54 protein-coding genes and 1 pseudogene (1 of these 55 cut by a window edge) are annotated in these 54,687 nt (G+C 72.5%); 25 read left to right on the top strand and 30 right to left on the bottom strand.

Features of this window, described 5'->3' with window-relative positions:
• Window positions 1–126: 126 nt before the first annotated feature.
• Window positions 127–312, bottom strand: coding sequence for a PspC domain-containing protein (locus ACZ5OX_RS10600; protein ID WP_350735952.1), 186 nt, complete (start codon window positions 310–312; stop codon window positions 127–129).
• Window positions 313–662: 350 nt separating this feature from the next.
• Between ACZ5OX_RS10600 and ACZ5OX_RS10605 the strand changes: the two genes are divergently transcribed.
• Complete coding sequence (locus ACZ5OX_RS10605; RefSeq protein ID WP_465629522.1) at window positions 663–2,039, top strand: hypothetical protein; 1,377 nt, start codon at window positions 663–665, stop codon at window positions 2,037–2,039.
• A 28-nt stretch (window positions 2,040–2,067) separates the two neighbouring features.
• Here ACZ5OX_RS10605 and ACZ5OX_RS10610 read toward each other — a convergent pair whose 3' ends face one another.
• On the bottom strand, window positions 2,068–2,691 hold the full coding sequence (locus tag ACZ5OX_RS10610) for a hypothetical protein (protein WP_465629523.1): 624 nt from the start codon (window positions 2,689–2,691) through the stop codon (window positions 2,068–2,070).
• Window positions 2,692–2,839: 148 nt separating this feature from the next.
• On the opposite strand from ACZ5OX_RS10610, the gene ACZ5OX_RS10615 reads away from it, so the two are divergent.
• Window positions 2,840–3,520: a PhzF family phenazine biosynthesis protein gene (locus ACZ5OX_RS10615; protein WP_465629524.1), complete on the top strand. Its 681-nt coding sequence runs from the start codon at window positions 2,840–2,842 to the stop codon at window positions 3,518–3,520.
• Here the strand turns inward: ACZ5OX_RS10615 and ACZ5OX_RS10620 are convergent.
• From ACZ5OX_RS10620 to ACZ5OX_RS10635, 4 genes are all read right to left on the bottom strand, one after another.
• The gene (locus tag ACZ5OX_RS10620; RefSeq protein WP_465629525.1) at window positions 3,490–4,113 is read right to left on the bottom strand and encodes a VanZ family protein; all 624 of its coding nucleotides are present in this window, start codon (window positions 4,111–4,113) and stop codon (window positions 3,490–3,492) included. The two genes, ACZ5OX_RS10615 and ACZ5OX_RS10620, sit on opposite strands and share 31 nt — an antisense overlap.
• A 109-nt stretch (window positions 4,114–4,222) precedes the next feature.
• Window positions 4,223–4,555 carry a hypothetical protein gene (locus ACZ5OX_RS10625; protein WP_465629527.1) on the bottom strand — a complete coding sequence of 111 codons (333 nt, stop codon included), beginning with the start codon at window positions 4,553–4,555 and terminating at the stop codon, window positions 4,223–4,225.
• A complete protein-coding gene (locus ACZ5OX_RS10630; RefSeq protein ID WP_465629529.1) occupies window positions 4,552–6,096 on the bottom strand; it encodes an ATP-binding protein in 1,545 nt (514 codons plus the stop codon). The genes ACZ5OX_RS10625 and ACZ5OX_RS10630 overlap by 4 nt, the downstream gene beginning before the upstream one ends.
• 63 nt (window positions 6,097–6,159) lie before the next feature.
• Entirely contained in the window at window positions 6,160–6,837 is a 678-nt protein-coding gene (locus ACZ5OX_RS10635) for a response regulator transcription factor (RefSeq protein WP_030257458.1), read from the bottom strand.
• Between the two features lie 278 nt (window positions 6,838–7,115).
• Here ACZ5OX_RS10635 and ACZ5OX_RS10640 point away from each other — a divergent pair, with 278 nt between their 5' ends.
• On the top strand, window positions 7,116–8,090 hold the full coding sequence (locus ACZ5OX_RS10640) for a SigE family RNA polymerase sigma factor (protein WP_392867090.1): 975 nt from the start codon (window positions 7,116–7,118) through the stop codon (window positions 8,088–8,090).
• 168 nt (window positions 8,091–8,258) lie between these two features.
• On the opposite strand, the gene ACZ5OX_RS10645 is transcribed toward ACZ5OX_RS10640, so the two are convergent.
• The 4 genes from ACZ5OX_RS10645 to deoC form a co-directional block, all read right to left on the bottom strand.
• Entirely contained in the window at window positions 8,259–8,897 is a 639-nt protein-coding gene (locus ACZ5OX_RS10645) for an ATP-binding protein (RefSeq protein WP_465629530.1), read from the bottom strand.
• A gap of 198 nt (window positions 8,898–9,095) precedes the next feature.
• Window positions 9,096–9,998: an aldehyde dehydrogenase family protein gene (locus ACZ5OX_RS10650; RefSeq protein WP_449788251.1), complete on the bottom strand. Its 903-nt coding sequence runs from the start codon at window positions 9,996–9,998 to the stop codon at window positions 9,096–9,098.
• Window positions 9,991–11,472 carry an aldehyde dehydrogenase family protein gene (locus ACZ5OX_RS10655; RefSeq protein WP_465629531.1) on the bottom strand — a complete coding sequence of 494 codons (1,482 nt, stop codon included), beginning with the start codon at window positions 11,470–11,472 and terminating at the stop codon, window positions 9,991–9,993. The genes ACZ5OX_RS10650 and ACZ5OX_RS10655 overlap by 8 nt, the downstream gene beginning before the upstream one ends.
• 5 nt (window positions 11,473–11,477) lie before the next feature.
• On the bottom strand, window positions 11,478–12,464 hold the full coding sequence (deoC, locus tag ACZ5OX_RS10660; protein WP_465629532.1) for a deoxyribose-phosphate aldolase: 987 nt from the start codon (window positions 12,462–12,464) through the stop codon (window positions 11,478–11,480).
• A 106-nt stretch (window positions 12,465–12,570) separates the two neighbouring features.
• On the opposite strand from deoC, the gene ACZ5OX_RS10665 reads away from it, so the two are divergent.
• On the top strand, window positions 12,571–13,251 hold the full coding sequence (locus ACZ5OX_RS10665; RefSeq protein ID WP_465629533.1) for a PH domain-containing protein: 681 nt from the start codon (window positions 12,571–12,573) through the stop codon (window positions 13,249–13,251).
• A 63-nt stretch (window positions 13,252–13,314) separates the two neighbouring features.
• Here the strand turns inward: ACZ5OX_RS10665 and ACZ5OX_RS10670 are convergent, their stop codons facing one another.
• The 3 genes from ACZ5OX_RS10670 to ACZ5OX_RS10680 form a co-directional block, all read right to left on the bottom strand.
• Window positions 13,315–15,039 carry a phospho-sugar mutase gene (locus ACZ5OX_RS10670; protein WP_465629534.1) on the bottom strand — a complete coding sequence of 575 codons (1,725 nt, stop codon included), beginning with the start codon at window positions 15,037–15,039 and terminating at the stop codon, window positions 13,315–13,317.
• Between the two features lie 145 nt (window positions 15,040–15,184).
• The gene (locus tag ACZ5OX_RS10675) at window positions 15,185–16,006 is read right to left on the bottom strand and encodes a purine-nucleoside phosphorylase (RefSeq protein WP_449788256.1); all 822 of its coding nucleotides are present in this window, start codon (window positions 16,004–16,006) and stop codon (window positions 15,185–15,187) included.
• Between the two features lie 166 nt (window positions 16,007–16,172).
• Window positions 16,173–16,610 carry a gamma-glutamylcyclotransferase family protein gene (locus tag ACZ5OX_RS10680; RefSeq protein WP_224284955.1) on the bottom strand — a complete coding sequence of 146 codons (438 nt, stop codon included), beginning with the start codon at window positions 16,608–16,610 and terminating at the stop codon, window positions 16,173–16,175.
• Between the two features lie 99 nt (window positions 16,611–16,709).
• On the opposite strand from ACZ5OX_RS10680, the gene ACZ5OX_RS10685 reads away from it, so the two are divergent.
• Together ACZ5OX_RS10685 and ACZ5OX_RS10690 are read left to right on the top strand one after the other, a co-directional pair.
• Window positions 16,710–18,164: an NAD(P)H-quinone dehydrogenase gene (locus ACZ5OX_RS10685; protein ID WP_392867066.1), complete on the top strand. Its 1,455-nt coding sequence runs from the start codon at window positions 16,710–16,712 to the stop codon at window positions 18,162–18,164.
• Between the two features lie 237 nt (window positions 18,165–18,401).
• Window positions 18,402–19,358 (top strand): DeoR/GlpR family DNA-binding transcription regulator, encoded by a 957-nt coding sequence (locus ACZ5OX_RS10690; protein WP_465629627.1) that lies wholly within the window; start codon window positions 18,402–18,404, stop codon window positions 19,356–19,358.
• A gap of 94 nt (window positions 19,359–19,452) precedes the next feature.
• On the opposite strand, the gene ACZ5OX_RS10695 is transcribed toward ACZ5OX_RS10690, so the two are convergent.
• The 6 genes from ACZ5OX_RS10695 to ACZ5OX_RS10720 form a co-directional block, all read right to left on the bottom strand.
• Entirely contained in the window at window positions 19,453–21,228 is a 1,776-nt protein-coding gene (locus ACZ5OX_RS10695; protein ID WP_465629536.1) for an acetyl/propionyl/methylcrotonyl-CoA carboxylase subunit alpha, read from the bottom strand.
• 235 nt (window positions 21,229–21,463) lie between these two features.
• Window positions 21,464–22,198 carry a hypothetical protein gene (locus ACZ5OX_RS10700; RefSeq protein ID WP_465629537.1) on the bottom strand — a complete coding sequence of 245 codons (735 nt, stop codon included), beginning with the start codon at window positions 22,196–22,198 and terminating at the stop codon, window positions 21,464–21,466.
• 115 nt (window positions 22,199–22,313) lie between these two features.
• Window positions 22,314–22,925 (bottom strand): nucleoside triphosphate pyrophosphatase, encoded by a 612-nt coding sequence (locus tag ACZ5OX_RS10705; RefSeq protein ID WP_465629539.1) that lies wholly within the window; start codon window positions 22,923–22,925, stop codon window positions 22,314–22,316.
• Window positions 22,926–22,972: 47 nt separating this feature from the next.
• Complete coding sequence (gene mmpB / locus ACZ5OX_RS10710) at window positions 22,973–23,113, bottom strand: morphogenic membrane protein MmpB (RefSeq protein WP_449788261.1); 141 nt, start codon at window positions 23,111–23,113, stop codon at window positions 22,973–22,975.
• A gap of 127 nt (window positions 23,114–23,240) precedes the next feature.
• Window positions 23,241–23,462, bottom strand: a complete 222-nt coding sequence (locus tag ACZ5OX_RS10715; protein WP_392867052.1) for an acyl-CoA carboxylase subunit epsilon — start codon at window positions 23,460–23,462, stop codon at window positions 23,241–23,243.
• Window positions 23,463–23,491: 29 nt separating this feature from the next.
• Window positions 23,492–25,081 carry an acyl-CoA carboxylase subunit beta gene (locus ACZ5OX_RS10720; protein WP_465629540.1) on the bottom strand — a complete coding sequence of 530 codons (1,590 nt, stop codon included), beginning with the start codon at window positions 25,079–25,081 and terminating at the stop codon, window positions 23,492–23,494.
• Between the two features lie 231 nt (window positions 25,082–25,312).
• On the opposite strand from ACZ5OX_RS10720, the gene ACZ5OX_RS10725 reads away from it, so the two are divergent.
• From ACZ5OX_RS10725 to ACZ5OX_RS10740, 4 genes and pseudogenes are all read left to right on the top strand, one after another.
• Window positions 25,313–26,206: a biotin--[acetyl-CoA-carboxylase] ligase gene (locus ACZ5OX_RS10725; protein ID WP_449788263.1), complete on the top strand. Its 894-nt coding sequence runs from the start codon at window positions 25,313–25,315 to the stop codon at window positions 26,204–26,206.
• 173 nt (window positions 26,207–26,379) lie between these two features.
• The gene (locus tag ACZ5OX_RS10730; protein WP_465629541.1) at window positions 26,380–27,504 is read left to right on the top strand and encodes an adenylate/guanylate cyclase domain-containing protein; all 1,125 of its coding nucleotides are present in this window, start codon (window positions 26,380–26,382) and stop codon (window positions 27,502–27,504) included.
• A gap of 382 nt (window positions 27,505–27,886) precedes the next feature.
• Window positions 27,887–29,044, top strand: a pseudogene (locus ACZ5OX_RS10735) (GGDEF domain-containing protein); the annotation flags it as partial.
• Window positions 29,045–29,811: 767 nt separating this feature from the next.
• Window positions 29,812–30,180 carry a hypothetical protein gene (locus ACZ5OX_RS10740; RefSeq protein ID WP_465629543.1) on the top strand — a complete coding sequence of 123 codons (369 nt, stop codon included), beginning with the start codon at window positions 29,812–29,814 and terminating at the stop codon, window positions 30,178–30,180.
• Here the strand turns inward: ACZ5OX_RS10740 and ACZ5OX_RS10745 are convergent.
• Window positions 30,143–30,763 (bottom strand): TetR/AcrR family transcriptional regulator, encoded by a 621-nt coding sequence (locus ACZ5OX_RS10745; RefSeq protein WP_465629545.1) that lies wholly within the window; start codon window positions 30,761–30,763, stop codon window positions 30,143–30,145. The genes ACZ5OX_RS10740 and ACZ5OX_RS10745 overlap by 38 nt on opposite strands.
• 123 nt (window positions 30,764–30,886) lie before the next feature.
• Here ACZ5OX_RS10745 and ACZ5OX_RS10750 point away from each other — a divergent pair, with 123 nt between their 5' ends.
• Complete coding sequence (locus ACZ5OX_RS10750) at window positions 30,887–32,053, top strand: macrolide family glycosyltransferase (RefSeq protein WP_465629628.1); 1,167 nt, start codon at window positions 30,887–30,889, stop codon at window positions 32,051–32,053.
• Between the two features lie 114 nt (window positions 32,054–32,167).
• Window positions 32,168–33,745, top strand: coding sequence for a histidine ammonia-lyase (gene hutH / locus ACZ5OX_RS10755; RefSeq protein ID WP_465629546.1), 1,578 nt, complete (start codon window positions 32,168–32,170; stop codon window positions 33,743–33,745).
• 31 nt (window positions 33,746–33,776) lie between these two features.
• Here the strand turns inward: hutH and ACZ5OX_RS10760 are convergent, their stop codons facing one another.
• Window positions 33,777–34,211 (bottom strand): hypothetical protein, encoded by a 435-nt coding sequence (locus tag ACZ5OX_RS10760; protein ID WP_465629547.1) that lies wholly within the window; start codon window positions 34,209–34,211, stop codon window positions 33,777–33,779.
• Window positions 34,212–34,464: 253 nt separating this feature from the next.
• Between ACZ5OX_RS10760 and ACZ5OX_RS10765 the strand changes: the two genes are divergently transcribed.
• Together ACZ5OX_RS10765 and ACZ5OX_RS10770 are read left to right on the top strand one after the other, a co-directional pair.
• Window positions 34,465–35,334, top strand: coding sequence for a MurR/RpiR family transcriptional regulator (locus ACZ5OX_RS10765; RefSeq protein ID WP_449788269.1), 870 nt, complete (start codon window positions 34,465–34,467; stop codon window positions 35,332–35,334).
• A 62-nt stretch (window positions 35,335–35,396) separates the two neighbouring features.
• Window positions 35,397–35,717 carry a hypothetical protein gene (locus tag ACZ5OX_RS10770; RefSeq protein ID WP_449788270.1) on the top strand — a complete coding sequence of 107 codons (321 nt, stop codon included), beginning with the start codon at window positions 35,397–35,399 and terminating at the stop codon, window positions 35,715–35,717.
• A 1-nt stretch (window position 35,718) separates the two neighbouring features.
• Here ACZ5OX_RS10770 and ACZ5OX_RS10775 read toward each other — a convergent pair whose 3' ends face one another.
• Window positions 35,719–36,078 (bottom strand): Uma2 family endonuclease, encoded by a 360-nt coding sequence (locus ACZ5OX_RS10775; RefSeq protein WP_465629548.1) that lies wholly within the window; start codon window positions 36,076–36,078, stop codon window positions 35,719–35,721.
• A gap of 342 nt (window positions 36,079–36,420) precedes the next feature.
• Here ACZ5OX_RS10775 and hutU point away from each other — a divergent pair, with 342 nt between their 5' ends.
• Genes hutU through hutI form a run of 4 tightly spaced genes read left to right on the top strand, consistent with a single transcriptional unit; the run spans window position 36,421 to window position 41,840 of the window.
• The gene (hutU, locus tag ACZ5OX_RS10780; RefSeq protein WP_465629550.1) at window positions 36,421–38,091 is read left to right on the top strand and encodes a urocanate hydratase; all 1,671 of its coding nucleotides are present in this window, start codon (window positions 36,421–36,423) and stop codon (window positions 38,089–38,091) included.
• Window positions 38,092–38,108: 17 nt separating this feature from the next.
• A complete protein-coding gene (locus ACZ5OX_RS10785; protein WP_465629629.1) occupies window positions 38,109–39,290 on the top strand; it encodes an allantoate amidohydrolase in 1,182 nt (393 codons plus the stop codon).
• Window positions 39,287–40,639 (top strand): formimidoylglutamate deiminase, encoded by a 1,353-nt coding sequence (locus ACZ5OX_RS10790; protein ID WP_465629630.1) that lies wholly within the window; start codon window positions 39,287–39,289, stop codon window positions 40,637–40,639. Before ACZ5OX_RS10785 ends, ACZ5OX_RS10790 begins: the two co-directional genes overlap by 4 nt.
• Window positions 40,640–40,673: 34 nt before the next feature.
• Window positions 40,674–41,840, top strand: coding sequence for an imidazolonepropionase (hutI, locus tag ACZ5OX_RS10795; protein WP_465629551.1), 1,167 nt, complete (start codon window positions 40,674–40,676; stop codon window positions 41,838–41,840).
• Window positions 41,841–41,901: 61 nt separating this feature from the next.
• Here the strand turns inward: hutI and ACZ5OX_RS10800 are convergent, their stop codons facing one another.
• A complete protein-coding gene (locus tag ACZ5OX_RS10800; protein ID WP_465629552.1) occupies window positions 41,902–42,102 on the bottom strand; it encodes a DUF397 domain-containing protein in 201 nt (66 codons plus the stop codon).
• Window positions 42,095–43,072, bottom strand: coding sequence for a helix-turn-helix domain-containing protein (locus tag ACZ5OX_RS10805; protein ID WP_465629553.1), 978 nt, complete (start codon window positions 43,070–43,072; stop codon window positions 42,095–42,097). The genes ACZ5OX_RS10800 and ACZ5OX_RS10805 overlap by 8 nt, the downstream gene beginning before the upstream one ends.
• Before the next feature lie 171 nt (window positions 43,073–43,243).
• Here ACZ5OX_RS10805 and ACZ5OX_RS10810 point away from each other — a divergent pair, with 171 nt between their 5' ends.
• A complete protein-coding gene (locus ACZ5OX_RS10810) occupies window positions 43,244–43,609 on the top strand; it encodes an ATP-binding protein (RefSeq protein WP_465629554.1) in 366 nt (121 codons plus the stop codon).
• Between the two features lie 32 nt (window positions 43,610–43,641).
• Window positions 43,642–43,860, top strand: a complete 219-nt coding sequence (locus ACZ5OX_RS10815) for a hypothetical protein (protein ID WP_465629556.1) — start codon at window positions 43,642–43,644, stop codon at window positions 43,858–43,860.
• 195 nt (window positions 43,861–44,055) lie between these two features.
• On the opposite strand, the gene ACZ5OX_RS10820 is transcribed toward ACZ5OX_RS10815, so the two are convergent.
• Genes ACZ5OX_RS10820 through ACZ5OX_RS10830 form a run of 3 tightly spaced genes read right to left on the bottom strand, consistent with a single transcriptional unit; the run spans window position 44,056 to window position 45,660 of the window.
• A complete protein-coding gene (locus ACZ5OX_RS10820) occupies window positions 44,056–44,904 on the bottom strand; it encodes a helix-turn-helix domain-containing protein (protein WP_465629557.1) in 849 nt (282 codons plus the stop codon).
• A gap of 14 nt (window positions 44,905–44,918) precedes the next feature.
• Window positions 44,919–45,434, bottom strand: coding sequence for a DUF6879 family protein (locus tag ACZ5OX_RS10825; protein ID WP_465629558.1), 516 nt, complete (start codon window positions 45,432–45,434; stop codon window positions 44,919–44,921).
• Window positions 45,406–45,660: a hypothetical protein gene (locus ACZ5OX_RS10830; protein WP_465629559.1), complete on the bottom strand. Its 255-nt coding sequence runs from the start codon at window positions 45,658–45,660 to the stop codon at window positions 45,406–45,408. The genes ACZ5OX_RS10825 and ACZ5OX_RS10830 overlap by 29 nt, the downstream gene beginning before the upstream one ends.
• Window positions 45,661–46,026: 366 nt before the next feature.
• Between ACZ5OX_RS10830 and ACZ5OX_RS10835 the strand changes: the two genes are divergently transcribed.
• Both ACZ5OX_RS10835 and ACZ5OX_RS10840 read left to right on the top strand, forming a co-directional pair.
• The gene (locus ACZ5OX_RS10835; protein ID WP_449788280.1) at window positions 46,027–46,173 is read left to right on the top strand and encodes a hypothetical protein; all 147 of its coding nucleotides are present in this window, start codon (window positions 46,027–46,029) and stop codon (window positions 46,171–46,173) included.
• 99 nt (window positions 46,174–46,272) lie between these two features.
• Window positions 46,273–47,139, top strand: coding sequence for an aKG-HExxH-type peptide beta-hydroxylase (locus ACZ5OX_RS10840; protein WP_465629561.1), 867 nt, complete (start codon window positions 46,273–46,275; stop codon window positions 47,137–47,139).
• Here ACZ5OX_RS10840 and ACZ5OX_RS10845 read toward each other — a convergent pair.
• Window positions 47,136–47,807 (bottom strand): pentapeptide repeat-containing protein, encoded by a 672-nt coding sequence (locus tag ACZ5OX_RS10845; protein ID WP_465629562.1) that lies wholly within the window; start codon window positions 47,805–47,807, stop codon window positions 47,136–47,138. The two genes, ACZ5OX_RS10840 and ACZ5OX_RS10845, sit on opposite strands and share 4 nt — an antisense overlap.
• Before the next feature lie 424 nt (window positions 47,808–48,231).
• Between ACZ5OX_RS10845 and ACZ5OX_RS10850 the strand changes: the two genes are divergently transcribed.
• Complete coding sequence (locus ACZ5OX_RS10850) at window positions 48,232–48,756, top strand: DUF6879 family protein (RefSeq protein ID WP_465629563.1); 525 nt, start codon at window positions 48,232–48,234, stop codon at window positions 48,754–48,756.
• 286 nt (window positions 48,757–49,042) lie between these two features.
• Here ACZ5OX_RS10850 and ACZ5OX_RS10855 read toward each other — a convergent pair whose 3' ends face one another.
• Both ACZ5OX_RS10855 and ACZ5OX_RS10860 read right to left on the bottom strand, forming a co-directional pair.
• Entirely contained in the window at window positions 49,043–51,070 is a 2,028-nt protein-coding gene (locus tag ACZ5OX_RS10855) for a S9 family peptidase (protein WP_465629565.1), read from the bottom strand.
• Between the two features lie 228 nt (window positions 51,071–51,298).
• Complete coding sequence (locus ACZ5OX_RS10860; protein ID WP_465629566.1) at window positions 51,299–52,822, bottom strand: peptide MFS transporter; 1,524 nt, start codon at window positions 52,820–52,822, stop codon at window positions 51,299–51,301.
• Between the two features lie 329 nt (window positions 52,823–53,151).
• On the opposite strand from ACZ5OX_RS10860, the gene ACZ5OX_RS10865 reads away from it, so the two are divergent.
• Together ACZ5OX_RS10865 and ACZ5OX_RS10870 are read left to right on the top strand one after the other, a co-directional pair.
• Window positions 53,152–53,826 (top strand): response regulator transcription factor, encoded by a 675-nt coding sequence (locus tag ACZ5OX_RS10865; protein WP_392867016.1) that lies wholly within the window; start codon window positions 53,152–53,154, stop codon window positions 53,824–53,826.
• 70 nt (window positions 53,827–53,896) lie between these two features.
• Window positions 53,897–54,687 carry the 5' portion of an ATP-binding protein gene (locus ACZ5OX_RS10870; RefSeq protein WP_449788287.1) on the top strand. It continues 454 nt past the right edge of the window, so the window shows 791 of its 1,245 coding nt (coding positions 1–791); it begins with the start codon at window positions 53,897–53,899; its stop codon lies off the right edge, out of view.

The raw sequence follows: 54,687 nt of genomic DNA on the forward strand, positions 1-54,687 counted from the left end.
ACAAAACCCTGCTCGTGGGGCTAACCAACCCCCCCCTTGCCCCCCCAGTCTCGCCCGGCGAAAACACCACACGACACCGGGCCGCCCGCCCCGGGAACTCCGGGGCGGGCGGCCCGTCGCCGTGTGTCACGGTTCCTGGGGGAGCAGCACCCAGAGGGCCAGGTAGAGCAGGAACTGGGGGCCGGGCAGCAGGCAGGAGAGCAGGAAGATCAGCCGGACGGTCCACGGGGTCAGGCCGAAGCGTTCGGCGATCCCGGCGCAGACGCCGGCGATGACACGGTTGTGGCGGGGACGGGCGAGGCGGGCGCTCATGACGGTCTCCCTACGGTGGCGGCCCGGTCCGGCCGGTCCGGTGGGCTGTTTCCATACTCCGCCGCCGGCGGCCCCCGATCCTCCGCCCGGCAGGTGATTCCCCACCCCGAAGGGTCACCGGGGAGTCGTAGCCGGAAGTCGGGGTCGTCCTCAGGGTCACCCCGAGGGGCGGGCCGAATATCCGGCCGGGCCCGTCCGGACCCCCGGACGGGGCTCGGTAGGATGCTGCCGATCGCGGTCGGCCGGGGGGCGGACGAAAAGCCCGACTTTGTTGTGGAAAAACCTCTCCTGCAAGCGATTTCACGTCCTGTTGGGTTCTGTCCGAATTCTCTCGTGAGGTTGGATTTCGCATGCGGCATCGCAGATTCCTGGCCGCGGCCGCCGCCGTCTCGCTGGCCTCCGGCCTGGCCGCCGTCGAGGCCCCGGCCGCCTTCGCCGCCTCGGAGGCCGTCGCGCTCGTGCGGGGCACCCGGATCCAGCCCTCGCCGGTCACGGTCGTGCTCGGCGGCGCGCCCGCCACCGTCAAGGCGGGTGGCGCGCCGGTAGAGTTCACCGCGAGGCTCGGGAACACCGCCGACCACCAGGTGGACGTGCTGTCCTCCGCCTTCGTCGTCGGCGACACCGGCGCCGGCACCAGGCAGAGCCACTTCAAGCTGGAGTACCAGCCGCCCGGCGGTGCGCAGTGGCAGGACGCCACGGTGAACGCCGCGAGCGTCGGCGCCTTCTGGGAGATCGACCGGTCGGCCACGCTGCACCTGGCGGCGGGCGCCGAGGCGGTCTACCGGCTGCGGCTCACCGTCGCCGCCGAGGCCCCGGCCGGCCGGGTGAGCCTGGGCTTCAACGCCGACGTCGATGACCCCACCCTGCCGCGGGAGCAGCGGAGCAGCTTCGCCCAGAGCGAGCGGACGAACGCGGTGATCGCTCCGGCGGTGACGCCGACCACGCCGGCGCCCACACCCGCCGCCGCGGCCGACGTCAGGCTCGTCGGGGTGCCCACCACCTTCACGGCGGGCGGCGAGGCGAAGCCGTTCAAGCTGGTCTTCACCAACACCAGCGGCAAGGACCTCCGGGTCATGCCCACGGTCGTGTTCCAGGGGGTGACCGAACTCCCCTTCGAGACGGTCGGGTTCGAGTACCAGGGGCCGGACGGAACCTGGCTGCCGGGCGGCCCCGGCGGCAACTCGGAGCACCCGACCTGGCTCTACATGAACCTCCGGCCGGGCGACACGAGCTCGGACGAGTTCACCCTGCCGAAGGGCGGTACCCACACGATCAACGTCCGGCTGTCCTTCACCAGGGACGCGTCGGCCCGTCTCGAGTCGCTGGTGGCCATGGCGGGCAGCCTGCCCGGCCCCGGCGAGAGCGCGACCGTGGTGTCCAGCCGGAAGGCCGACTTCACGATCGTGACCGCGGCGGCTCCCAGTGCCACCCAGACGCCGGGGCCCACCTCCGCGGCCCCGGTCGCCCCGGTGTCGACCGAGTCCGAGACCGCCGGCGCCCCGGTCCTCCCGGTCGCCCAGGCCACCGCCGTGGCGCCGAGCCCGGCGGCGGTCGGCGCACCGGTGGTCGCCGCCGCGGCCCCGGCCGCGGACCCCCGGCTGGCCTCCACCGGCGGTGGCTCGACGGAGCCGATGGCGATCACCGGTGCGACCGCGATCGCCCTCGGCCTCGGCATCCTGGTGGTGGCGTGGCGCCGCAACCGCGTGCGGAGCGGCTCCGGGAACTGACCCGAAGACGTACGGAGGGTGCGGCGCGTCAGCCGACCGGGTTCTGCGGCGGCTGCGGCTGGGCGTACGGGTTGTCCGCCACCGGCTGCGGCGGGACGCCCGGCTGGTACGGCGAGCCGACCTGCGGCGGCGCGGGCGGGGCGGCCTGCGGCGCGACTGGCGGAGCGGCCTGCGGCGCGACCGGCGGGACGGGCGCACCCGGCTGCTGGGCGTACGGCGCCTGCGGGGCGTTGGGGTTGAACGGGGCCTGCTGGGCGCCCGGGTTGAACGGCGCCTGCGGGGCGTTGGGGTTGAAGGGCGCGCCCGGGTTGAACGCCCCCTGCGGCGCGTTGGGGTCGAACGGGGCCGCCGCCTGGGCGGGCTGCTGCTTGGCGTTGCTGCGCTCGACGATCGCCTTCACCGAGGCGACGACCATGCCGATCGGCAGGATGAACACCTTGAAGAAGATGGTGTACGTGCCGCCCTCGAAGACGAACGCCAGGTAGTAGGCGTACCCCAGGAGCCCGAGGCCGATGACCACGTTGAGGATGCGCAGGCCGACCTTCAGTCCGCCGGAGACGGCCCCGAGGGCCACCATGATGACGCCGCTGAGCGCCAGCAGCACGACGTACCAGGAGAAGAGCGGTTCGGCGCTGAAGTCGAGATTGTTCAAGGGGGTTTCCTGGGGAGGGGAAGACGGAAAACGGCGGGCACCGTTCGGGGACGAGAGCGCACAGTACTGGAGGCGGCCGACATTCGCCTCAGCCTTTGTGTCACGGTGTCATTGCGCTGTGCCGGAACGGGAGTGGACGAGGTGGGAAATGACGGAGTTTGAGGTGCTGCGGGTCTTTTGCGGGCCGGACGGGAGTCACGGGAACGCGCTCGCAGTGGTGCGCGACGGCGCCGCCGTGCCGGAGCGCGCGGACCGGCAGCGGATCGCACACGAACTCGGCTTCAGCGAGACGGTGTTCGTCGACGACCCGGAGCGCGGGGAGATCGACATCTACGCCCCGTCGGTGCGGCTGCCGTTCGCCGGCCACCCGTGCGTGGGCGCCGCCTGGCTGCTCGGGGTGGACCGGCTGGTCACGGCGGCCGGCGAGGTGGCGGTGCGGCGCGAGGGCGGTCTGACCCGGATCGAGGCCCGCCCGGAGTGGGCCCCGCCGCGCACGCTGCGGCAGTACGGCTCGGCGGCCGAGGTGGAGGCCCTGGAGGTGCCGCCGCCGGGGGAGTGGGTCTACGCCTGGGCCTGGCAGGACGAGACGGCCGGTACCGTGCGGGCCCGGGCCTTCCCCGGGCGGGGGGACGGGATCGACGAGGACGAGGCGACGGGTGCGGCCGCCCTGCTGCTGGCCGCGCGCCTCGGCCGGGCGCTGACCGTCACCCAGGGGCGGGGCTCGCAGTTGCTGGCCGGACCGCGTCCGGGCGGGCTGGTCGAGGTCGGCGGCCGGGTGGTCCGCGCCCCGCGCCCGGCTCAGCCGACCGGCGGGGTCGGCTCCGCGTAGGCGCGTCGGCGGGCGGCGGGCGCGACGGCCGCGAGCGGGGCCACGGCCACGGCCGACGCGGCGGCCACCGGCGGCACGGAGAGCACCGTCAGCCGGGGCGCCCGCGGCCGCCGGTCCCGCAGCAGGTGCCGCAGGCCGGGGACGAGCGCGAGGTGGACGACGGCCACGCCGACCACGGCGAGCAGGATGTGGTCCACGTTGAGGACGTGCCCGGGCGCCCAGGAGGAGAGGAACTCCAGCGCGGTCGCCAGCAGCGCGGAGACGCCGGTGGTGCGCAGGAAGGACGGCAGCCAGGGGGCCCGGAGCCGGCCGCCGGCCAGCGGCAGCAGGACCCCGAGCGGGGCCAGCAGCAGGAGCTCGCCGACCACCTGCCAGCCGCTGGAGGAGCGGAGCGAGGCGAGCGGCGTCAGGTTGGCGTCGTACACCCAGGCCACCGGCAGCGGTCTCAGCACCAGCCAGAGGACCAGCGCCAGATGGCCGGTGAGGCCCGCCAGCCCGGCCCACCGGAGGGGACGGTGGACGGCCGCCGCCGGGCTCTTCTCGTTCCCCGCGCCGGAACGCTCGTCGCGTGTCCTGGTGCCATCTCGCTGCACGGGGGGAAGGACGTGGTCCGACGCCACGTCGGTTCCACACCCGGCGTGAACATTCCCAAACGCGCCCCTGAGCTCGCTCCCCGCCCCTCTCCGCGCCCTTCCCGGCGGCCTACTTGCAGGGCGAGGCCGTCGGCACCGCGCCGAACACGTTGTCCGGCGGCGGGCTGCCCGGCGTCACCGGGGTGGGCGACGGGCTCGGGCTCACGGACGCCTTGCCGCCACGGGCCGGGGTCATGGTCGGGGCCGGTCCCGGCGGGGTGGCCAGGGCCGCCGGTATGTGCGGGGTGGTCGGGCAGGCCGTCCGGCTGGCGGGCGCGCCGGCGTCGACCGGTACGGCGGTCGGCCGGATGCCGCAGCCGGAGGCCAGGGCGATCAGCAGCAGCACGCCGGCGCCGCGGCGCAGGACGGTGCGGAGGGAAGCGGTGTCGGTGGGGGTGGTCACGTGGCGTCCTTGTCCTGGGCGGCGTCGCCGGCGGGGCCGCCCTCGGCCTCGTCCGCGGACGGCGGAGGCGGCGGGGCCGACGGCAGGGTCAGGGTGAACACCGCACCGACCTCCCCGTTCGCCGCCGTGATCGTTCCCCCGTGTATCTGCGCGTTGGCCATCGCGATCGACAGCCCGAGGCCGCTGCCCTCCGAGCGCGCCCGCCCCCGGTCCGCCTTGTAGAAGCGGTCGAAGACGTGCGGCAGCACGTCCTCCGGGATGCCCGGGCCGCTGTCGGAGACCTCGACCACGACCGACTCCCCGTCCTGGCGGACCTTCACCCGCACCGGCGAGCCGCCGTGCTTCAGCGCGTTGCCGATCAGGTTGGCGAAGACCACGTCGAGCCGGCGCGGGTCGACCACGGCCAGGATGCCGCGCGGGGCGTCCACCTCGACCGCGTCGTACCAGGCCCGCCCGTCGATGCAGGACATGATCAGGTCGGCGATGTCCACCTCGTCGGCGACCAGCTTGGCGGTACCGGCGTCGAAGCGGGTCACCTCCATCAGGTTCTCCACCAGGTCGGACAGCCGGCGGGTCTCGCTGACCACGAGCCGGACGGCCGGCTCGATCATCGGGTCCAGCGACTCGGCCTCGTCCTCCAGGATGTCCGTCACGGCGGTCATCGCGGTCAGCGGGGTGCGCAGTTCGTGCGACATGTCGGCGACGAACCGCCGGCTCTGCGCCTCGCGCGCGCTCAGCTCCTCGACCTGCTCGTGCAGCGACTCCGCGGCCCGGTTGAAGGTCCGCGCCAGGTCGGCGAGTTCGTCCGAGCCCTCGACCTCCAGCCGGGTGTCCAGGTGCCCCTCGCCGAGCCGCCGGGCGGCGTCCCCGAGCCGCTTGACCGGCCGCAGCACCGTCGCCGAGGCGGCCTGGGCGAGCAGCGCCGAGCCGATCAGCGCGAGCAGCGTCGCGATGGCCAGCGACCAGCCCAGGGTGTTGAGGTCGGCCCGCTCGTTCTCCAGCGACTTGAACATGTACGCCGTCGGGCCGTTCGGCACCACCTTGGTGCCGCCGATCACGAACGGCCGGCCTTCCAGGTTCTGCCGCTGCCAGTACAGGTGGTACGGGTACGGGTTGTTCTCGGTGACCTCGCGCGGCTTGGCCACGGTGGACTGCAGCGCGGCCGGGACGTCCGCCAGCGTGAAGTTCGCCGGGTCGGAGGAGGCCGGGCACTCCGGGTGCGCCGGGTCGACGACCACCACGTCGTACGTCAGCCCCGAGCTGGCCACGTTGGACGCCAGCGTCGCCAGCTCCGGGCAGCTCGCGTTCAGCGGCAGCTCGGAGACGTTGCGGGTGAGCGAGACCCTGAAGTCGTTCAGCGCCGTGTCCTGGGCGCGCTTGAGCACCGCGTCGCGGTTCAGCCAGTACGCGATGCCGGAGGCCGAGACGGCGGCGAGCAGCGCGACGGCCGCGAACACCGCGATCAGCCGCACCCGCAGGGAGCGCAGCCGACGCCACCGGCCCGTCGAGAACCGCCGGGCAGTCGTCTGATGGTCAGTCACAAGAGCCTGTCGTGGTACGGGAGTTCAGAGGTCGGGGGAGGGGCGGGGCGAGGGCGCCCCTGGTCAGGCCGGCGGGTCCAGCCGGTAGCCCACCCCGCGGACGGTGCGGATCAGCGTCGGCGCGGACGGCACGTCCTCGACCTTGGCCCGCAGCCGCTGCACGCACGCGTCCACCAGGCGGGAGTCGCCGAGGTAGTCGTGCTCCCAGACCAGCCGCAGCAGCTGCTGGCGGGAGAGCGCCTGGCCGGGGCGGCGGCTGAGCTCCAGCAGCAGCCGCAGCTCGGTCGGGGTGAGCTGGAGATCCTGTCCGTCCTTGGTGACGGTCATCGCCGCGCGGTCGATCACCACGCTGCCGTAGGCCGAGGAGTCCGAGCTCTCCCGCTCGCCGCGCCGCAGCACGGCCCGGATCCGCGCGTCCAGCACGCGGGGCTGCACCGGCTTCACCACGTAGTCGTCCGCGCCGGACTCCAGGCCCACCACCACGTCGATGTCGTCCGAGCGGGCGGTCAGCAGGATGATCGGCAGCTGGTCGGTGCGGCGGATCCGGCGGCACACCTCGAAGCCGTCGATCCCGGGCAGCATCACGTCCAGCACGATCAGGTCGGGCCGCTGCTCCTTGAAGAGCCTCAGGCCGTCCTCGCCGGAGGCGGCGGTGGCCACGCGGTGGCCCTGGCGGGTGAGGGCGAGTTCGAGGCCGGTGCGGATGGCGTCGTCGTCCTCGATCAGTAGGAGGAAAGGCACGGCCCCATTTTGGCCCACCGGCAGCCCCGAATCACCCCCCGGAGGGCCTGCCGTCCCCTTGGGAACCGGAACGCGCGCCACCGGCGTCCGGTACGGAGGGAGGCGGACCGGGACATTCGGCCCGCTCCTGTGACACCCCTGTGACAGTCGGCGGACAGCGCCATCACAACCGGCGGGCAGGATTTTCCGTGTCGCCGCAGGACAGCGGGCCGCAAGGCCGGCTGAAGGGCGGCTACCGGAACCGCTCGTACCGACCCAGGGGGCGCACGATGAACGCCATGCTTCAGACCCGGACCAACCCGGCTGTCCGCACCGCGCGTTCGTCAGCCACGTCCCACCGGACCCGGTACGAGGTCAGGACCGACGAGAACTCCGGTGCCGTGACCGTGCGGGGGTGCGCGCACAGCACCGGTGGAAACCCTGGCGCCCGTCGGGTGAGCGGCGGCGGCAGGACGGGGGAGCTGTACGGGATCGGCCGTCTGGGGAGTTCGGCCGACTCCTCCAACACCCTCACGCTGCGGGGCATCCTCCCCGTCCGCGTCGAGGGCAAGGACGTCCCGGGGAACAACCGGGGTACCGGGGGGAACGGTCTGCGGACGGTCGGTTCGGGGGAGCCGACCGGTCGCGAGGCCGCCGGTGCGACGCTGCTGCGGCTGAACCCCGCCGCGGCCCGCACCACCGAGGCCGGGCAGGGAGGCGCGCAGGGGGAGCACCCGGCCGTCGCGGAGGACCACATCAAGGAGTTCACCGCGTACGTGCGCGAGCGCCGCGCCTCCCTGTACGCCACGGCGTACCACCTGACCGGTGACCGCTACGAGGCCGAGGACCTGCTGCAGAGCGCGCTCTTCAGCACCTACCGGGCCTGGGGCCGGATCACCGACAAGGCCGCGGTCGGCGGGTACCTGCGCCGCACCATGACCAACCTGCACATCTCCGCCTGGCGGCGCCGCAAGGTCAACGAGTACCCGACCGAGGAGCTGCCGGAGACGGCCGGCGACACCGACGCGATGGGCGGCACCGAGCTGCGCACCGTGCTCTGGCAGGCGCTGGCGAAGCTGCCGGAGAACCAGCGCACCATGCTGGTGCTGCGGTACTACGAGGGCAAGACCGACCCGGAGATCGCCGATGTGCTGGGGATCAGCGTCGGCACGGTCAAGAGCAGCATCTGGCGCGCCCTGCGCCGGCTGCGCGAGGACGAGCACCTGAACAAGTCGGGCGACACCGTCCGGGCGTTCGGCGAGCTGGTCGCGTAACGAGGACTCCCGTCGGGGGACGGGAAGCGGACGGTCACGGTCCGGGGGCGGCAGCTCGGGGGAGCACGCCCGTGGGGGAGCCGAGGATCGTTCGGGGAAGGCGCGGGCCCGGTGCGGGGGAGACGCACCGGGCCCCGCGTCGTGTCCGGGGCCGGGGCGTACCGGGGGTCAGGCGGCGGAGAGCTCCGTCGTCCTGGCCGCGGCGCGGATCCGTCGTTCGGCCTCGGGGCCGGCGCACGCGTACGAGCCGAGGGCGACCTGCCGGCCGACGATGGACCGCTCGGCCCGCATCAGCCGCAGGCCCCGGCGCAGCAGCACCGGCAGCGACTTGCGGCCCTCCCGGACGTCCCGGCGCAGTCGGCGCCAGGCCGTGGTCAGCGCGCCGTTGCGCAGGCACAGGGCGTCGCCGAGCAGGCCCTGGTCGGCGCAGTCGGAGGTGATCTCGGCGGCGAATATGCCCTCCGCGATGAACGCGGCCGCCCCGCCCAGCTCCAGGCCGCGGGTGCCGGTGCGGCCGTTGTCCGGGATCGAGTACACCGGGACGTCCGCGCGGCCCCGCTCGTGCAGGGCGCGGATCGCGGCGAGCGCCTGGTCGCGGTGCCAGGCCAGCGGGGAGTCCCAGTCGACGGCGCCGTCCGGCAGCCGCGGCAGGGTCGGGTCGTCCCCGTCCTTGTAGAAGTCGTCGAGCTGGAGCACCGGCAGGCCGCTGCGCTCGGCGAGCGAGGACTTCCCCGACCCGGAGGGCCCGGAGAGCAGGATCACCCGGGCATGCCCGGTCGGTGCGGGGTTCATGGGGGAGTCACTCACGGGACACCAGTCTGACGCATCCCGGCCGGTTGCCGAAACCGGTCGGTCCGCAACTCCCGCGGCGGGAACCGCCGGAACGCCGACGGACCCGCGCCAGGGGGGGAGAGGCGCGGGTCCGTCCTGTGACCGTCCGGGCCCTGGGGGGGTGAGGGCACTGGGGACGGCCAGTCTGTGGAGTTGTTACTCGGAGCGGGGAGGTCAGATCCCCATCGGGTGCCAGACCGTCTTCGTCTCCAGGAACGAGAGTAGCCGGTCGGTACCGGGTGCATCGGTCCAGTCCTGGGCGAACGGGTCCAGTACCGGACGGACCACCCGCTTCAGGGTATCCGCGGCGGCGGCTTCCAGCGCCTGCGCCGCGCCGGGACCGTCGACGGCGATGGCTCCGGTGAGGTCCACCGCGTTGACGTCCTGGTGCGAGGCCAGGGTGGGGGCGATGTCCGCGGTCCGGCCCGAGATGATGTTGACCACGCCGCCCGGGACGTCCGAGGTGGCCAGCACCTCGCCCAGCGACAGCGCGGGCAGCGGGGCGTCCGCGGCGGCCGCGACCACGACCGTGTTCCCGGTGGCGATCGCCGGGGCGATCACCGAGACCAGGCCGAGCAGCGAGTGCCCGTACCCGGCCTGCGGGGCGACGATCCCGACCACGCCGGTCGGCTCCGGGGTGGAGAGGTTGAAGTACGGCCCGGCGACCGGGTTGGCGCCGCCCGCGATCTGGGCGACCTTGTCGGTCCAGCCCGCGTACCAGACCCAGCGGTCGATCGCGGCGTCCACCAGCGCGGCGGCCTTCTTCGGGCCGATGCCCTCGGAGACGGACACCTCGGCGGCGAACTGCTCGCGCCGGCCCTGGAGCATCTCGGCCACCCGGTACAGCACCTGGCCGCGGTTGTACGCGGTGGTGCCGGACCAGCCCTTGACCGCCTTGCGGGCGGCCACGACGGCGTCGCGGGCGTCCTTGCGGGTGCCCAGCGGGACGTTGGCGAGCCACTCGCCCTTTGCGTCGGTCACCTCGTACACCCGCCCGCTCTCGGAGCGCGGGAACTTCCCGCCGACGTACAGCTTGTAGGTCTTGAGGACGTCAAGACGCGTTGCGACATCAGACATCGAGGTAGGCCTCCAGACCGTGGCGGCCACCCTCGCGGCCGTAGCCCGACTCCTTGTAGCCGCCGAACGGCGAGGTCGGGTCGAACTTGTTGAAGGTGTTGGCCCAGACCACGCCGGCCCGGAGCCGGTTCGCCATCCACAGGATGCGCGAGCCCTTCTCCGTCCAGATGCCGGCGGAGAGGCCGTATGGGGTGTTGTTGGCCTTCTCGACCGCCTCGGCGGGGGTGCGGAAGGTCAGCACCGACAGGACCGGGCCGAAGATCTCCTCCTGGGCGATCCGGTGGGCCTGGCTCACGCCGGTGAACAGGGTCGGCTTGAACCAGAAGCCGGTGCCGGGGAGTTCGCAGGCCGGCGACCAGCGCTCGGCGCCCTCGGCCTCGCCGGCCTCGGTCAGCGCGGTGATCCGGGCCAGCTGCTCGGCCGAGTTGATGGCGCCGATGTCGGTGTTCTTGTCCAGCGGGTCGCCGACCCGCAGGGTGGCCATCCGGCGCTTGAGGGCGTCCAGCAGCTCGTCCTGGACCGACTCCTGGACCAGCAGGCGCGAGCCCGCGCAGCAGACGTGGCCCTGGTTGAAGAAGATGCCGTTGACGATGCCCTCGACCGCCTGGTCGATCGGCGCGTCGTCGAAGACGATGTTCGCGGCCTTGCCGCCCAGCTCCAGCGAGAGCTTCTTGCGGGTGCCGGCCAGCTGCTTGGCGATGGCGCGGCCGACCGAGGTGGAGCCGGTGAACGCGACCTTGTTGACGTCCGGGTGGGAGGTCAGCGCGGCGCCGGTGCGGCCGTCACCGGTGACGATGTTGACGACGCCCTTCGGCAGACCGGCCTGGCGGCAGATCTCGGCGAAGCGCAGCGCGGTCAGCGGGGTGGTCTCGGCCGGCTTCAGCACGACCGTGTTGCCGGTCGCCAGCGCGGGCGCGATCTTCCACGCCAGCATCAGCAGCGGGAAGTTCCACGGGATGACCTGGCCGGCCACGCCCAGCGGCTTCGGGGCGGCGCCGAAGCCGGCGTAGTCCAGCTTGTCGGCCCAGCCCGCGTAGTAGAAGAAGTGCGCGGCGACCAGCGGCAGGTCGACGTCGCGGGTCTCGCGGATCGGCTTGCCGTTGTCGATCGACTCCAGCACGGCCAGCTCGCGACTGCGCTCCTGGATGATCCGGGCGATCCGGAACAGGTACTTGGCGCGCTCGCTGCCGGGCAGCGCCGACCAGTCGGCGAAGGCCTTGCGGGCGGCGGCGACCGCGCGGTCCACGTCCTCCTCGGTGCCCTGGGCGAACTCGGCGAGCACCTGCTCGGTGGCCGGGTTGACCGTCTTCAGGGCCTCGTTGCCGGAGGAGTCGACGAACTCGCCGCCGATGAAGTGGCCGTAGGAGGTGGCGATGTCGCCGGCGGCGGCCGGGGACTCCGGGGCCGGGGCGTAGGCGAAGAGGCCGCCGGCGGGCTTGGCCACGGGCTCCTCGGTGTTCTTCTTCTTGGCCATGGTGATCAGTCCACCGTCACGTAGTCGGGGCCGGAGTAGCGGCCGGTGGCCAGCTTCTGGCGCTGCATCAGCAGGTCGTTGAGCAGGCTGGAGGCGCCGAAGCGGAACCAGTGCGGGGTCAGCCAGTCGTCCCCGAGGGTCTCGTTGACCATCACCAGGTACTTCATGGCGTCCTTGGTGGTGCGGATGCCGCCGGCGGGCTTGACGCCGACCTGGACGCCGGTGGCGGCGCGGAAGTCGCGGACCGCCTCCAGCATCAGCAGGGTGACCGGCGGGGTCGCGTTGACGGCGACCTTGCCGGTGGAGGTCTTGATGAAGTCGGCGCCGGCCAGCATCGCCAGCCAGGAGACCCGGCGGACGTTGTCGTAGGTCTGCAGCTCGCCGGTCTCGAAGATCACCTTGAGGTGGGCGGAGGTGCCGTCCGGGCGCTTGCACGCCTCCTTGACGGCCACGATCTCGTTATAGACGTCGAGGTAGCGGCCGGAGAGGAAGGCGCCGCGGTCGATCACCATGTCGATCTCGTCGGCGCCCGCGGCCACCGCGTCGGCGGTGTCGGCCAGCTTGACCGGGAGGGCGGCGCGGCCCGCCGGGAAGGCGGTGGCCACCGAGGCGACCTGGATGTCGGTGCCCTGCAGGGCGGCCTTCGCGGTGGCGACCATGTCCGGGTAGACGCAGATGGCGGCGACGCGGGGGGTGGTCGGGTCGGTCGGGTCGGGGGTCCTGCCCTTGGCGCACAGCGCGCGCACCTTGCCGACCGTGTCCGCGCCCTCCAGCGTGGTCAGGTCGATCATCGAGATCGCCAGGTCGATGGCGTACGCCTTCGCCGTGGTCTTGATCGAGCGGGTACCGAGAGCGGCGGCACGCGCCTCCAGGCCGACCTGGTCGACGCCGGGCAGGCCGTGCAGGAACCGGCGGAGCGAGGCCTCGGACGCCGCAACGTCCTGAAGGCCGCTGCCCGCAACGCCGAGGGCATTGGCTGCAACAGTGGACATAGTCACCAGACCAGCATATCTACGCGCGTAGTGGGCCGCCAGAGCGCCTGCCATTCGTGGCCGGACCGAGACCTCGGCGCGAGGGGCATGGGGCAGAATCGACGCCATGACCGATTCCGACGGCAAGCCCCACCAGGGCCCGGCCGCCCCCGACGGGGAGCCCGCGTACACGGACCGCGTGTACCGCTCTGTCCCCGGTGTGATCTCCGGAGTGCTGCTGCTGCTCGTCGCGGCCTGGCTGATCGGCGACGCGGTGGTGAGCGGGACGGGGAAGACCCCGTACGTCGCGCTCGCGGCGGTGCCGGTGTTCGCCTTCCCGGTGATCGCGTACACGCTGCGCCCGGTCGTGACGGCCGGCCGCGACAGGCTGGTCGTGCGCAACCCGTGGCGGACCGTCGTGGCGCCGTGGGCCTCGGTGGACGCGCTGCGCGCCGGGTACTCGGTCGAACTGCTCGCCGGCGGGAAGAAGTACCAGGTCTGGGCGGTGCCGGTGTCGCTGCGCCAGCGCAAGCGGGCCACCCGGGCGCAGCGCTCGGGTGCCGCCGAGCACGCCGCCAGGACCGGCCTGGGGCTGGGCATGGCCAAGCGGACCAACCCGGTCGTCCAGGGTTCGCCCGACCCCACCCGCGCCTGGTCCGACCAGGTCACCGCCGTGCTCCAGGAGATGGCCGAGCGCAACGCCGCCCGGCCCACGGCGGCCGGCCCGGTCGAGGTCCGCTGGTGCTGGTGGGGCATCGCCCCCACCCTGCTCGGCCTGGTCGCGCTGGTCACCGTCATCGCGGTCTGACGCCGCGGCACGTACGCCGAGGGCCCGACGGTCGTGACCGGCGGGCCCTCGGCGTACGCGGGCTCAGGCGGTGATGCCGGCGGCCTCGGCGAGGTCCCGCTTGACGGTGGCGAGGAGCTCGGCGGCGCGCTCGCGGGTGGCGGCGAGGTCGGCGGCCGAGGCGACCGGGAGGACGACCTCCAGGTAGCACTTGAGCTTGGGCTCGGTGCCGGAGGGACGGACCACGATGCGGGCGGAGCGGACGCCCTCGCCGGCCAGGTAGTAGCGCAGGCCGTCGGTGGGCGGCAGGTCGGCGGAGCCGGCCGACAGGTCGTCGGCGCGGGTGACCTGCAGACCGGCCAGGACGGTCGGCGGCTGCTCGCGCAGGCGGCGCATGGCGTCGGCGATCAGCGAGAGGTCCTGGACCCGCACGGAGAGCTGGTCGGTGGCGTGCAGGCCGTGCTCCAGCGCCAGGTCGTCCAGCAGGTCGGACAGGGTGCGGCCGGACCTCTTGAGGGTGGCGGCGAGTTCGGCGACCAGCAGGGCGGCGGTGATGCCGTCCTTGTCCCGCACGCCCTGCGGGTCGACGCAGTAGCCGAGCGCCTCCTCGTAGCCGTAGCGCAGGCCCTCGGCGCGGGAGATCCACTTGAAGCCGGTCAGCGTCTCGGCGTAGTCCAGGCCCGCGGCCTCGGCGATCCGGCCGAGCAGGGTGGCGGAGACGATGGTGGTGGCGAAGGTGCCCTCGGCCTTCTTCGCGACCAGGGCCGAGCCGAGCAGCGCGCCGACCTCGTCGCCGCGCAGCATCCGCCAGCCGGCCGCGCCCCGGCCGCCGCCGGCCGCGTTGCCGTTGGTGGGGACGGCCACCGCGCAGCGGTCGGCGTCCGGGTCGTTGGCGATCACGATGTCCGGGCCGACGGTGGCGGCGGTGCGGAAGGCGAGGTCCATCGCCCCCGGCTCCTCCGGGTTGGGGAAGGCCACGGTCGGGAAGTCCGGGTCGGGCTCGGCCTGTTCGGCGACCACGGTGGGCGCGGGGAAGCCGGCCCGGCGGAAGGCGGCGACCAGGGTGTCGCGGCCGACGCCGTGCATCGGGGTGTAGACGACGTCCAGGTCGCGCGGGCTGTGCGGGTCCACGATGGAGACGGCCCGGGCCAGGTACGCCTCGACGACGTCCTCGCCGAGCACCTCCCAGCCCTCCTCGGCGCGCGGGACCTCGTCCAGCGAGCCGATCGCGTCGATCTCGGCGGCGATCCCGGCGTCGGCCGGCGGGACGATCTGCGAGCCGTCGCCCAGGTAGACCTTGTAGCCGTTGTCCTGCGGCGGGTTGTGGCTGGCGGTCACGGTGACGCCGGCGGCCGCGCCCAGGTGGCGGACGGCGAAGGCGAGCACCGGGGTCGGCAGCGGGCGCGGCAGCAGCGCGGCGCGCAGGCCGGCGCCGACCACCACGGCGGCGGTGTCGCGGGCGAAGTCGTACGACTTGTGGCGGGCGTCGTAGCCGATGACGACCAGGTCGCCCAGGCCCTGCTGCCTGACGTACGCGACCAGGCCGGCGGCGGCCCGGATCACCACGGCGCGGTTCATCCGCATCGGGCCGGCGCCGAGTTCACCGCGCAGGCCGGCGGTGCCGAACTGGAGGCGGTCGGAGAAGCGCTCGGCGATCTCCGCCCAGGCGAGCTTGCTGTCGGTCTCGGCCTCCGGGCCCTCGGCCCGGGCCAGCAGGGCGGTGAGCTCCTCGCGGGTCTGCGGGTCGGGGTCCTCGGCCAGCCAGGTCCGGGCCCGGGCGAGGAGGTCGGGGTTGAGTGCCTGCGTCATGCCAGCTCCATCGGGGTTTCAGCTGTGACCGGAGGGTTCCGTACGGAAGGGGGGCGCACATGCGGACGGGGCCCACGGGAGGGCGTGATCAGCGGATCACGCCGCCCGTGGGCCCCGTCAGCCATGATTCTGCGCCTCGCGGGCGTCAGATCCGCTCAAGGACCTTCGCCAGCAGCTCGCCCATGCGCTCGGCGGAGGCCTTGCCGGCCTCCAGCACCTCGGCGTGGTTGAGCGGCTCGCCGGTCATGCCGGCGGCCAGGTTGGTGACCAGGGAGATGCCGAGCACCTCGGCGCCGGCCTCGCGGGCGGCGATGGCCTCCAGGGTGGTGGACATGCCGACCAGCTCGCCGCCGAGCACCCGGGCCATGTTGACCTCGGCCGGGGTCTCGTAGTGCGGGCCGCGGAACTGGACGTAGACGGCCTCGTCCAGCGACGGGTCGACCTCGCGGCACAGCGCGCGCAGGCGCTTGGAGTACAGGTCGGTGAGGTCGACGAAGTTGGCGCCGACGATCGGGGAGTCGGCGGTCAGGTTGATGTGGTCGCTGATCAGGACCGGCTGACCCGGGGTCCAGCCGTGGCGCAGGCCGCCGCAGCCGTTGGTCAGCACGATGATGCCGCAGCCGGCCGCGGCGGCGGTGCGCACGCCGTGGACGACGGTGGCCACGCCGTGGCCCTCGTAGTAGTGGTTGCGGCCGAGGAAGATCAGGGCGCGCTTGTCGCCGATCTTCACCGAGCGGATCTTGCCGGCGTGGCCGGCGACGGCGGGGGCGGGGAAGCCAGGGAGCTCGGTGACCGGGAACTCGGCCACGGTCTCGCCCAGGGCGTCGGCGGCCGGCACCCAGCCGGAGCCCATCACCAGGGCGACGTCGTGCCGCTCGGCACCGGTCAGCTCGCGCAGGCGCTCGGCGGCGGCCTGGGCGGCGGCGTAGGGGTCGGCGGAGACGACCGACTGAGGAGAAGCGTTCACGGGTCCGAGGATAGACGGGAATCGGCTACGCGCGTAGAAATTCGGCCGCGGCATGCCGGATCGTTACCCGGTTGGCCCGAAAACACAGCTCGGCGGTGGTTCCGGGCCGGCCGGTCCTTCGGTTTCCCCACGGACGGTGTTGCGCACCCTCCGTACCCGCACTCCCTCAGCAGGGGCGGCGGCGCAGGTCCATCACGTAGTCGTGCGGGGCGCCGGCGCTCTCCGCGGCATCGGCGATCAGGCCGAGGTAGCGGGCCGCGGGCAGGCCGCCCTCGTAGTCGTTGAGCACGTACGTCCAGACCGGGATGTCCCCGTCCAGGGTCTGCGCGCGCAGCTTGATCTTGCGGTAGATGCCGAGCTGGACGCCCTCCCAGCGGTCCAGGCCCTCCTCGTCCATCGGCGCGACGTCGTACAGCGAGACGAAGACCTGGTCCTTCTCGTCCTCGACGACGGTGGCCAGCGAGCCCTCCCAACCGAGCTGCTCGCCGCCGAAGGTGAGCCGCCAGCCGGCTAGCCACCCCGTGCCGCGCAGCGGGGAGTGCGGGGCTCGGCGGGTCATCTGCCGGGCATCGAGGTTGGTGGCATACGCGGCGTAAAGGGGCATGGGGGCCAGCGTAGCCCGGGCGGCGGGCGGGCCGCGGCCAGTGGACGAAGGTGCGGAAGCCCGGACCCCGGCGTGGCGGCGGTCCCGGCGTGCGGGACAATGGGGAACGTGACTCGGATCGTGATCATCGGTGGCGGACCCGGCGGCTACGAGGCGGCCCTGGTCGCCGCACAGCTCGGCGCGGAGGTGACCGTCGTCGACACCGACGGTCTGGGCGGATCGGCGGTGCTCACGGACTGCGTTCCGTCGAAGACCCTGATCGCGACCGCGGAGGTGATGACCACCTTCGACAGCTCGTACGAGGAACTGGGCATCCTGGTCGCGGACGACACCCCGCCCGTCGAGCAGGCCGCCCGGGTGATCGGCGTGGACCTGGGCAAGGTCAACCGACGGGTGAAGCGGCTGGCCATCGCCCAGTCCCACGACATCACCCAGTCCGTCACCCGGGCCGGCGTCACCGTGCTGCGCGGCCGCGGCCGGCTCGGCGGCGGCGGGCAGGCCGTGGACGGCTCCCGCGAGGTGCTGGTGGACGCCCCCGACGGCACCGTGCAGTCGCTGCGCGCCGACGCGGTGCTGATCGCCACCGGCGCCCACCCGCGCGAGCTGCCGGACGCCCAGCCGGACGGCGAGCGGATCCTCACCTGGACCCAGGTGTACGACCTGGAGGAGCTGCCCCGCGAGCTGATCGTGGTCGGCTCCGGTGTGACCGGCGCCGAGTTCGCCGGCGCCTACCAGGCGCTGGGCTCCAAGGTGACCCTGGTGTCCAGCCGCGACCGGGTGCTGCCGGGCGAGGACCCGGACGCCGCCGAGGTGCTGGAGGACGTCTTCCGCCGCCGCGGCATGAACGTGATGGGCCGCTCGCGCGCCGAGAGCGTCAAGCGGATCGGCGACCGGGTCGAGGTCATGCTGGCCGACGGCAAGGTGATCGAGGGCACCCACTGCCTGATGGCGGTCGGCTCGATCCCCAACACCTCCGACATGGGTCTGGAGGAGGCCGGGGTCAAGCTCAACGACTGGGGCCAGATCCAGGTCGACCGGGTCTCCCGCACCACCGCCCCCGGCGTGTACGCGGCGGGCGACTGCACCGGCGTCTTCATGCTCGCCTCGGTGGCGGCCATGCAGGGCCGGATCGCGATGTACCACGCGCTCGGCGACGCGGTGCAGCCGCTGAACCTCAAGACCGTGGCCTCCAACGTCTTCACCGACCCGGAGATCGCCACCGTCGGCTACACGGCGGCCGACGTGGAGTGCGGCAAGATGGACGCCGTCGTGGTCAAGCTCCCGCTGCGCGGCAACCCGCGGGCGAAGATGCAGGGCATCCGCGACGGCTTCGTGAAGCTGTTCTGCCGCCCGGGCACCGGCATCGTGGTCGGCGGCGTCGTCGTCGCCCCGCGGGCCAGCGAGCTGATCCACCCGATCGCGCTCGCGGTGGACGCCAATCTGACGGTCGAACAGGTGGCCAGCGCCTTCACCGTCTACCCGTCCGTCTCCGGCTCGACCGCCGAGGCCGCCCGGCAGCTGCACGTCCGCAAGCGGGCCGACGGCGAATCCTGAGCGTTCGGCGCACAGTTGAGGGCGGCTGCCGATCGGCGGCCGCCCTTCGCGTGGGCACGGCCGTCACCCGGACGGCGGGCGCAGTTCCGGGGGCGTCGACGGCGCGTATTGTACGGTCACGCGCCGCTCGTGCGTGAGCAATTCCCGCTACCAGCTGCAAACGCCTGAAAGCAGACGGTCACGCAGGTTACCGTCGGTTCTGTGTTTGCTGCAGAACGTCGCCAGTTGATCCTCGAAATGGTGCGCGCCAACGGAGCCGTCTCGCTCCGGGAGTTGGCCCGCGTCGTCCAGACCTCCGAAGTGACCGTGCGCCGTGACGTGCGGGCGCTGGAGGCAGAAGGGCTCCTCGACCGCCGGCACGGCGGCGCGGTGCTCCCCGGCGGCTTCAGCCGCGAACCCGGATATCCGCAGAAGACCCATCTGTCCGCGGCGGAGAAGAGCGCCATCGCGGACTTCGCCGCCGGCCTGGTGGAGGAGGGCGACGCCGTGGTGGTGGGCGCCGGCACCACCACCCAGGAGCTGGCCCGCCGACTGGCCCGCGTGCCCGGGCTGACGGTGGTCACCAACTCGCTGCTCGTCGCCCAGGCGCTGGCGCACGCCAACCGGGTCGAGGTGGTGATGACCGGAGGCACCCTGCGCGGCTCCAACTACGCGTTGGTGGGCAGCGGCGCGGAGCAGTCGCTGCAGGGGCTGAGGGTCACCAAGGCCTTCATCTCCGGCAGCGGGCTGACGGCCGAGCGCGGGCTGTCGACGGCGAACATGCTGTCCGCGAGCGTGGACCGGGCAATGGTGCTGGCGGCCGCCGAGGTGATCGTCCTCGCCGACCACACCAAGCTCGGCGCGGCCGGCATGTTCCAGACCGTCGCCACCGAGACCATCACCCGGCTGGTCACCGACGAGCAGGCCACCGCGGACGACGACACCGTCCGCGAACTGGACGCGCTCGCCGACTGCGGGGTGCAGGTCGACCTGGCCCCGCTGGGCGCGGGCCCGAGCGGCGACGCCCCGGTGCACGGCACCGGCAGCGGCCCGGTGCACCAGACCCAGCCGGGCCCGATGGCCCGCCGCGGCGGCCCGCCCCCCGGCGGCGCCCCGCTGCCCGGCCAGCGCCGCCCCGGCGCGCACGGCGGTCCGGCCGGCCCGGGCGGCATGCCGGCCCGGCTGGCCGAGATGGGCCTGCCGCGCGGGCGCTGAGCCCGTACCGCCCTCGCAGGACGGCCTCGGAAACGCGGACCGGTCCGCACGCCCCCGAAGGGCGTACGGACCGGTCCGAGGGTCAGGGCTGGTGTCAGTCCTTGATCTCGCAGAGCGCGGCGCCGCTGCTGACGCTCGCGCCGACCTCGGCCTTGAGGCCGGAGACGGTGCCGGCCTTGTGGGCGTTCAGCGGCTGCTCCATCTTCATCGCCTCCAGGACCACGATCAGCTCGCCCTCGGCGACGACCTGGCCCTCCTCCACGGCGACCTTGACGATGGTGCCCTGCATCGGCGAGGCCAGGGTGTCACCGCTGACGGCCGAGCCGGCCTTCTTGGCGCCGACCCGGCGCTTGGCCTTGGCGGCACCCGCCGCACCGGCGGCCGGGGCGGCCGCGACGCCGAGCGAGGACGGCAGGGAGACCTCGATGCGCTTGCCGCCGACCTCGACGACCACGGTCTCCCGGGTCTCGGCCTCCTCGCCGTCACCGGCCGTGCCGGCGAAGGGCGGGATGGTGTTGTCGAACTCGGTCTCGATCCACCGGGTGTAGACCGAGAACGGCTCGTCGCTGCCGTGGACCTCGGGCGCGAACGCCGGGTCGGTGACGACGGCCTGGTGGAACGGGATGGCGGTGGCCATGCCCTCCACCTTGAACTCGCTCAGCGCGCGGCGGGCCCGCTCCAGGGCCTGCTTGCGGTCGCGGCCGGAGACGACCAGCTTGGCCAGCAGGGAGTCCCAGGCCGGGCCGATGACCGAACCCGACTCCACACCGGAGTCCAGGCGCACGCCCGGGCCGGACGGCGGGGCGAACAGCGTCACGGTGCCGGGGGCGGGCAGGAAGTTGCGGCCCGGGTCCTCGCCGTTGATGCGGAACTCGAAGGAGTGGCCGCGCACCTCGGGGTCGTCGTAGCCGAGCTCCTCGCCGTCGGCGATGCGGAACATCTCGCGGACCAGGTCGATGCCGGTGACCTCCTCGGTGACCGGGTGCTCCACCTGCAGACGGGTGTTGACCTCCAGGAAGGAGATCGTGCCGTCGACGGCGACCAGGAACTCGCAGGTCCCGGCGCCCTGGTAGCCGGCCTCCTTGAGGATGGCCTTGGACGCGCGGTACAGCTCGGCGTTCTGCTCGGCGGTCAGGAACGGCGCGGGCGCCTCCTCGACCAGCTTCTGGTGGCGGCGCTGCAGCGAGCAGTCACGGGTGGAGACGACGACCACGTTGCCGTGCTTGTCGGCCAGGCACTGGGTCTCCACGTGCCGAGGGTTGTCGAGGTAGCGCTCGACGAAGCACTCGCCGCGGCCGAACGCGGCGACGGCCTCGCGCACCGCGGACTCGTACAGCTCGGGGATCTCCTCGAGCGTGCGGGCGACCTTGAGGCCGCGGCCGCCGCCGCCGAAGGCCGCCTTGATGGCGACCGGCAGGCCGTGCTCCTGCGCGAAGACGACGACCTCGTCGGCGCCCGAGACCGGGTCCGGGGTGCCGGCGACCAGCGGGGCGCCGGCGCGCTGGGCGACGTGCCGGGCGGTCACCTTGTCGCCGAGGTCGCGGATGGCCTGCGGCGGCGGGCCGATCCAGATCAGACCCGCGTCGATGACGGCCTGGGCGAAGTCGGCGTTCTCCGACAGGAACCCGTAGCCGGGGTGGACGGCGTCGGCGCCGGAGTCGGCGGCCGCCTTCAGGACCTTGGCGATGTCCAGGTAGCTGGTAGCGGGGGTGTCACCGCCCAGCGCGTAAGCCTCGTCGGCCGCGCGGACGTGCAGCGCATCCCGGTCCGGCTCGGCGTAGACGGCGACGCTGGCGATACCGGCGTCCGAGCAGGCCCTGGCGACGCGGACGGCGATTTCCCCGCGGTTGGCGATGAGCACCTTGCGCACTGTGGCTCCCTTCTTGAACCTCGTTGAGTTTATGGATTCCCGGGCAGTACCGGCGAGTAGCCCCAGGTTGTGAACTATCCCACACGCTCGGTGATGGCTGCCGAGGCCCGGCGGGCGGCCCCGCGGACGACGCCGCAGGTCGGCGCCGGTCCGGCCGGAGCGGTGGGGGCCACGGCGGGTGACCGGGCGGCGGCGTGGCGGGAAGTGTCATGGGACACAGTTTCGCGCGGACCGCTCAAGCGGCGCCGGAACGGGCGGCCGGCCGCCGCAGCGCCTCGGCCGTCACGTCCGCCGCCACCTCGACCATGTCCGGCCCGTACGCCTCCGGGTTGACCACCCGTAGGACGAGCGCGAAGGTGCCGTCCTGCCCGTACTTCCGGGCGAGTTCGCGGTGGTGGGCGACCAGGTAGCGCACTCCCGCCTGGTTGGCGATGCCGGTCTGGCCGGCGACCAGGAACACCGGGCGGCCGCCGTCCGGGGTGGCGAGCCGGGCGAGCAGGGTGTGCGTCTGGTCGCGGTCGGCGGTGAAGTCCCGTTCGCCGACCACGATCACGTTGCTGCCCCGCTCGGGACCGGAGGTGATCAGCACACCGGGCAGACCCCACGCCACGTGCGCGGCCATCCGCTCGTTGCTGACCGGACCGCCCAGGCACAGCTCGGTCTTGGCGCCCAGGCCGCGGTGCGCGGCGTCGTGGGCGACCAGCTCGGGCCGCGCCCCGCACTCCTCGACCAGCCCGGCCAGCCACATCAGCGCGTAGGCGTCGCGCCGGGTGACGGTGTGTTCGTGCGAGCCCGTCCCGATGCTGCGCGGCACCACGATCAGGCACTCGCTGCCACCCGGCAGCCCGAAGAACTCCCGAACCCGCTCGGTCCTGCGGCGCCGCCGCAGCACCTGGGCCAGCCAGCCGAGGGCGGCGCTGATCGCGCTGGCCACCAGGCCGAGCACCACGTTGAGCACGCTGTCGGTCATCGCCGTCCTCCTCCCTGTCCGAGACCTCGGCCAGCTTATGGGGGAGGGATACGGCTGTCGTCGGTCGGTTGACCCAGGTCTGCCGCACGGATTTTGTCGGATCCGGACCGTCCGGTCAGCTCCCGGTACGGGTCCAGAGGTCGGTGATGCGGACGTCGAGGTCGGCGAGCAGCCGGCGCAGCAGCGGCAGGGAGAGGCCGATGACGTTGCCCGGGTCGCCGTCGATGCCGTCGACGAACGGCGCCGAGCGACCGTCCAGGGTGAAGGCCCCGGCCACGTACAGCGGTTCGCCGGAGGCCACGTACGCGGCGATCTCGGCGTCGTCCGGGGTGCCGAAACGGACGGTGGTGGAGGCGGTGGCCGAGGACTGCCGGCCGGTCGCGGTGTCGATCACGCAGTGGCCGGTGCGCAGCACCCCGGCGCGTCCGCGCATCGACTGCCAGCGGGCCAGCGCCTCGTCGGCGTCGGCGGGCTTGCCGAGGGCCAGGCCGTCCAGCTCCAGGACGGAGTCGCAGCCGATCACCAGCTCGCCGTCGGCGAGTTCGGCGGCGACGGCCTTCGCCTTGGCCTCGGCCAGGACGAGCGCGAGCTCGGCGGGGGTGGCGGCGGTGATCGCGTCCTCGTCGACGCCGCTGACCACCACGCGCGGGTCGAGGCCCGCCTGGCGCAGCAGCCCGAGGCGGGCGGGGGAGGCGGAGGCGAGGACGAGGGCGCGCTGGTCGGTCATGCCCACCAGCCTAGGGGGTGCCGCTATCCGCCGTTCGGGTGAACGGTTCAGCTGAACGGGCGGGAGAGCATCATCAGCACGGCGCCGACGAGCACCAGCGCGGCGAGCACCTTGCCGGCCCGTTGCATCCGCGCCTGCATCCGACGGGCCTCGGGCGAGGGCTCGTCACGGGGATCTGACCAGAGCACCCGTCCAGGGTGCGTCGCACGGGGGTGCGGGCGCCTGAGTATCCGTACTCAGGTTCCGGGCAAAGCGGGCGCCGGACAGCGCGCCGGGGCGGGAAGCCGACCGGCTTCCCGCCCCGCGCGGCGGACGTCAGTGCGCCCAGCCCGAGGTCCGCCAGGCGTTCACGCCCGGGCGGACGGCGGGGCGCAGCAGGCGGGCGCGGTCGCTCCAGGGGGAGGCCGGGCCGACACCGGCCAGGCGCGCCGCCTCGGCGGCGGCCTGCGCGGCGGCGGCCCGGGCCTGGACCACCGCCAGGACGGTGGCCAGCTCCTCGGGGGTCGGCTGCCCGTGCAGTACGTGGATCGGGGACATGGCTGGTTCTCTCCCGACAGGGACGGGGCCTACAGGGGGATGTTGCCGTGCTTCTTCGGCGGCAGCACCTCGCGCTTGCCGCGCAGCGCCCGCAGGCCGCGGACGATGTGCCGGCGGGTCTCGCTCGGCGCGATCACCGCGTCCACGTAGCCGCGCTCGGCCGCCAGGTAGGGGTTCAGCAGGGTGTCCTCGTACGAGGCGATCAGCTCGGCCCGCTTCTCCTCGACGGTGCCGGCCGCCTCGGCCTCGGCGATCTCCCGGCGGTGCAGGATGTTGACCGCGCCCTGCGCGCCCATCACGGCGATCTGCGCGGTCGGCCAGGCCAGGTTGAGGTCGGCGCCCAGGTGCTTGGAGCCCATGACGTCGTACGCGCCGCCGAAGGCCTTGCGGGTGATCACGGTGATCAGCGGGACGGTGGCCTCGGCGTAGGCGTAGATCAGCTTGGCGCCGCGCCGGATGATGCCGTCCCACTCCTGCTCGGTGCCGGGCAGGAAGCCGGGCACGTCCACGAAGGTCAGCACCGGGACGTTGAAGGAGTCGCAGGTGCGGATGAAGCGGGCGGCCTTCTCGCTGGCGTTGATGTCCAGGCAGCCGGCCAGGTCCATCGGCTGGCTGCCGACGATGCCGACGGACTGGCCCTCGACCCGGCCGAAGCCGGTGATGATGTTGCCCGCGTACAGCGGCTGGGTCTCCAGGAACTCGCCGTCGTCGACGATGTGCTCGATCACCTTGCGCATGTCGTACGGCTGGTTCGCCGAGTCCGGCACGATGCTGTCGAGTTCGAGGTCCTCCTCGGTGACCGTGAGGTCGGCCTGCTCGGGGTAGGACGGCGGGTCGCTGAGGTTGTTGGAGGGCAGGTACGAGAGCAGGCTCTTGACGTACTCGATCGCCTCCTTCTCGTCCGCGGCCAGGTAGTGGGCGTTGCCCGACTTGGTGTTGTGGGTGCGCGCGCCGCCCAGCTCCTCCATCGCGACGTCCTCGCCGGTGACGGTCTTGATCACGTCGGGGCCGGTGATGAACATGTGCGAGGTCCGGTCGGCCATCACCACGAAGTCGGTGATCGCGGGGGAGTACACCGCGCCGCCCGCGCAGGGGCCCATGATCAGCGAGATCTGCGGGATGACGCCGGAGGCGTGCACGTTGCGGCGGAAGATCTCGCCGTACAGGCCGAGCGAGACCACGCCCTCCTGGATCCGGGCGCCGCCGGAGTCGTTGATGCCGATGACCGGGCAGCCGGTCTTCAGCGCGAAGTCCATCACCTTGACGATCTTCTCGCCGAAGACCTCGCCGAGGGAGCCGCCGAAGACGGTGAAGTCCTGGGCGAACACGGCGACCTGGCGGCCGTCCACGGTGCCGTAGCCGGTCACCACGCCGTCGCCGTACGGCCGGTTCTTCTCCTGGCCGAAGTTGGTCGAGCGGTGCCGGGCGAACTCGTCGAACTCCACGAAGGAGTCCTCGTCCAGCAGTTCCACGACCCGCTCACGGGCGGTCAGCTTGCCCTTGGCGTGCTGCTTCTCCACGGCTTTCGCGGAGCCGGAGTGCACCGCCTCGTCCAGCCTGCGCCGCAGGTCGGCGAGCTTGCCGGCGGTGGTGTGGGGGTCGTACGGCGCCTCGGTCATCCGGTGGCTCTCCCTGATCCATGGCCGCGACCTGTTCGAGTGCGCGCGGGGCCGGGTGGTGGGCCCGCGCATGAGGGCAGGGCGGCGCTACGAACTACCGCTGGGTAGCGTAGCCAGCGCGCAGGGCGATGCGTCATGTCCTGGCGTTATGGCCATCAACACAGTGTGTCCCCGCCCGTTCTGCGGGACGATGGGGCGGCCTGCGTCCCGTACCCGATCTAGGGTTTCCCCATGACCGATCGCGAGACCCCCCGCCGTAGCGGGCTGCGCGGCTTCGGCCACGCCGGACCGTCGCCCTGGACCGACCTGGACCGTCCGCCGCTGGACGAGGAGGCGCTGCGCCACGACCTGCTCGTCCCGGGCGGCCTGTGGACCTCCCTGGATGTCGTCTCCGAGACCGGCTCCACCAACAGCGACCTCGCCGCCCGCGCCGCGGCGGGCGCCGGGCAGGGCGCGGTGCTGGTGGCCGAGGCGCAGAGCGCCGCCCGCGGCCGGCTGGACCGGCGGTGGACGGCCCCGCCCCGCTCCGGGCTGTTCCTGTCCGTGCTGCTGCGCCCCGAGGAGGTGCCGGTCGAGCGGTACGGCTGGCTGCCGATCCTGGTCGGGGTGGCCGCGGCGAGCACGCTGGGCCGGGTCGCCGGGGTCGAGGTCGGGCTGAAGTGGCCCAACGACCTCCAGGTGGAGATCGACGGCGCGGAGCGCAAGCTCGGCGGCATCCTCACCGAGCTGGCCGGTGGCGCGGTGGTGGTCGGCATGGGCCTCAACGTCTCGCTGCGCGAGCCGGAGCTGCCCGTCCCCACCGCCGCCTCGCTCGCGCTGGCCGGCGCCTCGACGACCGACCGGGGCACCCTGCTGCGCGCCCTGCTGCGCGAGTTCGCCGAGCTCTACCGGGACTGGACGGCCGCCGCGGGCGACCCGCACGCCAGCGACCTGCTGCGCGCCTACGTGGACCGCTGCAGCACGCTGGGCCGCCAGGTGAAGGTGCACCTGCCGGGCGACCGCGAGCTGGTCGGCGAGGCGGTGGCGGTGGACGGCGACGGGCGGCTGGTGGTCCGTACGCCTGACGGCGTACGCCGGGCGGTCGGCGCGGGCGACGTGGTCCACGTGCGCCCCGAGCCCCGCTGAACGGCAGTCTTCACCTCCCCTTGACCCGGGCTGATGCCCCGGATCCGACGATTCCGTGCGAACATTCCACCTGGCAGCGGTGTGAGGCGCGCCACTGCCCGCCAGGGTGGCGGACGGCGCGCCCGGACACGTAGGACACGAGGCGAGTGCGGCGAGCGCACGGGGACGGACCGGTGGCAGAGGACGGCAGCAGCGGCGCGACGGCGGGCAGCAACGACCCCACGGTCGCGCTCGAACTGGAACGCCTGATCCTGGACGCGCCGCGCCGCTACACCCCGTACCAGGCGGCGCGCGCCGCCGACGTCCCGATGGAGCTGGCCACCCGGTTCTGGCGCGCCATGGGCTTCCCCGACATCGGCCAGTCCAGGGCACTCACCGACGGCGACGTGATCGCGCTGCGGCGCCTGGCGGGCCTGGTGGAGTCCGGGCTGCTCAGCGAGTCGATGGCGATCCAGGTGGCCCGGTCCACCGGCCAGACCACGGCCCGGCTGGCCGGCTGGCAGATGGACACCTTCCTGGAGAACCTCACCCAGTCCGTCGAGCCCGGGCTGACCCGCGCCGACGTCGCGTACCCGCTGGTCGAGCTGCTGCTGCCGGAGCTGGAGCAGTTCCTGGTGTACGTCTGGCGGCGCCAGCTGGCGGCGGTCACCGGCCGGGTGGTGCAGGCCGCCGAGGACAACGAGATCACCAGCGGGCGGCTCGCCGTCGGCTTCGCCGACCTGGTGGGCTTCACCCGGTTGTCCCGGCGGCTGGAGGAGGAGGAGCTCGGCGAGCTGGTCGAAACCTTCGAGAACACCTGTTCGGACCTGATCGCCGGCCAGGGCGGCCGGGTGATCAAGACCCTCGGCGACGAGATCCTCTACGTCTCCGAGGACCCGGCGACCGCCGCCGAGATCGCGCTGAGCCTGATCGACGCGCTGGCCGGGGACGACACCATCCCGCCGCTGCGGGTCGGCATGGCCTTCGGCACGGTCACCTCGCGGATGGGCGACGTCTTCGGCACCACCGTCAACCTGGCCAGCCGGCTCACCTCGATCGCGCCCAAGGACGCCGTGCTGATCGACGGCGAGTTCGCCGCCGCGCTGGAGCAGAACGGCAGCGTCGCCCCGGCCGACTCGGAGGGGCCCGGCCTGGCCGAGGCGCTGTCGGCCGCGGCCGGGATGCCCGCCTCCGGACTGCCGATGCCGGCCCCGGACACCGGGGCCCGCTTCCACCTGCAGCCGATGTGGCGGCGGCCGGTGCGGGGGCTCGGGCTGGTCGAGCCGTGGCTGCTCACCCGGCGGCTGAAGGCCGAATAGCGGCCCGCCGGCGGGGAAGGCGTGCAGGTGGAGGAAACCGTCCGCGGTGCGGTCGTTCGCGGGTGCGCCTCCCTGTGGTGGGTTCGGTCCTCCGGGCGCCGTACGGGTGGGGCCGGGCGGCGGGCGCCCTGACGGCGCCGCGGTCCGTCCGGGCAAACAGGGCATAACCGAATGAAACCGCCATAGTCTTGGTGCAAGCGGCCGGTCGGGTGCGGCCGGCCGACGGGGGTCCGGCAGGACCGAGCACAGGGAGCGAGGCGAGCCGGTGAGCAGTGAGGCGATCATGACGGACCGCGACTGCGACTGCGGCCGCGGCGGGCCGCGGCACCCCGAGCCGCTGCCCGACCTGAGGCTGCAGTCCGTGGTCGAGCTGGCCCAGGACATGGCCGCCGCACTCACCCCGCTGGAGGCCGTCCGGGCCGCCGCCGCCCGTGCCACCGAGGCGCTCGGCGCCACCATGGCCGCCGTCTCAGTCTGGGACCGCGAGTCCGGCCGGCTGCGGGTCCTGGTCAACCACGGCGAGCTCGCCCCGGGCGAGGAGGAGCTGCCCGAGGACGAGTCGTACCCGGTCGCCGACTTCCCCGAGATCGTCACGTACCTGGAGGAGCGCTGGACCACCGGGCGGCTGCCGCGCGCCTGGCTGCAGAGCGCCGAGAACAGCGAGCCGCACGCCGGGCACGCGCACCCGACCGCCGGCGCGTACTGCCAGGAGCGCGCCGCGGCGCTGCGCCGGCGCGGGCGGGCCTGCTGCGTGGTCGCGCCGATCGTGCTGCACGGCCAGGCCTGGGGCGAGCTGTACCTCGCCCGGTCCGCCGGGATGCCCGAGTTCACCGAGGCCGACGCCGACTACGCGACGCTGCTCGCCGCCCAGGTCTCGGCCGGGCTGGCACAGACCGAGCGCCTCGCCGACCTGCGCCGGCTCGCCTTCTCCGACCCGCTCACCGGCCTGGCCAACCGGCGGGCCGTCGACGCCCGGCTGGAGAGCGCGCTGGAGGCGCACAACCGGGACGGCACCGTGGTCTCGCTGGTGGTCTGCGACGTCAACGGGCTGAAGCGGGTCAACGACCAGCTCGGCCACGAGATGGGCGACCGGCTGCTGGAACGGTTCGCCCACCAGCTCTCGCTGGCCGCCGCCAAGCTCCCCGGCAGCCTCGCCGCGCGGCTCGGCGGCGACGAGTTCTGCCTGCTGGTGGAGGGTCAGAAGGCCGACGAGGTGGTCGCCGTCGCCGAGGAGATGTGCGCCCGGGCGCTCGCGCTCTCCGAGGGCGAGGGCGTGGCCTGCGGCGTCGCCTCCACCGGGGACTCGATCGGGCCCGTCACCACCCCCGACCGGCTGTTCCGGCTCGCCGACGCCGCCCAGTACCGGGCCAAGGCCGCCCGGGCCGCCCACCCCGTGGTCGCCGGGCGCAGCCACGGCCCCGGCTTCTCGCCCGACCCCACGGTGCTGCTCGCCGACGCCGCCGACCCGCACCACCGGGCGGACGGGCGGCGCGCGCCGGGCGGCCGGGCTGGCGCGGGCGACCGGCGGCGGTTCCGGGGCGCCGCCCGCAGCGCCGACCCGGGGCAGCTGCTCACCGCGGTGCTCGCCTCCCTCGACCAGGCCGCCCTGACCCGGGCCGTCCACCCGGCGGACACCCTCGGCAAGCTGGTCGTGGTCGCCGAGGCCTCCGCCCGGCTGCTGGACGCCGTCGGCTGGTGGGTCTCGTACGTCCCGCCCGGCTCCCATCTGATGCGCACCTCCCAGCACGCCGTCTACCGGATGACCAGCGGCCCCAGCAGCGTCCGCGCCGAGACCCAGCGGGCCCAGATCGAGGCCCCCGACGCGGTCTTCGACCTCCGGCACTACCCGATGACCCGCCGGGCCGTCCGCGGCGGCGCCTTCGCCCTGCGGGCGGGCGCGGCCGGCAACGACCCGGCGGAGGAGGCGATGCTGGTCGTCTCCGGCTACCGGGGCATGGTGGCCGCCGGCGGCCAGAACGCGGCGGGCGGCTGGCTGGTGGAGCTCTTCGCCGACGACGCCACCCTGCCGCTGGGCCAGGCCGCCTGCGCCATGCGCGCCCTGGTCTCGGTCGCCCTGTCGGGGCCGGCCTCGCCGCCGGTGGTGTGAGGCGGGAGTTGCGCCCAGGGCCGGTCGGAGGCCTGTCGGCCCGTCGGCGGGGGCCCCGACCCGGGTCCGGCCGCCGCCGTGTGCGGATTCGGTGACGGGGGTGTCCCGGGCGGGTCGCGGTCGGCGTCCGGGGGATGCCGGGGGCGGGCGGGGTGGTGGAAGGTGGGGCGACGGTTTTCCGGGGAACGGGGGGTTCGGCCGTGGGTGGACGGTGGGCGGGTGCGGCGGTGGCCGGGGTGCTGGTGCTCGGGGGCGCGGTGGCGGGGGCCGCCCCGGCGGCGGCGGTGCCGGCGGTGCGGACGGTCGGGGCGGTGCGGGCGGTCGGGGTGGTGCGGACGGCGCCCGAGCGGGCGCCTCAGCCGCGGGCCTCCGAGGGGGCGCACCGGATCACGGAGTCCACGCTGTCCGCGTCGAAGTCGAGGAGGCGCACGGTGCGGCACGGCTCCCACGGCGGATTCGGCGGGCTGTTCACCTGGTTCGGCGTCGCCCTGCTGCTCTGCGTGCTGACCGTGGTGCCGGCGGTGTTCTGGTTCAGGCGTCGGAACCGGCTCCGTTCGCAGGCGGGTTGAGGGCCCGTAGGGCGGCGTCGACCAGGCGGTCGGCGTGCTCGTGGGTGAGCGGGCCGAGCCGGTACTGCCAGCGGTAGTAGATCGGGCCGTAGACCAGTTCGACGGCCAGGTCGAGGTCGGCGTCGGCGGCGATCTGGCCGGCCTCGCGGGCGCTGCGCAGACGGTCGCGGGTGACCTCCAGCAGGGGGTCCAGCAGGCGGGTGCGGTACTCGGTGTGCAGCGCCGGGTCGTTGAGGATCTCGGCGACGATCGCCCGGTAGGTGCGGTCGGTGCCCGGGTCGCGGAGCTCGTCGCTGGTGGGGCGCAGGACGGCGCGGAGGTCGGCGGCGAGGTCGCCGGTGTCGGGGAGGGCGAGGCCGCCGTCGTGCTCGCCGGCGGCGAGGAAGGCGTCGAAGACGACGGCGCCCTTCGAGGGCCACCACCGGTAGATGGTCTGCTTGCCGACGCCGGCCCGGGCGGCGATCGCCTCGATGGTCAGCTTGCCGTAGCCGACTTCGGCGACGAGTTCGGTGGCGGCGGCGAGGACGGCGGCGCGGGCGCGCTCGCTGCGGCGGGCGGGGTCGGGGGCGGTTCTGGAAGCCATGGGGAAAAGTCTATGCGGAATGACGAGACGAGACGTATTGTCTTCTCAAGACATGCGAGACGGAACGTCTCGTCTCATTCGCTACCCCCGGAGGTGCCCGTGAACCGCCCCGCACACATCCTGATGGTCTCCGTACCGGCCCACGGGCACGTCAACCCGAGCCTCGCCGTGATCGCCGAGCTGGTCGCCCGCGGCCACCGGGTCAGCTACCTCAACGACCCCTCCTTCCGCGAGACCGTCGAGTCCACCGGGGCCGCCCTCGTCCCGTACCCGACGAAGCTGCCGCTCACCGACGACCCCGGCGGCTGGCCGGCGGACCCGGTGGCGATCCAGGACGTCTTCCTGGACGACACGCTGGCGGCGTGGTCCGTCCTGCTGGAGGCCTTCGAGGACGACCGCCCCGACCTGGTGCTCTACGACATCGCGGGCTTCGCCGGCCGGGCGCTCGGCGAGCGGCTGGGGGTGCCGGTGGTGCAGCTGTCGCCCACCTTCGTCGGCTGGGAGGGCGCCGAGGAGGACATGGCCGAGGTCTTCGAGGCGATCCGCACCGGCCCCGGCGGCCCCGAGCACTACCGCCGGTTCGCCGACTGGCTGGTCGAGGCCGGCGCGGTGCAGCGCGACGTGGAGGCCTTCAAGGGTCGTCCGGAGCGGGCGATCGCGCTCGTTCCGCGCGCCCTGCAGCCCAACGCCGACCGGGTCGACGAACGGCGGATCAGCTTCGTCGGGCCCTGCTTCGGCGACCGCGCCCACCAGGGGCGGTGGCAGCGGCCGGCCGGCGCGGAGAAGGTGCTGCTGGTCTCGCTGGGCTCGGCGTTCACCCACCACCCGGCGTTCTACCGCGCCTGCGTCCAGGCCTTCGGCGACCTGCCGGGCTGGCACACGGTGCTGCAGATCGGCGCGCACACGGACCCGGCCGAGCTCGGCGAGGTGCCGGACACCGTCGAGGTGCACCGCTGGGTGCCGCAGCTGTCCGTGCTCTCCCAGGCGGACGCCTTCGTCACCCACGCGGGCATGGGCGGATCCAGCGAGGGGCTGTTCCACGCGGTGCCGATGATCGCGGTGCCGCAGGCCGTCGACCAGTTCGCCAACGCGGACGCGCTGGTGGGCCTCGGTGTCGCCCGCCGGCTGGACACCGAGCAGGCCACCCCGGAGGCGCTGCGCGCGGCGCTGCTGGAGCTGGTCGGCGACCCGGCGGTGGCCGAGCGGCTGCGGGAGCTGTCCGCCGCCGGACGGGCCGAGGGCGGGACCGTCCGGGCGGTCGACCTGATCGAGGCGGAACTCGTGAAGTGAGTGGGGGGCCGACGGGGGCCGCGGCGTGCGACATCGATCCGGAGGGCGGAGAATCCGGATGGCGAGCACCTGTTGTCATATCTTCATTCACCTGATGTGATGGTGTATATGGATATGCACAGTGCTGTGGCCCCCGACGCTCCGCTGGTCCTGGTCGGCAAGGCCGACGTCAGCGCCGAGGACGTCCTGTCCGTCGCCCGGGGCGACGCCCGGGTCGAGATCGGTCCCGACGCGCAGGCCGAGATGGCGGCCGCCCGTGCGCGGATCGACGCCCTCGCGGCCGAGCCGCGTCCCGTCTACGGCGTGTCGACCGGCTTCGGCGCGCTCGCCGTGCGCCACATCAGCCCCGAGCTGCGCGCCCAGCTGCAGCGGTCGCTGGTGCGCTCGCACGCCGCCGGCATGGGGCCCGCGGTCGAGCGCGAGGTGGTCCGCGCGCTGATGTTCCTGCGGATGAAGACGCTGGCCTCCGGCCGCACCGGCGTCCGGCCGCTGGTCGCGCAGACCATGGCCGCCCTGCTCAACGCGGGCATCACCCCGGTGGTGCGGGAGTTCGGCTCGCTCGGCTGCTCCGGCGACCTCGCGCCGCTCTCGCACTGCGCACTGGTCCTGATGGGCGAAGGCACCGCCACCGGCCCGGACGGCGTGGAGAAGCCCGCCGCCGAACTGCTCGCCGCCGCCGGGATAGCGCCGGTCGAACTGCTGGAGAAGGAGGGCCTCGCCCTCATCAACGGCACCGACGGCATGCTCGGCATGCTGGTGATGGCCATCGCCGACCTCCAGCGGCTGTTCACCACCGCCGACATCACCGCGGCGATGAGCCTGGAGGCGCTGCTCGGCACCGACAAGGTGCTCGCCCCCGAACTGCACGCCCCGATCCGCCCGCACCCGGGCCAGGCCCTCAGCGCCGCCAACATGCTCGCCGTCCTCAAGGGCTCCGGCCTCACCGGCCACCATCAGGACGACGCCCCGCGCGTCCAGGACGCCTACTCGATCCGCTGCGCCCCGCAGGTCGCCGGCGCCGGCCGGGACACCCTGGCGCACGCCCGGCTGGTCGCCGACCGCGAGCTGGCCGCCTCCGTCGACAACCCGGTGGTGCTGCCGGACGGCCGGGTGGAGTCCAACGGCAACTTCCACGGCGCCCCGGTCGCGTACGTGCTGGACTTCCTCGCCATCGCCGCCGCCGACCTCGGCTCGATCTCCGAGCGCCGCACCGACCGGCTGCTCGACAAGGCCCGCTCGCACGGCCTGCCGGCCTTCCTGGCCGACGACCCGGGCGTGGACTCCGGCCTGATGATCGCCCAGTACACCCAGGCTGCGCTGGTCAGCGAGAACAAGCGGCTCGCCGTCCCGGCCTCGGTCGACTCGATCCCCTCCTCCGCGATGCAGGAGGACCACGTGTCGATGGGCTGGTCGGCCGCGCGCAAGCTGCGCCAGGCCGTGACCAACCTCGGCCGCATCCTGGCCGTCGAACTCACCGCGTCCGCCCGCGCGCTGGAGATCCGTCAGCAGGCCGACGGGGTCGCCCGGCTCGCCCCGGCCACCGCGGCCGCGCTGGCCGCCGCCCGGGAGGCGGGGGTCGGCGGCGCCGGCCGCGACCGCTTCCTCTCGCCGGACCTGGAGGCGGCCGCCGAGCTGGTCGCCTCCGGCGGGCTGGTGCGGGCGGTCGAGCGGGTCACCGGCCCGCTGGCCTGAGCCGGTGCCGCCGCCGCGGGGTGATTGGGGCTCAGTCCCAGTCCCCCCGCGGGCGGCGGTCCCGCTCGTCCCGGCGGTCGCGGCGGTTGCCCAGCGCGGCCGCGAAGTTGACCCCGACGATGCCCGCCCAGCAGACCAGCAGGCCGGCGAAGCCACCGGTCTCGGGGCTGCCGGCGATCGCGGTCAGCGGGATGCCGAGAGCGAGCGAGACCACCGCCAGCCGGTTGCCGGCCCGGCCGGAGGCCGACGGGCGGTCGCGGTCCCGGCGCCCGCCCCGGCCCCGGTAGGACGGCTCGTAGTCGTCCATCCGCTCGGCCACCGACCGGTCGACCCGGGCGTCCAGCCGGGCGTCGAGCCGCTTCACGAAGGAGTCGACGAGTGCGTCCTCGTACTCCTTGCCGAGCTCCTTGCGGGCCTGGAGGGTGGCGTCGAGGTCGCGCCGCAGTTCGTCCTGACGAGTGTCCATGGAGCAAGCGTGGGGCCGCCGGGACGTCCGGTCCATCCGTTCGCGGGAGGAATCCGGGCGGGCTCAGGGACAAATCAGGGTTCCCCCAAGGGGTGCCCCGAACCCGGCGGGGCCGCCGGACCGCCGCGGCTACCGAACCGACCCGACCGCGGGACGTCTCACCGGACGTCCCGCCGTACGAGACGTCTTTGCCAGTCGCGGCCCGCTCCTGCACAGTCGTCGTCCGAACCGCTCGCACCCGGAGGTACCGCTGATGACCGCCACCGACGAGACCGGCAGCGTCGGACCATCCGCGCGGCTGCTCCAGCTGTTCGAAGGGCACCGGCTGACGCCGACCCAGCGCCGGATCGCCCACTCGCTGGTGCGGCACGCCACCGAGGCGCCGTTCCTGTCCAGTGTGGAGGTCGCCGAACTCGCGGGCGTCAGCCAGCCGTCCGTCACCCGCTTCGCGGTCGCGCTCGGGTACGACGGCTACCCCGCGCTGCGCAAGCAACTGCGCGAACTCGGCGGCGGCGACCAGGGCGCGCCGGAGAGCCCGGACGACGCCGTGCGCAACGAGCACCAGCAGGCCGTGCTCGCCGAGATCGCCCACCTGCGCCACCTCGCCGAACTCCTCGCCGACCCGGAGCCGATCACCCGGGCCGCCCGGCTGCTCGCCGCCTCCCGCCCGCTGCCGGTGCTCGGACTGCGGGCCGCCTCGGCGCAGGCGCGCGGCTTCGCCTACTTCGCGTCCAAGGTGCACCCGGACATCCGGCTGCTGGACGAGGGCGGCAGCATGCTCGCCGACCGGCTGGAACAGGCCCGGGCGGCCGGGGCCGACGCGCTGCTCTGCTTCGCGCTGCCGCGCTACCCGCGGGAGCTGATGGACGCGCTGACGGTCGCCCGCGAGTGCGGGCTGACGGTGCTCACCGTGGCCGACAGCGCCTTCGCGCCGGTCGCCAAGCTGTCCGACCTGATGCTGCCGGCCGCCGTCGGCACCGGGCTGGTCTTCGACACCGCGTGCGCGCCGATGATGCTCGGCCGGGTGCTGCTGCAGTCCATGTGCGACGAACTCCCGGGCGCCGAAGCCAGGTTGGAGGCGATCGAGCAGTCCGCGGCGGCGCGCGGGCTGTTCCTGGAGTAGTGGCGGGGCGGGGGAGTAGCCGTCACGGACCCGGGCATCCCCTCCTACAGGGGGTGTCACCCATGCGCGTGATCCACGAGATGAAGTTCGTCGCCCGCCTGTCCTCCGGCGCCGACGAGTGGTCCTGCCCCACCTGCGGCCGCCGCGTCACCCTGCGGCGCCTGCCCGACCCCGAACTGACCGTCCTCGACCCGGGCGACGAGTCGGCCGTCCACGTCGGCGTCATCGAACCCGACGCCCGCGCCGCCGCGGCGGCCGAGAAGTACGGCCTCGGCCCCGTCCAGAACATCCCCCGCCCGCCGTCCCCACCCGCCCCGGACGCCGACGACCGCCGCTGGCTCGCCGAGATCGGCATCGACTGGGACGGCGGCGCGGCGGCCTGACTCAGCGGCGCGGGGCGTAGATCGGCAGTTCGTCGGTCTGTAGTTCGGCGGGCAGCGGAGCAGTGAGCGGGATGGGCTCGCCGTACTTGCCGTGCAGCACGCCCTGGTACTCGCCGTCGCGTGGGCGCGTGTAGAGCGTCCAGGTGCCGTCGCGCGGGTCGGCGGCGATCAGGACGGCTACACCCGCGATGGCGTACCACTCGGTCTTGGCGGCGATGCCAGTGGTCCGCTCGGACGTGGAGATCACCTCAAGGGCGAGGACGGCGTCGTCCGGGTCTGCCAGCCATTCGTCGTCGGCGCCCCACTCCTTCGGGAAGACGACGAGGTCGGGAGTGACGTAGTCGTCGTCGTCGTCCGGCATGCGGATCGACGAGTTCTCGTAGACGCGCAGATCCTCGGGCAGCCGGGGGATGAGGCCATCACCAGGGTTCCTCCGATGATCTGGACGCGAAGCCCCGTGCTGTGCTCGATCTCCTCCGCCACATCCCGGAGTCTGCCGGGCCGCACGGTGATGGCCGTCATCGTGTCCTCCGCTCCTTGGCGCTGGGCCGAGTGGCTGGTGTTCGCCGGGTTCAGGCTAGCGCGCCAAGTCGGCGGGTGCCGTGGCTGATCGGATTGTTTCGGGGTCTGGTCGAAAGTCGATTGTCTAGTTATATTCAGCCGGACAGGGTTTGAATGAATCCATCCGCAGAGAGGCCGGGACATGGTGCAGCAGCAGGCGAGTGGGCCGCGTGAGGTGCGGGCGGCGCGGGGGACGGGGCTGACGGCGCAGGGGTGGCAGCAGGAGGCGGCCCTGCGGATGCTCATGAACAACCTCGACCCGGAGGTGGCCGAGCACCCGTCGAAGCTGGTGGTGTACGGCGGGACGGGCAAGGCGGCGCGGGACTGGCGGTCCTTCGACGCGATGGTGCGCACGCTGGAGGGGCTGAAGCAGGACGAGACCATGCTGGTCCAGTCCGGCCGCCCGGTCGGCGTGATGCAGACCCACGAGTGGGCGCCGCGCGTGCTGATCGCCAACTCCAACCTGGTCGGCGACTGGGCCAACTGGGAGGAGTTCCGCCGGCTGGAGAGCCTCGGGCTCACCATGTACGGGCAGATGACCGCCGGTTCGTGGATCTACATCGGCACCCAGGGCATCCTCCAGGGCACCTACGAGACCTTCGCCGCCGTCGCCAACAAGCGGTACAACGGCACGCTGGAGGGCACCATCACCCTCACCGCCGGCCTCGGCGGGATGGGCGGCGCCCAGCCGCTGGCCGTCACCATGAACGGCGGAGTGGCGATCTGCATCGACTGCGACCCGTCCCGGATCTCCCGCCGGATCGAGCACCGCTACCTGGACGTCGAGGCCCGGGACCTCGCCCACGCGCTGGAGCTGGCCACCGAGGCCCGCGACAAGCGGCGGCCGCTGTCCATCGGCGTGCTGGGCAACGCCGCCGAGCTGGTCCCGCAGCTGCTCGCGATGGACGCGCCGATCGACATCGTCACCGACCAGACCAGCGCCCACGACCCGCTCAGCTACCTGCCGGTCGGCGTCGACTTCGACGACATGGCGGACTACGCCGCCGCCAAGCCCGCCGAGTTCACCCAGCGCTCGCGCGAGTCGATGGCCCGGCACGTCGAGGCGATGGTCGGCTTCCTGGACCGCGGCGCCGAGGTCTTCGACTACGGCAACTCGATCCGCGGCGAGGCCCAACTGGCCGGCTACGACCGCGCCTTCGCCTTCCCGGGCTTCGTCCCGGCGTACATCCGCCCGCTGTTCTGCGAGGGCAAGGGCCCGTTCCGCTGGGCGGCGCTGTCCGGCGACCCGCAGGACATCCACAAGACCGACAAGGCCGTCCTCGACCTCTTCCCGGAGAACGAGTCGCTGGCCCGCTGGATCAAGATGGCCCAGGAGAAGGTGCACTTCCAGGGCCTGCCCGCGCGGATCTGCTGGCTCGGCTACGGCGAGCGCGACAAGGCCGGCGAGCGCTTCAACGACATGGTCGCCTCCGGCGAGCTGTCCGCCCCGATCGTCATCGGCCGCGACCACCTGGACTGCGGCTCGGTCGCCTCCCCGTACCGGGAGACCGAGGCGATGCTGGACGGCTCCGACGCGATCGCCGACTGGCCGCTGCTCAACGCCATGGTCAACGTGGCCTCCGGCGCCTCCTGGGTCTCCATCCACCACGGTGGCGGTGTCGGCATCGGCCGCTCGATCCACGCCGGGCAGGTCACCGTCGCCGACGGCACGGCGCTCGCCGGGGAGAAGATCCGCCGGGTGCTCACCAACGACCCGGGCATGGGCGTCATCCGGCACGTGGACGCCGGGTACGACCGGGCCACCGAGGTCGCCGCCGAGCGTGGGGTCCGCGTCCCGATGGGTGAGCTGTGACCTCGTCGTTCGAAGAGATGTGGGCGGAGCTGCTCCCCGTGGGCCGCTCCGCCGCCTCCGGCGGCTACCGCCGCTTCGCCTGGAACTCCGCCGACGCCGAGTGCCGCGCCTGGTTCGAGCAGCAGGCCCGTAGCCGCGGCCTGACGTACGAGCTGGACCGCAACGGCAACCAGTGGGCCTGGCTGGGCGACCCGACCGCGCCGGGGGCGGTCGTCACCGGCTCGCACCTGGACTCCGTCCCGGACGGCGGCGCCTTCGACGGCCCGCTCGGCGTGGTCTCCTCCTTCGCCGCGCTGGACGAACTCCGCGCCCGCGGCGCCGAGTTCACCAAGCCGCTGGCGATCGTCAACTTCGGCGACGAGGAGGGCGCCCGGTTCGGCGTGGCCTGCATCGGCTCCCGGCTGACCGCCGGCGTCCTCGGCCGCGAGCAGGCGTACGAGCTGCGCGACGCGGACGGCCTGCGGCTGCCCGACGCGATGGAGAAGGCCGGCTACGACCCGACCGCGATCGGCGCGGACCGCGAGCGGCTGGCCCGGATCGGCGCCTTCGTCGAGTTGCACGTCGAGCAGGGCCGCCACCTCGCCGAGGGGCAGCCGGTCGGCGTCGCCGGGGCGATCTGGCCGCACGGCCGCTGGCGGTTCGACTTCCACGGCGAGGCCAACCACGCCGGCACCACCCGGATCGAGGACCGCCGCGACCCGATGCTGACGTACGCCAACACCGTGCTCGCCGCCCGCAAGAAGGCCAAGCAGGCGGGCGCGCTGGCCACCTTCGGCAAGGTCGCGGTCGAGCCCAACGGCACCAACGCGATCGCCTCGCTGGTGCGCGGCTGGCTGGACTCCCGGGCGGCCGACGAGCGCACCCTCACCGCGCTGGTCGCCGAGATCGAGCAGGCCGCCGCCGAGCGCGGCGGGCGCGACGGCGTCCGGGTCGAGCTGACCCGCGAGTCCTACACCCCGGTGGTGGACTTCGACGGGCCGCTGCGCGACCGGCTGGCCGAGCTGCTGGACGCCCCGGTGCTGCCCACCGGCGCGGGACACGACGCCGGCATCCTGGCCTCGGCGATCCCGACCGCCATGCTGTTCGTGCGCAATCCCACCGGCGTCTCCCACTCCCCGGCCGAGCACGCCGAACCGGCCGACTGCCTGGCCGGGGTCGCCGCCCTCGCCGACGTACTGGAGGACCTGGCGTGTCATTGACCACGACGACGTACTGGGCGCAGTACGCCTGGCTGCCGCACGACGACGGGCCTGCGGTCGAGCAGGACGTGCTGATCACCACCGGCCCCGGCGGGACGATCGCCGCCGTCACCCCGGACAGCGGCCCCTGCCCGCCCGGCGCCGTCCGGCTCGACGGGTTGCTCCTGCCCGGCCAGGCCAACGCCCATTCGCACGCCTTCCACCGGGCGCTGCGCGGGCACGTCCAGGTCGGCTCCGGCACCTTCTGGACCTGGCGCGACACCATGTACCGGTTCGCCGGCGCGCTGGACCCGGACCGCTACCTGGAACTCGCCACCGCCGTCTACGCCGAGATGGCGCTGGCCGGCATCACCGCCGTCGGCGAGTTCCACTACCTGCACCACGCGCCCGGCGGCGCCCGGTACACCGATCCGAACGCGATGGGCGAGGCGCTGATCGAGGCCGCCGCCCGGGCCGGCATCCGGATCACCCTGCTGGACACCTGCTACCTCTCCTCCGGCTTCGGCGCCGAGCCGACCAAGCCGCAGCAGCGGTTCAGCGACGGCGACGCGCAGGCCTGGGCGGCCCGGGCGGACGCGCTCAAGCCGCGCGAGCACGCCCGGATCGGCGCCGCCATCCACTCGGTGCGGGCCGTCCCGGCCGAGCAGCTGGGCACCGTCGCGCACTGGGCGGCGACGCGCGGGGCGCCGCTGCACGTCCACCTGTCCGAGCAGACCGCCGAGAACGACGCCTGCCTGGCCGCGCACGGCGTCACCCCGACCCGGCTGCTCGCCGACCACGGCGCGCTCGGCCCGCGCACCTCGGCCGTGCACGCCACCCACCTGACCGACGAGGACGTCCGGCTGCTCACCGAATCCTCCACCACGGTCTGCATGTGTCCCACCACCGAGCGGGACCTCGCGGACGGCATCGGCCCGGCCCGCCGGCTCGCCTCGGCGGGCGCCCCGATCACCCTGGGCAGCGACAGCCACGCGGTGATCGACCCGTTCGAGGAGGCGCGGGCGCTGGAGCTGGACGAGCGGCTGCGCACCCGGACCCGCGGCCACTGGACGGCCGGCGCCCTGCTGCGGGCCGGCGGCGAGGACGGGCACGCCTCGCTCGGCTGGCCGGAAGCCGGGCGGATCGAGGCCGGGGCGCTCGCCGACTTCACGGTGATCGCGCTGGATACGGTGCGTACGGCCGGGCCGCCGCCCCGGCTGGGCGCGGAGATCGCCGTCTTCGCGGCCTCGGCGGCGGACGTCCGGCACCTGGTGGTCGGCGGGCGGCACGTCGTCCGGGACGGCGTGCACCAGCTGGTGGCCGACGTGCCGGGCGCGCTGCGGCGCTCGATCAGCGCGCTGAGCTGCTGACCCCTCCCCCCACCTTCCTCCGAGAGGCCTTGTCTTGAGCACCCTGATCACCGGAATCGGCAGCCTGGTCACCAACGACCCCGAGCAGGGCACCGGGCCGCTCGGCCTGCTGACCGACGCGGCCGTGGTGGTCGACGGCGGCACCGTCGCCTGGGTCGGCCCGGCCGCGCAGGCCCCGTCGGCGGACGAGCGCTTCGATGCCGGGGGCCGGGCCCTGCTGCCCGGCTTCGTCGACTCGCACGCCCACCTGGTGTTCGCGGGAGACCGCACCGCCGAGTTCAACGCCCGGATGTCCGGGCAGGCGTATTCGGCGGGCGGCATCCGGACCACGGTGGCGGCCACCCGGGCGGCGAGCGACGCCGAACTGGACGCCAACCTGGCCCGGTTCGTCCGGGAGGCGGTGCGCCAGGGCACCACCACGATCGAGTGCAAGTCCGGCTACGGGCTGACGGTCGAGGACGAGGCGCGGGCGCTGCGGATCGCGGCCAAGCACACCCCGGAGACGACGTACCTGGGCGCCCACGTGGTCGCGCCCGAGTACGCCGAGGACCCGGCGGGGTACGTGGACCTGGTCACCGGCGAGATGCTGGACGCCTGCGCGCCGCACGCCCGCTGGGTGGACGTGTTCTGCGAGAAGGGCGCCTTCGACGGGGACCAGGCGCGGGCGATCTTGAGGGCCGGCATCGAGCGCGGCCTCACCCCTCGGGTGCACGCCAACCAGCTGACGTACGGGCCCGGTGTGCAGCTGGCGGTGGAGCTGGGGGCCGCCTCGGCGGACCACTGCACCCACCTGACGGACGAGGACGTGGCGGCGCTGGCCGGCTCGGCGACGGTGGCGACGCTGCTGCCGGGGGCGGAGTTCTCGACGCGGGCCGAGTACCCGAGCGGGCGCCGGCTGCTGGACGCGGGCGCGGTGGTGGCGCTGTCCACCGACTGCAACCCGGGCTCCAGCTTCACCAGTTCGATGGCGTTCTGCATCGCGGTCGCGGTGCGGGAGATGGGGATGACCCCGGACGAGGCGGTCTGGGCGGCGACGGCGGGGGGCGCCCAGGCGCTGCGGCGCACAGATGTCGGCGTCGTCGCCCCCGGCGCCCGGGCGGACCTGCTGCTGCTGGATGCCCCCTCACACGTCCACCTGGCGTACCGCCCGGGCGTGCCGCTGACGGCGGCGGTCTGGCGCGCGGGCGTCCGCGAGGTCTGAGCCTCGGGGTTGTGGACGGCCCCCGCGCTCCCCGTTGGTGGCGGGCGCGGGGGCTTCTTGCTCAGGCGTCGGCGATCAGGTGGTCGAACTCGCCGGCCTTGGCGCCTTGGAGGAACTTGGCGAACTTGAGGCGGGTGGTGCGGACGACGATGTCCGCGTCGTCGGACTCGCGTACTTCGACCAAACCGTCGACGGAACGCACCTCGACGCAGTTGTCGCTTGAGGCCGAGTAGCTGGACTTCTGCCACGCGGAGCTAGACATACTTGCCTGCCATTTCATCCTTGATCGACTGCATGAGGTCACGCGACTTCTCCTCGGAGAGCGCTGTGGAGTCCATCATGGCAAGGAGGGCGCGGAACCTTGTGAGGTGGGCTGGGCTGTCGAAGAGCTGGCCACCATGGCCTGTGTCCATCTGTGCCGCGTCCAGGTCCGTTATCGGCCCATCGGCGTAGGTGAAGTTCTCGCACGGGCTCGGGACAGCGCCGGCAGCGAACGGTACGACTCGGACCGAGATGCTGGGCTGCTCCGAGTCGGCGATGAGTGCGCCGATCTGCTCGATGTTGACCTTCGGATCGCTGAACTGCATGCGCAGGGCTGCCTCGTGGATGAAGGCAGAATACGGCGTCGCTCCAGATCGGATGATGCGCTGTCGCTGCATGCGGAAGGCCGTCTTGAGATCGACCTCGTGACGCCGCGGTGGCGGGTAGGCCTGAGCGAACAACGCAGCCGTGTAGGCGCCGGTCTGGAGCAGGCCAGGCACGAAGGTGGTTCCGTAGACCGAGAGCCGGCGGGCGTGGCCCTCCAGTTCGGCGATGTCAAGGAAGTCCGTTGCCAGGGTTTCTCGGTACTCCTCCCACCACCCTGGCTTGCCTCGCTCGGTGATGATGTCGGCGAGCGCGTCGATCAGCGGCTGGTTGGAACACATGCATGTTGTGGCAATCGTGTGCAACCGCTCCACGCTGATTCCGATCTTCCCCGCCTCCATCTGCGTCACCTGGGCCGGATTCATGCCGACCGCTCGGCCGAGCTGGCTGCCGCCGAGGCCGACCTGCTCTCGCATCCTCCGCAGTTCTGTTCCCAGCCTGCGCTGACGAAGTGTGGGGTTCGTGCGAGCCATGGTTCCTTCCGGGGCGAGGGTGGTTCCAGTCTGCCGCGCTGGCCTGACCTGGGTCCATCTGAAGCTGCCAGCCACGATCGAGGGAATATTTGGATTCCATGGAAATTTTGTCATGGATCTGAGTTATCGTCGTTCACGGCTCGATCCGACGGATCGTCAGTAATGCCTGCATCCATGGCAGTAGGCGCCTGCTGCCCACGCGCCGCAGAGCAGTCGCACCACGGCCTGGCTCACGGTGACGACCGTCATCACCTCTTCCCACACCACAGCCTCACGGAGGTTCCCGTGTGTACCCGTAACACCCCCTCGCTCACCCTCTCCCGCCAGGCCTTGCGGGACGCCATGACCCGCAGCGGCGGGTGGGACGGCGACGCCATCTTCAACGCCGAGCTCGCCCTGATGGAGCTCGTCGTCAACGCCTGGCGGCACGGCGACACCCCCGCGCCCGTCGTCTGGTTCTCCGTCCTCGGCCGTACCCTCCGGGTCACCGTCTCCGACGAGAGCGACGCCCTCCCTCAGCAGCGAACCCCCGCCGACTCCGCCGAGTCCGGCCGGGGCCTCCAGCTCGTCGCCGGGCTCACCCACCGCTGGGGCGTCGACCCGCAGAAGCGCGGCAAGAGCATCTGGTACGAGCTGGACTCCCTCGCGTGACCCGCGGCCCCATCCTGCCGGAGGACCCCCGGATGCGCGACTACACAAAGCCCCAACTCATCGCCCTACTGGGCGAGTTGCACCGGCGCGGCCTGCCGCGCGGGCTCCTCTGGGGGTCCGCCTCGCCGGGCGAGACCACCATCGACGGCCGCATCCTGATCGACTTCGGGAATGCGCCGGTGAGCACTCTGCTCAACCTCCTCCACCTGCTCCGCGACCTGGACGATGACGACGAGGAGTGGCACCGGTGACGTTCTTCGTCGGTGCGATCCTCGTAGCCCTGCTCGCCATTGCCACCGTCGCCCTCGGCGCCATCGCGACCCTCGACATCCCCCGCCCCGAGGACCGCGACGACCAACGCTGAACCACGCGAAGGCCTCGCCCACCCCGGGCGAGGCCTCGCAGGCGCCCGTGCGTCCTGCGCGGTTGTGTGACGTTCCCAAGTATCAATCCAGGTAAGCCAAGGCACCCGCTACCAGCGAACGCGCCGCTGCGCCCCGCACTGCCCCCTGCGAGAGTCGGTCAAAGGCGCGGGCATACAGGTCGACCTGGCTGGGCTGTGTGAGTGTCGAAGCAGCGTCCAGGGTGTCCGCGTGGACCCTGGTGTTATCGAAGATCGTGAACGTAGGCATGGGCCACACGGTCCGTTGGCCTGCGAATGGGATGATACCCACGGCGACGTTGGAAAGATCCATGACTCCGAGAAGGTGGCCGAGTTGCGCCGCCATGGTCTCCGCGCTGCACACGCGGTACCGCAAGACGGACTCCTCCAGTACGAAGGAGAACCGTCGAGTGGCATTGCTCAGCACTGCGTTGCGCTTCATGCGGGCGGCTACGGCATCGCTCACGTCGTTCGGGGTCCCCCGGAAGTCCGCGATGGACGACAGCAGGGCGGCGGCGTATCTGGGCGTCTGAAGGAATCCCGGGATCACGTCGGAGACATAGGCCCGGAACACCTTGGTCTGCTGGTACAGGTCCCCGGTGGACTCCTGTAGGCGGCGTAGCCCGCTCCGCTGGAGTCGCCTCCACTGCACATGTGCGTCGGCGGACTGCCGGTTGGCGGCGATCAAGTCCAGGACTTGATCGTCGGCGTCGCAACCTTGACACCACGCCCTGATGTCGGCGTCGGAGGGAGGTGTCTTGGCGTTCTCGATCCGGGATGACTTCGATTCCGACCAGCCGCACCTGACGGCCAACTCCCGCCCGCTGATCCCTGCGTCCTTCCGAATCTCGCTCAGCCGACTGGCAAGGGCTTCGCGAGCCTTCTGAACGCTCTCGGAGGGGTGCGCGGGCATGGAGCTGGCTTTCGTCAGATTTCGTACAGGTGGTGCGGGATCGCGCGCTCCCAGACTGCTTCGAACGCAGTGGCGCACAGCTTCACGGTTTCCGAGTCTGCCCTGATCTCGTCCTCGACCACCGCGCCGTCGCCGGAGAAGTGGTGCACCCGAAGCAGCGCACCATCGAACAGCCAGAAATCGTTCCCCGGCAGGGGGATGTTCGTGGCCCGTCGCCGTGGTAGCCAGCGGACATCCTCACCCGCCGTGACATTGGCGTGGGTGACGTAGTGCTCCCACCGGATGTACTCGGAAACGGGCTCGGACACGATGCGAGCTCGACGGATGACCACACCCCGAGCCACGGTGTCCGTGATCAACTGGTCGTAGGGATGCCACCAGGACTCGTGATCCTCCCAGTTGATCCGCTCGCCGCGCTGCCATGCCTCGAATCGCTCCGTCGGGGCGTATGAGTCCCGCAGCTCCAGATGGACGGCGGATCGCTGGCACCGTTCAAGCAGTTCAGCGAAGTTGGGCACGCTCGATGGCATCACATGCCTCCCTGATCATGGGCACCATCCGGGCCGGAAGCCTGACAATGGACTCATTGTCGGGCACCGATCCGTTCGCGGGGCTGCTCCCCTCGCATTCCGCCTGAGTCTTGGGGCGCGGGTTCCACCCCTGGAAGAGGATCTCCTGAGCCTCCGGGTCCACCCACACGGTCGGGCAGTGGTCCCGATCGGTGTTGGGGTCGATGCCAACGAACTCTACGGCCATGGCCGGCTCCCTGGTCTAGGCGCTTGCTCGGGCTTGCACAAGCTTGTCTGAGCAGCGGATGTGCAGTCAACATGGCTGTCTGGACGAGTAATTGGTGTGCAAGCTCATGCAAGTTCGTAGAGATGGATGCCTCGCCCTCCGTAGCCTCGCCAGTATCGGTGAGCAGGCGGCGGGGGGACCTACGGCGAGTCCACCGGATCACGGCTTGCATGCTCACTGAATGCGACGTGAAGCCCGCCCTGCCGAGTGCCAGTTCGCCCCGTCCGACGGCCCACCCGCTCACGCAGCTGATGCGGGTCACCGACCTCCACAAGTTCCTCCCCTCCCGGGGAGGTTGCTCCATCCATCCAGTGAAGGGAGATCGCAATGTCCGTGATCACCAGCGACGCCGAGAGCACCGAGGCGACCGAGGTCGTGACGCTTGACGAGAGCGCCGCGGACGCCATCCGGGGCAACGTCCGGGCGTTCCTGGGCGAGGACAACACCTCGATGATGGGCGGCTGGACCAACTGACGGTCGGTCTGAGCGTCTGAAGTATTCGCGCGCCCGGCCCCACCTCAATTGGGGCCGGGCGCGTGGTTCCCAAGCATTCCAGCAAAGGAGTGTACGTCCATGCGATTCCTCAACATCCACCACGCCCGTGAGACGATCGGCCGACTCGTGAGCGCGGTCAACGAGCAGCCCCCGCCGACCGCAGCGGCCCTCCCGGCTGCATACCGGAGCGTTGTCTCCGCCCTCCGCCCTCTGCCGGTCGAGGGCGAGGGCATCACGCTGTCCTTCGAGGACAGCGAGTGGGGCAGCTACCTGATTGAGAACAGGACCTTCGAGAACATCTTCGAGGGCTTGGAGAGCACTTCGGCCGACCTGAGGGAGCGGTGGAAGCGCGATCTCTCCTCAGCGCTCCTGCACACCAGGGGCCTCGTCCCTGACCTCGGGGCGCTCGTGGATCTGGTGGTCACCGACGTCGTGATGTTCAGCTCGACCAACAAGGGCGGCGGCACCGGTTCGACGCTTCCGGGCCTGGTCAGCATGAGCCCCGGGGACGAGTGGCGGCCCCACGACTACGCCGAGTCCCTGGTACACGAAACCGTACACCTGAACGTCTTCCTGGCGGACATGGTGTACCGCCTCTACACGAGGCCGGCCAAGGAACTGGGGGCCGACGAGCACCGGGTCGTGTCCGCGGTGAAGTTCGGGCAGATGCGCCCGCTCGACAAGGCGTTCCACAGCGCGGTGGTGGCGCCGCCCCTCATGCTCATGCAGCACCTGAGGGGTGAGACCGAGTTGGTGGACAAGTTCCGTCACTCGATCCGCGAGTGCACGGACGGCCTGCTCGGCAAACTGGACCTGTTCACGCCGTACGGCCAGGGGATGGTGCGCGAGCTCGCGGCCTTCGCCGAGACGATCGACTTCGACCTCGTCATCCGGTCGATCTCGGGCCAGGAGTTCGCGCACTACGAGCTGCCTGTCGCCGCTTAGGGCTCGAACAGGATGCCGGCCTCCCTGGCGAGACTCAGGGCCAGCTCCATGGATCCTGGGCCTCGCACAGTGGCGCCCTTGAGGTGTGCGGCGCCTCCGACGTCGACCAGCGTGCAGTTGTCGAAGCTGACACCGGACTGAATGGCGACGTTGGCGAACTGTGCTCCGGTGAGGTCGCACTTCTCAAACCGGATGTCGCGGAGTTCGGCGAACTGGAAGTCGGCACGGGAGAGATTGCAGTCCCTGAAGACCACCGTCTTGAACTTCGCGTAGCGGAACAGCGTGCTGTCCGTCCGGGTTCCCTCGACAAGCACATCGCGGAAGTTGCCGTTGCTCCAGGACGACCCGGTGAGCCGGCAGCCGATCACCGTGCTGCGAAGGATGGATACGTCCTGCGTTCGCACCGTGGCGAAGTCACAGGTCTCGAAGGTGATGTGAGCAAGCACCGACCGGACCAGGTGCATCCCGGTGAATCGGACGTTCTCAAAGGCGCATTGCTCGACTTCGACCGCTTCGCCTGCGCGACCGGAAAGGCTCAGTCCGCTGTATCGCCTGCCTTTGATCGTGGCGTCGTCCTCAAAGTCGTGGTCGGGCAACTCTGCAGGTCGCAACGCCGCCTGAAACCGGGGGGCCAGGGGATTCTTCAGACGAGGAATTGCCTGATTCATGAAGTGCACCTCATCGCATTCGTCGGAGCGAAGGAGGAGAACGCTAGCACTCAACTGTCCCATCAAAAAAGGCAGTTGAAACTACGGGAGGGTTGATTCCCGTGTGGGCCGAGTTGCTCTGCGAGGCCGTGATCATTAGTCCAGGACGGGAATAGTGCCCGAACCGTGTGGACAGGCCACGTTCCCCTTCCCTACGGTTTCGCCCAGGCGGTCCAACCAAGGCCGAGCTGAAGGGGGTTGGCCATGGCTCACCAGCGGCTCACTGGCGCCGGCGCCGGCGACTGCAAGGACGGAGACTGCCCGAACGTCTACCTCACGGACCGGGGCACTCTCGTCTTCCAGGGGGACCCGTACGCAGAGCTGGCGGTACCGCCACACGAAGGCGCCGTGGAACTGCCCGAGCACGCCGTAAAGGAGGCCATCCGTGCTCTTGGATGGTGAGGACTGGCAGAGGGTTCTACACGGCTTCTCGCGGTCGGCGTTCCGGCTTGAGACCCTGCCCGCGTACAAGGTCGCGGGAGAGGCCGAAGAGATCGAGGAATTCCTGAACGGGTATCGGATCGACCCCGATACCTACACGTCCGGCTGGGCTGACAGGCTCAGGGCGCATGCCGCAGCCGGTCGCACGGTTCAGCGCGTGCACATCGTTACCCGGCCGCTGAGCGACTATCTGCGGTACGAGTTCATGTACTACGCGCCGCATGCCAAGGCCGGCGAGGACATCCGCATTCTCGACCTGACCGACAGGTCGAACCCAGGCCTTCCGGACCAGGACTTCTGGGCCTTCGATGACTCAACTGTGGTCCTGATGAACTACGAGCCCAACGGGACGCAGATCAACCGCGTGCTTGTCGAGGGTGAGGTCGAGAAGTACCGGGAATGGCGGCGGATCGCCGTGGCCGAGTCCGTGCCGTTCATGGACTACGTGAAAGAACACGGGTGGCAATAGACCCCGGGCTCATCATCGCGGCGATGATCAGCGGCGATTTGTTCGGTCTTTCGAGCTGGCTCGACCAGCGGCACGGTCCCGAGGCTTTCCGTCGCACCTTCCGCTCACCGGCCTACTCGGGGTCCGATCCCGATGAGTGGACGACGACGGCGAGTCGTGCGTGACCGTTCGCGAGGTGCCCGTTGCTGAAGGCCCTGGCCACGGACAGGTCGGCCCGGTTGCCTGGCGCAGGAAGTCGGCTGGGCCGACTTCCTGCGCGTTCAGGCGCTTCTGCGCGGCGACCGGATCATTCCACGCCCAACGACCGCCGCAGGAAGTGCAGTTCGTGGTGCAGCAGGTTCTCCACCACCGCCTCGTCCGTCGGCCGGTGGCCGGTGGCGCGCAGCGGGAGGACCTCGTGCGGGCGGCCGGCGGCGAGCAGGGCGGCGGACAGCCGTAGGGTGTGGGCCGGGTGGACGTTGTCGTCGGCGAGCCCCTGGATCAGCAGCAGCGGGCGGCTGAGCTTCGGCGCCTCGGCGATCAGCGAGCCGCTGTCGTAGTGCTCGGGGTGCTCGTCGGGGTGGCCGAGGAAGCGCTCCTGCCAGTGGGTGTCGTAGAACCGCCAGTCGGTGGGGGCGGCCCCGGCGCTGGCGGCGTGGAAGACGTCCGGGCGGCGCAGTACGGCGAGGGCGGCGAGGTAGCCGCCGTAGGACCAGCCGCGGATGCCGACCCGGTCGAGGTCGAGCAGCCCGGGCCGCAGCCGGTCGGCCGCCCGCAGGCCGTGGACCTGGTCCGCCAGCGGGAGCGTGGCCTTGTCCCCGTAGACGGCCTTCTCCCAGCGCGGCCCGCGTCCGGGGGTGCCGCGGCCGTCCACGACCAGCACCGCGAAGCGCTGGTCGGCGAACCACTGCGAGACCTGGTCCCACCAGAGTCCGCCGGTGGTGACCTTCTGCAGGGCGGGCCCGCCGTACGGGTCGAGCAGGACGGGCAGCGGGCCGTCGCCGGGGCAGTGGCCGGCGGGCAGGAAGAGCGCGGCGCGCAGTTCGCGCGGGCCGAGCCGGAGCAGTTCGGGTGCCGCGGTGCGGACCGGCGGCTCGGCGCGGGAGGCGAGCGGGAGCGCCGGGCGGCCCTCGCGCAGGACGGTGGAGCGGCCGCCGGGGTGGCCCGGGGAGCGGGTGGTGAGCACCAGCGTGCCGCCGCGCCGCACCCCGGTGTGCAGGCCGGGGCCGCTGCTCAGCCGTCGGGGGCCGGTGTCGGGACCGTACGTCCACAGGTGGGTCTCGGTGGGCTCGTCGGAGGCGGTGAACAGCACCTGCTCGCCGTCGGTGCCGAGCACGGCGCGCAACTGGAGCCCGGGCGGGGTGACCGGCTCGCCGTCGACGGTCAGGTGCCGGGTGTCGCCCAGGTCGGCGGTGTCCACCAGGGCGCCGCCCGCGGTGCGGGACGGCAGGCCGGGGAGCAGTTCGATCCAGTGCGCGTCCCGCCGTTCGTCCAGCACCCGGGTGGCGCCGTCCGGTCCGATCGCCAGGGTGCGGACGGTGCGCTGGTCGCGGCTCTGCACGGCGGCGTACGGGCCGTGGGCGTCCCAGCCGGCGGCGGTGAGGTACTCGAAGGCGGTGCGGTCCCAGCGGACCTCGGTGTCCGTGTCGTCGAGGCCGAGCAGTCGCAGCGAGACCTCGGCGTTGGCGGTGCCGGCCAGCGGGTAGCGGACGGCGAGCGGTGGGTGGTGCGGGTCGGAGGGGTCGGCGAGGAAGAGGCGGGTGAGCGGGCGGTCGTCGACCCGGGTGGCCAGCAGCGCGGTGCCGTCGGGGGACCACCAGTGGCCGCGGTCGCGGTACATCTCCGCGGCGGCGACGTACTCGGCGAGCCCGTAGGCGACGTCCTCGGCCTCGGGTTCGGCGAGCGGGCGGTCGTCCGTGCCGTCGGCGCCGACGACCCGCAGGGCGCCGCCGAGGACGTAGGCGATCCGGCGGCCGGTCGGGTCGAGCCTGGGGTCCCGCGGCGGGCCGGGGACGGGGACGGCGCGGACGGTGCCGTCGGCGGTGTCGGCCAGCCACAGGGCGCCGGCCAGGGCGAAGGCGGCGAGCGTCCCGGCGGCGTCGGTGCTGTACGCGGCGATGCCCTCGTCGGCGCCGAGGGCGGCCGGGTCGGCGACCAGCCGTTCCGCGCCGGTGGCGGTGTCCAGGGCCCAGAGGCAGGCGAGTGGGTCGGTGCCGGTCCGGCCGCGCAGGAAGAGCACGGTGGTGCCGTCCGGCGAGGGCTCCGGCTGGACGGGGACGCCGAGGGTGAACCGCCGGGTGCGGGCCAGCTGACGGGGTAAGGAGGGGGTCGTCATGCCGGGCACCATAGGCACGGCCGCCGGGGCCCTGTCGAGCGTCCGATGTCCGAGCACCCGACCCGAGCGTCCGACGTCCGAGCACCCGACGCCCGAGCACCCGACGCCCGAGGACCCGATGCCCGAGCACCCGACGCCCGGGCGGCCGGGCCGGAAATGACGACCGGGGCCGCCGCGGATCTCAGGAATCCACGGCGGCCCCGGAGTCGTGAGCCGGAGGCGGGTCGGTCAGTGCACGTCGCCCATGAGGGCCTGGACCCGCTTGCGGTACCCGAAGATGGCGAGTCCGGCGAGGACCGCGAGCGACGCCTGCATCGCGATGATGCCCGTGCCGTCGAGGCTGATGCCGGCCAGCGAGAGCAGGCTGGTGGTGCAGTCACCGGCGGTGACGGCGAGGAACCAGACGCCCATCATCTGGGAGGCGTACTTCTGCGGCGCCATCTTGGTGGTGACCGAGAGGCCGACCGGGGAGAGGCACAGCTCGCCGATGGTCTGGATCAGGTAGATCGAGACCAGCCACAGCGGCGAGACCATGGTGCCGTTGTCCGCCATGGTCATCGGGACGATGAAGATGAAGAACGAGGCGCCGACCAGGAGCAGGCCGATCGAGAACTTCACGATCGTGTTCGGCTCCTTGTCGCGGCGGGAGAGCCACAGCCACAGCCAGGCGAACACCGGCGCGAGCGCCATCACGAACAGCGGGTTCAGCGACTGGTACCAGGTGGCCGAGAAGCCGAAGCCGAACAGGTTGTCCGCGGTCTTCTTGTCCGCGAACAGGGAGAGGGTCGAACCGCCCTGGTCGTAGATCATCCAGAAGATGGCGGCCGCGGCGAAGAACCAGATGTAGGCGGACATCTTGGACTGCTCGCCGGCGCTCAGGCTCTTGTCGCGCTTGATCCGGATCAGCACGGTGATCGGGATGAGCAGACCGGCCAGGGTCAGCGGGACGAGGGCCCAGTTCAGCGTGTAGACGCCCATCGCGATGATGGCGGCGTAGAACACGGCCGCACCGACGACCGTGAGGCCGGCCTTCACCAGCAGGCTGTTGCGCTCCGCGGGCTGCAGCGGGTTGGGGACCTTGCTGCTCGTGGGGCTCAGGTGGCGGCTGCCCAGCAGGAACTGCACCAGGCCGACGGCCATGCCGACGGCGGCCAGCCCGAAGCCCAGGTGCCAGTTGTACTCCTTGCCGATCGTCCCGATGACGAACGGGGCGACGAAGGCACCGAGGTTGATGCTCATGTAGAAGACCGTGAAGCCACCGTCGCGGCGCGGGTCCTCGGGGCCGTTGTAGAGCTGGCCGACCATCGTGGAGATGTTGGCCTTCAGCAGCCCGGAGCCGAGCGCGACCATGAGCAGGCCGAGGAAGAACGCGGCCTGGCCGGGGATCGCCAGCGCGATGTGGCCGGACATGATCACGAACCCGGCGATGGCGACCGTCTTGCGGGCGCCCCAGACCCGGTCACCGAACCAGCCGCCGGGGTAGGCCATGAGGTAGACCATCGAGACGTAGACGGAGTAGATCGCCGTCGCCGTCGTCGCCGTCATGGCGAGGCCGCCGCCCTGGCTGCCCACGGCGGCGTCGGCGCCACCGGAGACCAGGTAGTAGATCAGCAGGGCGCGCATGCCGTAGTAGGAGAAGCGCTCCCACATCTCGGTCATGAACAGGGTGGCGAGACCTCGGGGGTGACCGAGGAAGGTCTTGCCGCTGGGAGATGCCGACGTCTTGTCGGCGTCCAGGGTCTTCGACGCCATGAGTAGTTGTTCCTTGCCTGACAGCGTCCGCCTAGGGGGGTGGCGGCGGACGTGGACGAAACCACTCTACGTGGCGACATTTGGCTTTATCAGATGACAAAAGCCTTGAATCAGATGTGGGAATGGCCATGTTGGCAACAGATCTTCCCGATCTATCGATGGTAGATGGGCGTGTCTTCCTTCGGATTCAAGATGCAGGCGAGGATTCTTCGCTGAACGGCCGGTCCGCCCTGGCGTGTTGGGCGTGATCAAGGACTTGTATAACGATCACGCTCTGTGAACTACCTCACAGGGCGTACGGCCTTACCCGGGCGGACTACCATCACCACATGACCTGTGTGCTGCTCGCCGAGGACGATCCGGCGATCTCCGAACCGCTCGCCCGGGCCCTGCGACGCGAGGGCTATGAGGTGCTCGTCCGCGAGGACGGTCCGACCGCACTGTCCGCCGGCCTCACCGAGGAGGTCGACCTCGTCGTCCTGGACCTCGGCCTGCCCGAGATGGACGGCCTGGAGGTCTGCCGTCGCCTGCGCGCCGACGGCAAGAGCTGCCCCGTCCTGGTGCTCACCGCCCGCGCCGACGAGGTGGACACCGTGGTCGGCCTGGACGCCGGCGCCGACGACTACGTCACCAAGCCCTTCCGCCTGGCCGAACTGCTCGCCCGCGTCCGGGCCCTGCTCCGCCGCGGCAACGTCGACCAGCTCACCACCGGCGCGCACGGGGTGAAGATCGACATCGAGTCCCACCGAGCCTGGCTCGGCGACGAGGAACTCACCCTCTCTGCCAAGGAGTTCGAGCTCCTGCGGGTCCTGGTCCGGGACGCCGGCCGGGTGGTCACCCGCGAGGAGATCATGCGGCAGGTCTGGGACACCACCTGGTGGACCTCCACCAAGACCCTGGACATGCACATCTCCTGGCTCCGCAAGAAGCTCGGCGACGACGCGGCCAACCCGCGCTACATCGCCACCGTGCGCGGAGTCGGGTTCCGGTTCGAGAAGAATTAGCGCCTGACGACATCGGGCCCCCAGGCGGGCCCTCGGCCCGCGGCAGCGGAACACCTCGGGGAGCGGCAGCGTGAAACGCCGGATGATCAACTCGCTGCTGGGCGTCGTCCTGGTGGTGGTCGTGGTGTTCTGCGTGCCGATCGCCCTGGTCGAGAAGCGGACCATCGTCAACTCGGCCCAGGACCGGGTGGACGCGGCCGCCGTCCGGGTGCTCGCCCTGGTCGAGAGCCGGCTCGCCGCGGGGGAGCCGGTCACCGGGCGGGCCTTCGAGAGCCAGGTCACCGAGGGCAGCTACGTCGAGGTGCAGGTGCCCGGTCAGCCGGTGGTCTCCGCGGGCGAGCGCCCGGCCGGGAACCACCTGCTGAAGGCCGTCGAGCGCGGCAACAGCGGCGAGACCGTCACCGTCGAGCAGTCCCGCGAGGACGTCGACCACGAGATCGCCAACAACCTGCTGCTGCTCGGCGTGGTCGCCCTGCTGGCCGTCCAGGCCGCGGTGGCGCTCGCCGTCTGGCAGGCCAAGCGGCTCGCCCGGCCGCTCACCGACCTCGCCGAGACCGCCGAGCGGCTCGGCTCCGGCGACCCGCGCCCGCGCGACCGCCGCTACGGGGTTCCCGAACTCGACCGGGTCGCCGAGGTGCTGGACACCAGCGCCGAGCGGATCGCCCGGATGCTCACCGCCGAGCGCCGGCTCGCCGCCGACGCCTCGCACCAGCTGCGCACCCCGCTCACCGCGCTCTCCATGCGGCTGGAGGAGATCACCGCCCTCGCCGAGGAGCCGGAGACGGTCAAGGAGGAGGCGACCATCGCCCTCCAGCAGGTCGAGCGGCTCACCGACGTGGTCCAGCGGCTGCTCACCACCCA

The sequence above is a fragment of the Kitasatospora sp. NPDC032121 genome (assembly GCF_055580145.1).

What these genes read in the sequence shown, in the direction of transcription:
- ACZ5OX_RS10745 (WP_465629545.1), bottom strand. Translation starts at nt 30,763, where the DNA reads ATGGCTTCCAGAACCGCCCCCGACCCCGCCCGCCGCAGCGAGCGCGCC.
- ACZ5OX_RS10800 (WP_465629552.1), bottom strand. Translation starts at nt 42,102, where the DNA reads ATGTCTAGCTCCGCGTGGCAGAAGTCCAGCTACTCGGCCTCAAGCGAC.
- ACZ5OX_RS10705 (WP_465629539.1), bottom strand. Translation starts at nt 22,925, where the DNA reads ATGACCGACCAGCGCGCCCTCGTCCTCGCCTCCGCCTCCCCCGCCCGC.
- ACZ5OX_RS10830 (WP_465629559.1), bottom strand. Translation starts at nt 45,660, where the DNA reads ATGGCCGTAGAGTTCGTTGGCATCGACCCCAACACCGATCGGGACCAC.
- ACZ5OX_RS10640 (WP_392867090.1), top strand. Translation starts at nt 7,116, where the DNA reads ATGCTTCAGACCCGGACCAACCCGGCTGTCCGCACCGCGCGTTCGTCA.
- ACZ5OX_RS10655 (WP_465629531.1), bottom strand. Translation starts at nt 11,472, where the DNA reads ATGGCCAAGAAGAAGAACACCGAGGAGCCCGTGGCCAAGCCCGCCGGC.
- ACZ5OX_RS10760 (WP_465629547.1), bottom strand. Translation starts at nt 34,211, where the DNA reads ATGGACACTCGTCAGGACGAACTGCGGCGCGACCTCGACGCCACCCTC.
- ACZ5OX_RS10820 (WP_465629557.1), bottom strand. Translation starts at nt 44,904, where the DNA reads ATGCCCGCGCACCCCTCCGAGAGCGTTCAGAAGGCTCGCGAAGCCCTT.
- ACZ5OX_RS10700 (WP_465629537.1), bottom strand. Translation starts at nt 22,198, where the DNA reads ATGACCGACAGCGTGCTCAACGTGGTGCTCGGCCTGGTGGCCAGCGCG.
- ACZ5OX_RS10840 (WP_465629561.1), top strand. Translation starts at nt 46,273, where the DNA reads ATGCGATTCCTCAACATCCACCACGCCCGTGAGACGATCGGCCGACTC.
- hutH (WP_465629546.1), top strand. Translation starts at nt 32,168, where the DNA reads ATGCACAGTGCTGTGGCCCCCGACGCTCCGCTGGTCCTGGTCGGCAAG.
- ACZ5OX_RS10815 (WP_465629556.1), top strand. Translation starts at nt 43,642, where the DNA reads ATGCGCGACTACACAAAGCCCCAACTCATCGCCCTACTGGGCGAGTTG.
- ACZ5OX_RS10605 (WP_465629522.1), top strand. Translation starts at nt 663, where the DNA reads ATGCGGCATCGCAGATTCCTGGCCGCGGCCGCCGCCGTCTCGCTGGCC.
- deoC (WP_465629532.1), bottom strand. Translation starts at nt 12,464, where the DNA reads ATGTCCACTGTTGCAGCCAATGCCCTCGGCGTTGCGGGCAGCGGCCTT.
- ACZ5OX_RS10770 (WP_449788270.1), top strand. Translation starts at nt 35,397, where the DNA reads ATGCGCGTGATCCACGAGATGAAGTTCGTCGCCCGCCTGTCCTCCGGC.
- ACZ5OX_RS10615 (WP_465629524.1), top strand. Translation starts at nt 2,840, where the DNA reads ATGACGGAGTTTGAGGTGCTGCGGGTCTTTTGCGGGCCGGACGGGAGT.
- ACZ5OX_RS10715 (WP_392867052.1), bottom strand. Translation starts at nt 23,462, where the DNA reads ATGTCCCCGATCCACGTACTGCACGGGCAGCCGACCCCCGAGGAGCTG.
- ACZ5OX_RS10785 (WP_465629629.1), top strand. Translation starts at nt 38,109, where the DNA reads ATGTGGGCGGAGCTGCTCCCCGTGGGCCGCTCCGCCGCCTCCGGCGGC.
- ACZ5OX_RS10860 (WP_465629566.1), bottom strand. Translation starts at nt 52,822, where the DNA reads ATGGCGTCGAAGACCCTGGACGCCGACAAGACGTCGGCATCTCCCAGC.
- ACZ5OX_RS10865 (WP_392867016.1), top strand. Translation starts at nt 53,152, where the DNA reads ATGACCTGTGTGCTGCTCGCCGAGGACGATCCGGCGATCTCCGAACCG.
- ACZ5OX_RS10685 (WP_392867066.1), top strand. Translation starts at nt 16,710, where the DNA reads ATGGGGAACGTGACTCGGATCGTGATCATCGGTGGCGGACCCGGCGGC.
- ACZ5OX_RS10670 (WP_465629534.1), bottom strand. Translation starts at nt 15,039, where the DNA reads ATGACGCAGGCACTCAACCCCGACCTCCTCGCCCGGGCCCGGACCTGG.
- ACZ5OX_RS10855 (WP_465629565.1), bottom strand. Translation starts at nt 51,070, where the DNA reads ATGACGACCCCCTCCTTACCCCGTCAGCTGGCCCGCACCCGGCGGTTC.
- ACZ5OX_RS10725 (WP_449788263.1), top strand. Translation starts at nt 25,313, where the DNA reads ATGACCGATCGCGAGACCCCCCGCCGTAGCGGGCTGCGCGGCTTCGGC.
- ACZ5OX_RS10835 (WP_449788280.1), top strand. Translation starts at nt 46,027, where the DNA reads ATGTCCGTGATCACCAGCGACGCCGAGAGCACCGAGGCGACCGAGGTC.
- ACZ5OX_RS10680 (WP_224284955.1), bottom strand. Translation starts at nt 16,610, where the DNA reads ATGCCCCTTTACGCCGCGTATGCCACCAACCTCGATGCCCGGCAGATG.
- ACZ5OX_RS10650 (WP_449788251.1), bottom strand. Translation starts at nt 9,998, where the DNA reads ATGTCTGATGTCGCAACGCGTCTTGACGTCCTCAAGACCTACAAGCTG.
- ACZ5OX_RS10690 (WP_465629627.1), top strand. Translation starts at nt 18,402, where the DNA reads ATGGTGCGCGCCAACGGAGCCGTCTCGCTCCGGGAGTTGGCCCGCGTC.
- ACZ5OX_RS10600 (WP_350735952.1), bottom strand. Translation starts at nt 312, where the DNA reads ATGAGCGCCCGCCTCGCCCGTCCCCGCCACAACCGTGTCATCGCCGGC.
- ACZ5OX_RS10775 (WP_465629548.1), bottom strand. Translation starts at nt 36,078, where the DNA reads ATGCCGGACGACGACGACGACTACGTCACTCCCGACCTCGTCGTCTTC.
- ACZ5OX_RS10825 (WP_465629558.1), bottom strand. Translation starts at nt 45,434, where the DNA reads ATGCCATCGAGCGTGCCCAACTTCGCTGAACTGCTTGAACGGTGCCAG.
- ACZ5OX_RS10845 (WP_465629562.1), bottom strand. Translation starts at nt 47,807, where the DNA reads ATGAATCAGGCAATTCCTCGTCTGAAGAATCCCCTGGCCCCCCGGTTT.
- ACZ5OX_RS10720 (WP_465629540.1), bottom strand. Translation starts at nt 25,081, where the DNA reads ATGACCGAGGCGCCGTACGACCCCCACACCACCGCCGGCAAGCTCGCC.
- hutU (WP_465629550.1), top strand. Translation starts at nt 36,421, where the DNA reads ATGGTGCAGCAGCAGGCGAGTGGGCCGCGTGAGGTGCGGGCGGCGCGG.
- ACZ5OX_RS10765 (WP_449788269.1), top strand. Translation starts at nt 34,465, where the DNA reads ATGACCGCCACCGACGAGACCGGCAGCGTCGGACCATCCGCGCGGCTG.
- ACZ5OX_RS10750 (WP_465629628.1), top strand. Translation starts at nt 30,887, where the DNA reads ATGGTCTCCGTACCGGCCCACGGGCACGTCAACCCGAGCCTCGCCGTG.
- ACZ5OX_RS10805 (WP_465629553.1), bottom strand. Translation starts at nt 43,072, where the DNA reads ATGACAAAATTTCCATGGAATCCAAATATTCCCTCGATCGTGGCTGGC.
- ACZ5OX_RS10665 (WP_465629533.1), top strand. Translation starts at nt 12,571, where the DNA reads ATGACCGATTCCGACGGCAAGCCCCACCAGGGCCCGGCCGCCCCCGAC.